At 64.6% G+C, this 54,517-nt stretch carries 55 protein-coding genes and 7 pseudogenes (2 of these 62 only partly in view); 34 read left to right on the top strand and 28 right to left on the bottom strand.

Annotated features, from left to right (window positions below):
* Both AB3L03_RS35205 and AB3L03_RS35200 read right to left on the bottom strand, forming a co-directional pair.
* Nucleotides 1-1,202 (bottom strand): annotated as a pseudogene (locus AB3L03_RS35205) (acyl-CoA dehydrogenase family protein); it reaches 440 nt to the left of the window's first position.
* A gap of 20 nt (nt 1,203-1,222) precedes the next feature.
* Complete coding sequence (locus tag AB3L03_RS35200) at nt 1,223-1,993, bottom strand: M15 family metallopeptidase (RefSeq protein WP_247338484.1); 771 nt, start codon at nt 1,991-1,993, stop codon at nt 1,223-1,225.
* A 225-nt stretch (nt 1,994-2,218) separates the two neighbouring features.
* Here AB3L03_RS35200 and AB3L03_RS35195 point away from each other — a divergent pair, with 225 nt between their 5' ends.
* From AB3L03_RS35195 to AB3L03_RS35180, 4 genes and pseudogenes are all read left to right on the top strand, one after another.
* Nucleotides 2,219-3,166 carry an aspartate carbamoyltransferase catalytic subunit gene (locus AB3L03_RS35195; protein ID WP_007603315.1) on the top strand — a complete coding sequence of 316 codons (948 nt, stop codon included), beginning with the start codon at nt 2,219-2,221 and terminating at the stop codon, nt 3,164-3,166.
* The gene (locus AB3L03_RS35190; RefSeq protein WP_198959261.1) at nt 3,166-4,473 is read left to right on the top strand and encodes a dihydroorotase; all 1,308 of its coding nucleotides are present in this window, start codon (nt 3,166-3,168) and stop codon (nt 4,471-4,473) included. The genes AB3L03_RS35195 and AB3L03_RS35190 overlap by 1 nt, the downstream gene beginning before the upstream one ends.
* 32 nt (nt 4,474-4,505) lie before the next feature.
* Complete coding sequence (gene plsY / locus AB3L03_RS35185) at nt 4,506-5,102, top strand: glycerol-3-phosphate 1-O-acyltransferase PlsY (RefSeq protein WP_085383365.1); 597 nt, start codon at nt 4,506-4,508, stop codon at nt 5,100-5,102.
* A gap of 145 nt (nt 5,103-5,247) precedes the next feature.
* Nucleotides 5,248-6,455, top strand: a pseudogene (locus AB3L03_RS35180) (patatin-like phospholipase family protein).
* Here the strand turns inward: AB3L03_RS35180 and AB3L03_RS35175 are convergent.
* Nucleotides 6,447-7,691 carry an amidase gene (locus AB3L03_RS35175; protein ID WP_368507953.1) on the bottom strand — a complete coding sequence of 415 codons (1,245 nt, stop codon included), beginning with the start codon at nt 7,689-7,691 and terminating at the stop codon, nt 6,447-6,449. The pseudogene AB3L03_RS35180 and the gene AB3L03_RS35175 overlap by 9 nt on opposite strands.
* Before the next feature lie 91 nt (nt 7,692-7,782).
* On the opposite strand from AB3L03_RS35175, the gene dprA reads away from it, so the two are divergent.
* Nucleotides 7,783-8,925, top strand: coding sequence for a DNA-processing protein DprA (dprA, locus tag AB3L03_RS35170; RefSeq protein WP_204511389.1), 1,143 nt, complete (start codon nt 7,783-7,785; stop codon nt 8,923-8,925).
* Here dprA and AB3L03_RS35165 read toward each other — a convergent pair.
* Nucleotides 8,922-9,332, bottom strand: coding sequence for a helix-turn-helix domain-containing protein (locus tag AB3L03_RS35165; protein WP_018458326.1), 411 nt, complete (start codon nt 9,330-9,332; stop codon nt 8,922-8,924). The two genes, dprA and AB3L03_RS35165, sit on opposite strands and share 4 nt — an antisense overlap.
* Nucleotides 9,333-9,415: 83 nt before the next feature.
* On the opposite strand from AB3L03_RS35165, the gene AB3L03_RS35160 reads away from it, so the two are divergent.
* On the top strand, nt 9,416-10,024 hold the full coding sequence (locus tag AB3L03_RS35160) for an FMN-dependent NADH-azoreductase (protein ID WP_018458327.1): 609 nt from the start codon (nt 9,416-9,418) through the stop codon (nt 10,022-10,024).
* Between the two features lie 70 nt (nt 10,025-10,094).
* Here AB3L03_RS35160 and AB3L03_RS35155 read toward each other — a convergent pair whose 3' ends face one another.
* Both AB3L03_RS35155 and AB3L03_RS35150 read right to left on the bottom strand, forming a co-directional pair.
* Entirely contained in the window at nt 10,095-10,277 is a 183-nt protein-coding gene (locus tag AB3L03_RS35155) for a hypothetical protein (RefSeq protein ID WP_018458328.1), read from the bottom strand.
* 177 nt (nt 10,278-10,454) lie between these two features.
* The gene (locus AB3L03_RS35150; RefSeq protein ID WP_166517487.1) at nt 10,455-11,228 is read right to left on the bottom strand and encodes an SDR family oxidoreductase; all 774 of its coding nucleotides are present in this window, start codon (nt 11,226-11,228) and stop codon (nt 10,455-10,457) included.
* A 121-nt stretch (nt 11,229-11,349) separates the two neighbouring features.
* Here AB3L03_RS35150 and AB3L03_RS35145 point away from each other — a divergent pair, with 121 nt between their 5' ends.
* Both AB3L03_RS35145 and AB3L03_RS35140 read left to right on the top strand, forming a co-directional pair.
* On the top strand, nt 11,350-11,820 hold the full coding sequence (locus AB3L03_RS35145) for a helix-turn-helix domain-containing protein (protein ID WP_204511390.1): 471 nt from the start codon (nt 11,350-11,352) through the stop codon (nt 11,818-11,820).
* A gap of 212 nt (nt 11,821-12,032) precedes the next feature.
* Nucleotides 12,033-12,587 carry a flavodoxin family protein gene (locus AB3L03_RS35140; RefSeq protein WP_085395633.1) on the top strand — a complete coding sequence of 185 codons (555 nt, stop codon included), beginning with the start codon at nt 12,033-12,035 and terminating at the stop codon, nt 12,585-12,587.
* A 33-nt stretch (nt 12,588-12,620) separates the two neighbouring features.
* Here the strand turns inward: AB3L03_RS35140 and AB3L03_RS35135 are convergent, their stop codons facing one another.
* The gene (locus AB3L03_RS35135; protein WP_018458332.1) at nt 12,621-12,806 is read right to left on the bottom strand and encodes a hypothetical protein; all 186 of its coding nucleotides are present in this window, start codon (nt 12,804-12,806) and stop codon (nt 12,621-12,623) included.
* 281 nt (nt 12,807-13,087) lie between these two features.
* On the opposite strand from AB3L03_RS35135, the pseudogene topA reads away from it, so the two are divergent.
* From topA to AB3L03_RS35115, 4 genes and pseudogenes are all read left to right on the top strand, one after another.
* Nucleotides 13,088-15,831, top strand: a pseudogene (gene topA / locus AB3L03_RS35130) (type I DNA topoisomerase).
* A gap of 7 nt (nt 15,832-15,838) precedes the next feature.
* Nucleotides 15,839-18,193, top strand: a complete 2,355-nt coding sequence (gene rnr, locus AB3L03_RS35125; protein ID WP_247296514.1) for a ribonuclease R — start codon at nt 15,839-15,841, stop codon at nt 18,191-18,193.
* Entirely contained in the window at nt 18,187-18,627 is a 441-nt protein-coding gene (locus AB3L03_RS35120) for a DUF983 domain-containing protein (protein ID WP_018458336.1), read from the top strand. Before rnr ends, AB3L03_RS35120 begins: the two co-directional genes overlap by 7 nt.
* Before the next feature lie 33 nt (nt 18,628-18,660).
* On the top strand, nt 18,661-19,410 hold the full coding sequence (locus tag AB3L03_RS35115) for an NUDIX hydrolase (protein WP_085351448.1): 750 nt from the start codon (nt 18,661-18,663) through the stop codon (nt 19,408-19,410).
* Here the strand turns inward: AB3L03_RS35115 and AB3L03_RS35110 are convergent, their stop codons facing one another.
* On the bottom strand, nt 19,411-19,971 hold the full coding sequence (locus AB3L03_RS35110; protein ID WP_247338479.1) for a hypothetical protein: 561 nt from the start codon (nt 19,969-19,971) through the stop codon (nt 19,411-19,413). It abuts the gene before it with no gap.
* Nucleotides 19,972-20,186: 215 nt separating this feature from the next.
* Between AB3L03_RS35110 and AB3L03_RS35105 the strand changes: the two genes are divergently transcribed.
* Nucleotides 20,187-21,512 carry an LLM class flavin-dependent oxidoreductase gene (locus tag AB3L03_RS35105; protein ID WP_368507952.1) on the top strand — a complete coding sequence of 442 codons (1,326 nt, stop codon included), beginning with the start codon at nt 20,187-20,189 and terminating at the stop codon, nt 21,510-21,512.
* A gap of 124 nt (nt 21,513-21,636) precedes the next feature.
* Nucleotides 21,637-21,804, top strand: a complete 168-nt coding sequence (gene rpmG / locus AB3L03_RS35100) for a 50S ribosomal protein L33 (protein WP_007603295.1) — start codon at nt 21,637-21,639, stop codon at nt 21,802-21,804.
* 147 nt (nt 21,805-21,951) lie between these two features.
* On the opposite strand, the gene AB3L03_RS35095 is transcribed toward rpmG, so the two are convergent.
* Both AB3L03_RS35095 and plsY (AB3L03_RS35090) read right to left on the bottom strand, forming a co-directional pair.
* Nucleotides 21,952-22,161, bottom strand: coding sequence for a hypothetical protein (locus tag AB3L03_RS35095; RefSeq protein ID WP_157643060.1), 210 nt, complete (start codon nt 22,159-22,161; stop codon nt 21,952-21,954).
* 1,026 nt (nt 22,162-23,187) lie between these two features.
* Nucleotides 23,188-23,871: a glycerol-3-phosphate 1-O-acyltransferase PlsY gene (gene plsY / locus AB3L03_RS35090; RefSeq protein ID WP_085351391.1), complete on the bottom strand. Its 684-nt coding sequence runs from the start codon at nt 23,869-23,871 to the stop codon at nt 23,188-23,190.
* 375 nt (nt 23,872-24,246) lie between these two features.
* On the opposite strand from plsY (AB3L03_RS35090), the gene AB3L03_RS35085 reads away from it, so the two are divergent.
* Nucleotides 24,247-24,897, top strand: a complete 651-nt coding sequence (locus tag AB3L03_RS35085) for an aminoglycoside phosphotransferase family protein (RefSeq protein ID WP_368507951.1) — start codon at nt 24,247-24,249, stop codon at nt 24,895-24,897.
* 369 nt (nt 24,898-25,266) lie between these two features.
* Nucleotides 25,267-26,202: an NADP-dependent oxidoreductase gene (locus AB3L03_RS35080; protein WP_204511394.1), complete on the top strand. Its 936-nt coding sequence runs from the start codon at nt 25,267-25,269 to the stop codon at nt 26,200-26,202.
* A 234-nt stretch (nt 26,203-26,436) separates the two neighbouring features.
* On the opposite strand, the gene AB3L03_RS35075 is transcribed toward AB3L03_RS35080, so the two are convergent.
* The 3 genes from AB3L03_RS35075 to AB3L03_RS35065 form a co-directional block, all read right to left on the bottom strand.
* Complete coding sequence (locus AB3L03_RS35075; RefSeq protein WP_204513944.1) at nt 26,437-26,817, bottom strand: hypothetical protein; 381 nt, start codon at nt 26,815-26,817, stop codon at nt 26,437-26,439.
* A gap of 53 nt (nt 26,818-26,870) precedes the next feature.
* Nucleotides 26,871-27,092: a hypothetical protein gene (locus AB3L03_RS35070; protein WP_204511395.1), complete on the bottom strand. Its 222-nt coding sequence runs from the start codon at nt 27,090-27,092 to the stop codon at nt 26,871-26,873.
* A gap of 203 nt (nt 27,093-27,295) precedes the next feature.
* Nucleotides 27,296-27,514 carry a hypothetical protein gene (locus AB3L03_RS35065; RefSeq protein ID WP_204511396.1) on the bottom strand — a complete coding sequence of 73 codons (219 nt, stop codon included), beginning with the start codon at nt 27,512-27,514 and terminating at the stop codon, nt 27,296-27,298.
* 1,040 nt (nt 27,515-28,554) lie between these two features.
* On the opposite strand from AB3L03_RS35065, the gene AB3L03_RS35060 reads away from it, so the two are divergent.
* Nucleotides 28,555-28,932, top strand: coding sequence for a PRC-barrel domain-containing protein (locus AB3L03_RS35060; protein ID WP_204511397.1), 378 nt, complete (start codon nt 28,555-28,557; stop codon nt 28,930-28,932).
* 545 nt (nt 28,933-29,477) lie between these two features.
* Here AB3L03_RS35060 and AB3L03_RS35055 read toward each other — a convergent pair.
* Nucleotides 29,478-30,716, bottom strand: a complete 1,239-nt coding sequence (locus AB3L03_RS35055) for an MFS transporter (protein WP_204511398.1) — start codon at nt 30,714-30,716, stop codon at nt 29,478-29,480.
* A gap of 129 nt (nt 30,717-30,845) precedes the next feature.
* On the opposite strand from AB3L03_RS35055, the gene AB3L03_RS35050 reads away from it, so the two are divergent.
* The 3 genes from AB3L03_RS35050 (at nt 30,846) to AB3L03_RS35040 (ending at nt 32,748) form a co-directional block, all read left to right on the top strand.
* Nucleotides 30,846-31,454, top strand: a complete 609-nt coding sequence (locus tag AB3L03_RS35050; RefSeq protein ID WP_085395622.1) for a TetR/AcrR family transcriptional regulator — start codon at nt 30,846-30,848, stop codon at nt 31,452-31,454.
* A gap of 169 nt (nt 31,455-31,623) precedes the next feature.
* On the top strand, nt 31,624-32,217 hold the full coding sequence (locus AB3L03_RS35045) for a hypothetical protein (protein ID WP_204511399.1): 594 nt from the start codon (nt 31,624-31,626) through the stop codon (nt 32,215-32,217).
* Between the two features lie 159 nt (nt 32,218-32,376).
* Nucleotides 32,377-32,748, top strand: coding sequence for a hypothetical protein (locus AB3L03_RS35040; RefSeq protein ID WP_085395621.1), 372 nt, complete (start codon nt 32,377-32,379; stop codon nt 32,746-32,748).
* A gap of 241 nt (nt 32,749-32,989) precedes the next feature.
* On the opposite strand, the gene AB3L03_RS35035 is transcribed toward AB3L03_RS35040, so the two are convergent.
* Together AB3L03_RS35035 and AB3L03_RS35030 are read right to left on the bottom strand one after the other, a co-directional pair.
* Nucleotides 32,990-34,363: a PleD family two-component system response regulator gene (locus AB3L03_RS35035; protein ID WP_018455158.1), complete on the bottom strand. Its 1,374-nt coding sequence runs from the start codon at nt 34,361-34,363 to the stop codon at nt 32,990-32,992.
* Nucleotides 34,364-34,377: 14 nt separating this feature from the next.
* Nucleotides 34,378-34,743, bottom strand: coding sequence for a response regulator (locus AB3L03_RS35030; protein ID WP_007603272.1), 366 nt, complete (start codon nt 34,741-34,743; stop codon nt 34,378-34,380).
* A 266-nt stretch (nt 34,744-35,009) separates the two neighbouring features.
* Between AB3L03_RS35030 and AB3L03_RS35025 the strand changes: the two genes are divergently transcribed.
* The 3 genes and pseudogenes from AB3L03_RS35025 to AB3L03_RS35015 all read left to right on the top strand — a co-directional run bounded on the left by AB3L03_RS35025 (nt 35,010) and on the right by AB3L03_RS35015 (nt 37,013).
* Entirely contained in the window at nt 35,010-35,321 is a 312-nt protein-coding gene (locus AB3L03_RS35025) for a DUF3572 domain-containing protein (RefSeq protein ID WP_027518410.1), read from the top strand.
* Nucleotides 35,318-36,606, top strand: a pseudogene (locus AB3L03_RS35020) (DNA polymerase IV). Before AB3L03_RS35025 ends, AB3L03_RS35020 begins: the two are co-directional and overlap by 4 nt.
* Entirely contained in the window at nt 36,606-37,013 is a 408-nt protein-coding gene (locus AB3L03_RS35015) for an ACT domain-containing protein (RefSeq protein WP_085351383.1), read from the top strand. The pseudogene AB3L03_RS35020 and the gene AB3L03_RS35015 overlap by 1 nt, the downstream one beginning before the upstream one ends.
* 9 nt (nt 37,014-37,022) lie before the next feature.
* Here the strand turns inward: AB3L03_RS35015 and AB3L03_RS35010 are convergent, their stop codons facing one another.
* Together AB3L03_RS35010 and AB3L03_RS35005 are read right to left on the bottom strand one after the other, a co-directional pair.
* Nucleotides 37,023-37,424 (bottom strand): RidA family protein, encoded by a 402-nt coding sequence (locus AB3L03_RS35010; protein ID WP_007603265.1) that lies wholly within the window; start codon nt 37,422-37,424, stop codon nt 37,023-37,025.
* Between the two features lie 65 nt (nt 37,425-37,489).
* Nucleotides 37,490-38,335, bottom strand: a complete 846-nt coding sequence (locus tag AB3L03_RS35005) for a cell envelope integrity EipB family protein (RefSeq protein WP_204511401.1) — start codon at nt 38,333-38,335, stop codon at nt 37,490-37,492.
* Nucleotides 38,336-38,569: 234 nt separating this feature from the next.
* Here AB3L03_RS35005 and AB3L03_RS35000 point away from each other — a divergent pair, with 234 nt between their 5' ends.
* The 4 genes from AB3L03_RS35000 to AB3L03_RS34985 are packed head-to-tail and all read left to right on the top strand — an operon-like array spanning nt 38,570 to nt 41,569.
* Nucleotides 38,570-39,037: a RidA family protein gene (locus AB3L03_RS35000; protein WP_007611287.1), complete on the top strand. Its 468-nt coding sequence runs from the start codon at nt 38,570-38,572 to the stop codon at nt 39,035-39,037.
* 5 nt (nt 39,038-39,042) lie between these two features.
* Nucleotides 39,043-39,789: a glycerophosphodiester phosphodiesterase gene (locus AB3L03_RS34995; RefSeq protein WP_018455163.1), complete on the top strand. Its 747-nt coding sequence runs from the start codon at nt 39,043-39,045 to the stop codon at nt 39,787-39,789.
* Nucleotides 39,790-39,843: 54 nt separating this feature from the next.
* Entirely contained in the window at nt 39,844-41,088 is a 1,245-nt protein-coding gene (locus AB3L03_RS34990; RefSeq protein WP_204511402.1) for a GNAT family N-acetyltransferase, read from the top strand.
* Between the two features lie 52 nt (nt 41,089-41,140).
* Nucleotides 41,141-41,569 carry an HIT family protein gene (locus tag AB3L03_RS34985; protein ID WP_018455165.1) on the top strand — a complete coding sequence of 143 codons (429 nt, stop codon included), beginning with the start codon at nt 41,141-41,143 and terminating at the stop codon, nt 41,567-41,569.
* Between the two features lie 109 nt (nt 41,570-41,678).
* Here AB3L03_RS34985 and tsaA read toward each other — a convergent pair whose 3' ends face one another.
* From tsaA to AB3L03_RS34965, 4 genes and pseudogenes are all read right to left on the bottom strand, one after another.
* Nucleotides 41,679-42,170 (bottom strand): tRNA (N6-threonylcarbamoyladenosine(37)-N6)-methyltransferase TrmO, encoded by a 492-nt coding sequence (tsaA, locus tag AB3L03_RS34980; RefSeq protein WP_018455166.1) that lies wholly within the window; start codon nt 42,168-42,170, stop codon nt 41,679-41,681.
* Between the two features lie 31 nt (nt 42,171-42,201).
* Nucleotides 42,202-42,551 (bottom strand): annotated as a pseudogene (locus AB3L03_RS34975) (AzlD domain-containing protein).
* Entirely contained in the window at nt 42,548-43,288 is a 741-nt protein-coding gene (locus tag AB3L03_RS34970; protein WP_018455168.1) for an AzlC family ABC transporter permease, read from the bottom strand. The pseudogene AB3L03_RS34975 and the gene AB3L03_RS34970 overlap by 4 nt, the downstream one beginning before the upstream one ends.
* A 106-nt stretch (nt 43,289-43,394) precedes the next feature.
* Nucleotides 43,395-44,339, bottom strand: coding sequence for a transglycosylase SLT domain-containing protein (locus tag AB3L03_RS34965; protein ID WP_368507950.1), 945 nt, complete (start codon nt 44,337-44,339; stop codon nt 43,395-43,397).
* Nucleotides 44,340-44,454: 115 nt separating this feature from the next.
* Between AB3L03_RS34965 and AB3L03_RS34960 the strand changes: the two genes are divergently transcribed.
* Nucleotides 44,455-45,495: a TRAP transporter substrate-binding protein gene (locus AB3L03_RS34960; RefSeq protein WP_368509111.1), complete on the top strand. Its 1,041-nt coding sequence runs from the start codon at nt 44,455-44,457 to the stop codon at nt 45,493-45,495.
* A gap of 42 nt (nt 45,496-45,537) precedes the next feature.
* Here the strand turns inward: AB3L03_RS34960 and AB3L03_RS34955 are convergent, their stop codons facing one another.
* Both AB3L03_RS34955 and AB3L03_RS34950 read right to left on the bottom strand, forming a co-directional pair.
* Entirely contained in the window at nt 45,538-45,738 is a 201-nt protein-coding gene (locus tag AB3L03_RS34955) for a hypothetical protein (RefSeq protein ID WP_018455171.1), read from the bottom strand.
* 76 nt (nt 45,739-45,814) lie between these two features.
* Nucleotides 45,815-46,111 (bottom strand): hypothetical protein, encoded by a 297-nt coding sequence (locus tag AB3L03_RS34950; protein WP_085351377.1) that lies wholly within the window; start codon nt 46,109-46,111, stop codon nt 45,815-45,817.
* A 233-nt stretch (nt 46,112-46,344) separates the two neighbouring features.
* On the opposite strand from AB3L03_RS34950, the gene AB3L03_RS34945 reads away from it, so the two are divergent.
* Nucleotides 46,345-46,983 (top strand): HAD family hydrolase, encoded by a 639-nt coding sequence (locus AB3L03_RS34945; protein ID WP_085351376.1) that lies wholly within the window; start codon nt 46,345-46,347, stop codon nt 46,981-46,983.
* Between the two features lie 5 nt (nt 46,984-46,988).
* Here AB3L03_RS34945 and AB3L03_RS34940 read toward each other — a convergent pair whose 3' ends face one another.
* Both AB3L03_RS34940 and AB3L03_RS34935 read right to left on the bottom strand, forming a co-directional pair.
* Complete coding sequence (locus AB3L03_RS34940; RefSeq protein WP_085384438.1) at nt 46,989-48,029, bottom strand: phenylacetaldoxime dehydratase family protein; 1,041 nt, start codon at nt 48,027-48,029, stop codon at nt 46,989-46,991.
* Nucleotides 48,030-48,055: 26 nt separating this feature from the next.
* Nucleotides 48,056-49,072: a carbon-nitrogen hydrolase family protein gene (locus tag AB3L03_RS34935; protein WP_018455175.1), complete on the bottom strand. Its 1,017-nt coding sequence runs from the start codon at nt 49,070-49,072 to the stop codon at nt 48,056-48,058.
* 197 nt (nt 49,073-49,269) lie between these two features.
* Here AB3L03_RS34935 and AB3L03_RS34930 point away from each other — a divergent pair, with 197 nt between their 5' ends.
* The 5 genes and pseudogenes from AB3L03_RS34930 to AB3L03_RS34910 all read left to right on the top strand — a co-directional run bounded on the left by AB3L03_RS34930 (nt 49,270) and on the right by AB3L03_RS34910 (nt 53,519).
* Nucleotides 49,270-50,226: a helix-turn-helix domain-containing protein gene (locus AB3L03_RS34930; protein WP_018455176.1), complete on the top strand. Its 957-nt coding sequence runs from the start codon at nt 49,270-49,272 to the stop codon at nt 50,224-50,226.
* A gap of 98 nt (nt 50,227-50,324) precedes the next feature.
* Nucleotides 50,325-50,561: a hypothetical protein gene (locus AB3L03_RS34925; protein ID WP_085384439.1), complete on the top strand. Its 237-nt coding sequence runs from the start codon at nt 50,325-50,327 to the stop codon at nt 50,559-50,561.
* Between the two features lie 116 nt (nt 50,562-50,677).
* Nucleotides 50,678-51,704: pseudogene (locus tag AB3L03_RS34920) on the top strand (aldo/keto reductase).
* A gap of 26 nt (nt 51,705-51,730) precedes the next feature.
* Nucleotides 51,731-51,952 (top strand): hypothetical protein, encoded by a 222-nt coding sequence (locus AB3L03_RS34915; protein ID WP_162496372.1) that lies wholly within the window; start codon nt 51,731-51,733, stop codon nt 51,950-51,952.
* A 146-nt stretch (nt 51,953-52,098) separates the two neighbouring features.
* Nucleotides 52,099-53,519 (top strand): annotated as a pseudogene (locus AB3L03_RS34910) (MFS transporter).
* A gap of 46 nt (nt 53,520-53,565) precedes the next feature.
* Here the strand turns inward: AB3L03_RS34910 and AB3L03_RS34905 are convergent.
* The gene (locus AB3L03_RS34905) at nt 53,566-54,105 is read right to left on the bottom strand and encodes a cupin domain-containing protein (RefSeq protein ID WP_247371903.1); all 540 of its coding nucleotides are present in this window, start codon (nt 54,103-54,105) and stop codon (nt 53,566-53,568) included.
* 81 nt (nt 54,106-54,186) lie between these two features.
* Nucleotides 54,187-54,517, bottom strand: partial view of an ATP-dependent Clp protease ATP-binding subunit ClpA gene (gene clpA / locus AB3L03_RS34900; protein ID WP_018455181.1) — the final stretch only. It continues 2,075 nt past the right edge of the window; only the last 331 of its 2,406 coding nucleotides appear in the window; its start codon lies beyond the right edge, outside the window; its stop codon occupies nt 54,187-54,189.

Here is a 54,517-nt window from a genome sequence, read left to right as displayed (position 1 = left end):
GCTTCGTAGAGAAACGGCGGCGCGCTCTTGCAGGTCCAGTATTTGATCGCAGGCGTCAGCAGCCGCATGTAGGCGGCCTCCGCCGGATCGAGCGGCGTCCGATCGAAGGCGCGGCAGAGCCGCATCACCACAGCCGTGCTCGCCTCCACATGCAGCGCCATGTCCGAGAGTACCGCCTGCATCAGCGGCTGATCGGCGAGATGTTTCTGGAACACGCTGCGGTGCCGGGTGTGATGCAGCGCGTGGGCGAGCCCCGAGCGCATCAGGCCGACCGAGGCGATCGCGCAATCCTGCCGCGTCATTTGCACCATCTGGATGATGGTACGGATGCCCTTGCCCTCATCGCCGACGGCTTCCGCATAGGCACCGACGAACTCAACCTCGGATGACGCGTTGGAGCGGTTGCCGAGCTTGTCCTTCAGCCGCTGGAACTGGATCGCGTTCACCGAACCATCCGGCGCGAAGCGCGGCATGAAGAAACAGGTCAGTCCCTGGTCCGCCTGAGCCAGCACCAGGAAGGCATCGCACATCGGCGCCGACATGAACCATTTGTGGCCGGTGATACGGTAGGCGCCTCCCTCGCGCACCGCGCGCGTCATGTTGGCGCGCACGTCGGTACCGCCCTGCTTCTCGGTCATGCCCATGCCGAGCGTCATACCGCGCTTCTCCCACCACGGCGCGAAGCTGGGATCGTAGCTTTTCGTCGACAGCACCGGCATGACCTTGGCGCGCAGATCAGGCTGCATCGCCAGCGCCGCAACGGAGGCGCGCGTCATCGTGATCGGGCAGAGATGGCCGGTCTCGACCTGCGAGGCCATGTAGAATTTTGCCGCGCGGATGACCTCTGCGGCATCGCCCGCGGGTCTTCCATCCGCAGTCCAAGTCGAATTGTGCACGCCGGCACGGGCGCTGTGAGCCATCAGCTCGTGATAGGCCGGATGAAACTCGACCTGGTCGCGCCGATTGCCCTTGGCATCGAAGGTGCGCAGCTTCGGCGTGTTCTCGTTCGCGACGCGCCCCCGATCGGCCATCGCAGCCGAGCCCCAATGCTTGCCGAACTCCGAGAGCTCCGGTTCCGCCGCCGCAGCGCCATTGGCCCTGACCGCCGCGACCAGCGGCTGATCCACGGCGAAGAGATCGGCGTCCTCGAACGGCGGCGACTGGTTGAAGACCTCGTGGGTCGCGAAGCTGGGCTGGGTCATCTCGTGTCCTCGGCGCGGAATCAGTTCCGCCGCGGCTGGATCGGGAAATCATACGGCGCACCGCCCGCTCCCGGCAGCGAAAAGTGCCACCACTCCTTTGCATAGTTCACAAAGCCTTGCCTTGCCATCGCAGCCACCAGCCGCTTGCGCCAGGCGCGCTGATCCGGACTGATCGTTGGTGCGGCGGTATGCCCTTTCACGTCGGTGCAGTCATAGCCGGTGCCCATGTCGACGCTGCCCTCCGGCAATCGCGCCTCGACCGGTGCCGTGCAGTCCGCGTAGGTCTTTGACGGGTCGTATTTGCCTGAATTGTCGGCGTTGAGATCGACCAGCGTGAGATCGAGCGCTGCGCCCGTCGAATGCTGCGAGCGGCTTGCGATGTAGCCGAGGCGGAACAGCTCGGTCTTGGGAATTTTGGGATTGTAGCGCCGCTCGGCGGCCGTCTCGTGGCCGTTCTGCGACCACCTGACCATGTCGAGCGAGGCCCGCGCCGGCCGGTAGCAGTCGAACATTTTCAGTGAGAGATTTTGCGCCGCCAGTTCCTGCTGGACCGCCTTCAGCCGCAGCCCAACCTCCCGCTTCACCACGCACTCGCCGGCCCCGTAGCCGGCGAGCGGACGGCCGACGAAATTGTTCGAGGTGGCGTAGCGGATGTCCTGGATGATGCTGGGCTCGATGTCGTGCAAATAGACGAAACCGCCGGGAAGCGATTGGGCGTGGGCCCCGGAAACAAAAGCCGCGACCAAGAGCGCTGTTAGAGTTGTTTTCAGCGGAAATCTCCCCTTCGTCATGGCCGGGCTTGTCCCGGCCATCCACGCCTTTTCTGCGACAGCACCTTAAGAACGTGGATGCCCGGGACGTCTAGCGCGAAGACGCGCTTCGCGCTTCGGCCCGGGCATGACGGAGAAGACGGGGACAGCTCACGCCAGCGATAAGACCGACAGATCGGGGGATAACTCCCCGCCCGGGCTTTGGCCCTTGCCCCCCGGCCATCCCCGCCTATAGCTCTCGCTTTAATGACATCGAAATCGACCTTCGTCCTCGGCCACCGGCATTTGCTGGGCATCGAGGGCCTTTCCGCGGCCGACATCACCGGCCTCCTCGACCTGTCCGAAGAATATGTCGAGCTCAACCGCCAGGTTGACAAGAAGCGCACCGTCCTGCGTGGACGGACGCAGGTGAACCTCTTCTTCGAGGCTTCCACCCGGACCCAATCGTCGTTCGAGCTCGCCGGCAAACGGCTGGGCGCCGACGTCATGAACATGTCGGTGTCCTCCTCGTCCATCAAAAAGGGCGAGACGCTGGTCGACACCGCCATGACGCTCAACGCCATGCACCCGGATATCCTGGTGGTGCGCCATCACGCCTCCGGCGCGGTGGAACTGCTGGCCCGCAAGGTCGACGGTTCCGTGATCAATGCCGGCGACGGCGCGCATGAGCATCCGACACAAGCCCTGCTCGACGCGCTGACCATCCGCCGCAACAAGGGCCGGCTTGAGGGCCTAGTCGTCGCGATCTGCGGTGACGTGCTGCATTCGCGCGTGGCCCGCTCCAACATCATCCTGCTCAACGCGATGGGCGCCCGCGTCCGCGTCGTCGGCCCCTCCACACTGCTGCCGCCCGGCATCGAGCGGATGGGCGTCGAGGTCGCGCGCGACATGCGCGAGGGGCTCAACGGCGCCGACATCGTCATGATGTTGCGGCTCCAGCGCGAGCGCATGAACGGCTCCTTCGTGCCGTCGACCTCCGAGTATTTCCATTATTTCGGGCTGGACCAGAAGAAGCTCGCCTACGCCAAGCCCGACGCCCTTGTCATGCATCCCGGCCCCATGAACCGCGGCGTCGAAATCGACACCGCGGTCGCGGACGGCGCGCAGTCCCTGATCCGCGAACAGGTGGAGATGGGCGTGGCCGTGCGCATGGCGGTGCTGGAAGCGCTCGCCCGCAACCTGCCGAACGCGTGATGCTCATGTTGACCGACCGCCGACCCATCCTGCTTGCCAATGCCCGCCTCGTCGACCCCAGCAGGGATTTCGATGGCCCCGGCGATGTCCTGATTGCCGACGGCATCATCCGGGAGACCCGCCGCGGCATTGGCGCTGCCGGCGTCCCCGAGGGCACCGACGTCGTCAACTGCGCCGGCAAGATCGTCGCCCCCGGCCTGATCGACATGCGCGCCTTCGTCGGCGAGCCCGGCTTCAGCCATCGCGAGACCTTTGCGTCCGCGAGCCAGGCGGCTGCGACCGGCGGCATCACCACCATCATCTGCCAGCCCGATACCTTGCCGGTGATCGACAACTCGGCGACCGTCGACTTCGTGATGCGTCGCGCCCGTGACACCGCGATCGTCAACATCCAGCCGATGGCGGCGCTGACCAAGGGAATGCACGGCGAGGAGATGACCGAGTTCGGCCTCCTCAAGGCAGCAGGCGCGATCGCCTTCAGCGACTGCGACAAGAGCGTGAGCAATGCGCAGGTGATGCGCCGCGCCTTGACCTACGCGCGCGATTTCGACGCGTTGATCGTGCACTACACCGAGGATCGCGATCTCGTCGGCGAAGGCGTGATGAACGAGGGCGAGTTCGCCTCGCGGCTCGGCCTGATGGGCATCCCGAACGCGGCGGAAGCCGTGATGCTGGAGCGCGACATGCGCCTGGTCGCGCTCACCGGCGGCCGCTATCACGCGGCGTCGCTAACCTGCATCGAGTCGCTCGACGTGCTCAAGCGCGCCCGCGACGCCGGCCTTGCCGTGACGGCCTCAGCCTCGATCAACCACCTTGCGCTGAACGAGAACGACATCGGCCCTTACCGTTCGTTCCTGAAGCTGTCGCCGCCGCTGCGCACCGAGGACGACCGCCGCGCGCTGGTCGCCGCCGTCGCCTCCGGCCTCGTCGACGTCATCATGTCCGACCACAACCCGCAGGACGTCGAGGTCAAGCGCCTGCCTTTCGCAGAAGCAGCCCCCGGCGCCATCGGGCTGGAGACCATGCTCCCGGCGGGCCTGCGCCTCGTGCACAATGACGAATTGGACCTCAAGACGCTGATCCGGGCGATGTCGACCCGGCCGGCCGAGATTTTGGGATTGCCTGGCGGAACCCTGCGCACGGGCAGCCCCGCCGACGTCATCGTGATCGACCCCGATGTGCCCTGGGTGGTCGATCCCGCCGACCTCAAATCGCCCTGCAAGAACACGCCGTTCGACGAGGCCCGCTTTACAGGCCGCGTGGTGCGCACCATTGTCGGCGGACGGACAGTGTACGAGCATGTCTGACGTGCGGAGCTGCAGCCAGGGAATTTGCAGACATGGCGCTTGAACTGTTTCTGCCGGTCGCTTTCGTCATCGGCTACCTGCTCGGCTCGATTCCGTTCGGGCTGATCCTGACCAGGCTCGGCGGCACGCAGGATCTGCGGTCGATCGGCTCCGGCAGCATCGGCGCCACGAACGTGCTGCGCACGGGGCGCAAGGGCCTTGCCGCCGCGACCCTGCTGTTCGACGCGCTCAAGGGCACCGTGGCGGTGGTGATCGCCGGCTACATCGCCGGTCCCAACGCCGCGATGCTGGCCGGGCTCGGCGCCTTCCTCGGCCATCTTTTCCCGGTCTGGCTCAAGTTCCGCGGCGGCAAGGGTGTCGCCGTCTATATCGGCATTCTGCTCGGGCTGTTCTGGCCGGCCGCGCTGGTGTTCTGCCTGCTATGGCTCGCGACCGCCTTCACCACCCGCTATTCCTCGCTCTCTGCGCTGGTGGCGTCCTTTATCACGCCGCTGTTCCTGTGGTGGTTCGGCCATCTCGCACTAGCAGCGATGGCCGCGGTGCTGACGCTGCTGCTGTTCTACGCCCATCGCGAGAACATCAAGCGGCTGCAATCGGGCAAGGAAAGCCGGATCGGCGAGAAGGCATAAGCCGGGAATCCACGGATACCGCGGCACCCCTTCTGCATTATATCGCAAATGGTGTTCGCAACTTGCAGCCGAATCACGGCTGTATGGACGAACGGGTTCCTGGCTCGGCCCTGATCATGGGCATAGCTCTACGCGGTTGCTCAGAATGAGCGAGAAGATTGTCAGCGCGCAAGACGATGGCGATTTGCGAGGTGCTGCTTGCACCGCGGCAAGCCGGCTGCTCTCGACGACGGACATCTGGTCTAGTGCGCCCTCGCCGCTTGTCGCTCCAGCGCCTGCTTCCGTCCCACCTCCACCGCGCGAGCCCGATCCGATCGTGGAAGCGGGGAAACCAGCCGAAATCCTAACTGCAGCGCCCGTCACGCACGATCGGACCCCGCGGCAATGGCCGCCGCGAAAATTGTCGCTGGCGCTTCAGGGCGGCGGCACCTTCGCTGCTTTCACCTGGGGCGTGCTGGAGCGGCTGCTGGAAGAGCCATCGATCGCGATCGACACCATCAGCGGCGCCAGTGCCGGCGCCATCAACGCGCTGTTGCTCGCGTCCGGTTTCGCCGAGGGCGGCCGTGAAGGCGCCCGCGCGCGGCTGAACCGGTTCTGGATCCGGCTGATGCACGAAGCCTCGTTCCGATCGCTGATGCTGATCGGCGGCTTCTCGCCGGCGGGAAGCTCGGTCGCGTTCGGCCCGACGCTGCGCTCCGGCCAGTTCGATCCGTTCGATCTCGATCCGCTGCGGCAGGCGCTGTCGCGCGACATCAATTTTTCCGCCTTGCGCGACCCGCGCTGCCCGAAGCTTCTGATCGCGGCGACCCGGATCCGCGACGGGCAGCAGCAGATCTTCCGCAACGACGTGATCACCGCCGACGTCGCGCTGGCCTCGACCTGTCCACCGCTGGTTCATTGCGCGGTCGAGATCGACGGCGAGGCTTATTGGGACGGCGGCCTCGGCGGCAATCCCCCCTGCTGCGGCTCGTGCAGGACACGACGAGCACCGAAATCCTGCTCGTCCAGGTCACGCCGGCGCGCGACAGCTACGTGCCGATCACGCTCGCCGCGATCGACCGCAGGCTGGATCAGATCGCGGCCAACGCCGCCCTCAATGCCGAGATCGCCGCGATCGAATGGGCGCAATCGCAGGCCGCATCGTCGTTGCGGCTCTCCAGGATCGCCGCGGAAGATTTCGTCGACGGCCTGGCGCAGCGCTCATCGACCGATCTCGGCCGCGGCTTCATTCGCGCGCTGCACCGGAGCGGCCGCGAGGCTGCCGGGCGCTGGCTCAAGCAAGGTCCAGATCACAGCGCAGCGCCGGCCGCATCCGGCCAGCGCATCGTCGCTCTCGAACCTGCGCTAGCCTGATTTCGCCAGCGCCTGCTCCAGGAACCACGCCGTCGCCAGCGCATGGGCGTCGTTGCCGAAGCGCGCGATCACCTGCACGCCGATCGGGAGGCCATTGGCTTTCAGCACGGGCACGTTGACGCAAGGGTTGCCCATCAGCGTCCAGAGCCTGTTGTAGCGGGGGTCGCCGGTGCTCGCGAGCTCCTTGGCCGGCGGCGTGCCCGGCGCCGAATAGGTCAGCAGCACGTCGAACCGCTCGAACAATTCGCCGATCTCGCGGCGTCCGCGGCGGCTGATCCGGCGTGCGTCGTCGTAGTCCTTGGGTGTGAGACCGACCGTCGCATCGAGACTGGCGCGCAGCATCGGCGCGATCTCGTCGTGGCGTTCGGAAAATTCCCAGGCGAGCGCGCGATGCGCCTCGAAGTCCTGAATCACAGGGTGGATGCGCCAGGCCTCCTGCACCGCCTGCGGCAGATCGATGGTCTGCACGCTGGCGCCAGCCCGCGTCGCCGCCTTGATCGCGGCCTGCAGCCCCTCCTCGGCGGCCGGCTCCACGGCGCCGGCAAACTCCTGCCTGATAACGCCGATGCGCGGCGCCTTCGCCGGGACGATGCCGGCGAATTCGGTGCGGCCGGTCATTGCCAGCAGTCCGCGCGCGAGATCTTCCGCGCGGGCGCCGAACAGACCGACGGTGTCGAGCGCCCACGAATAGCATTTGACGCCGACCGTCGGCAGCATGCGGAACGACGGCTTGATCGCGGCGGTGCCGCAATAGGCGGCGGGCCGGATCACCGAGCCGCCGGTCTGGGTACCCAGCGCCAGCGGAATCATGCCGGCACCGATGGCCGCGGCCGAGCCCGAGGACGAGCCGCCCGGCGTATGCCCGAGGTTATGCGGATTGAGCGTCGGGGTCGGATCGCGCGAGGCGAATGCCGTGGTCGTGGTCTTGCCGATGATGGTGGCGCCCGCCCGCTTCAGCATCATCACCACAGGCGCGTCCGCGCGCGGCTGCCAGCCGCGATAGATCGATGATCCCATCTCGGTCGGGAAATCGGCGGTGTCGATGATGTCCTTGATCCCGACCGCGATACCGCGCAACGGGCCAGAAGCTTGCGCCTTCGCGGAGCTGTCGTGACGGACGAAGGCATGGACGTCCTTCTCCCGCGCCTCGATGGCTGCATGCGATTGCGCGATGGCGGCCTCGGGCGAAAGCTCGCCCGCTTCGATGCGGCGCTGGAGGTCGGCGAGTGAGATCATGGGCAATACCCTTCTTATTGGGATCGCTTTTAGCATCGGGGCAAGGTCGCGCAAGCGTACGTCACTGTTGCCCACGCCCTCAGGTTGTTCCATGCTGTCCCTGCAAGGAGCCGCCGTGGACGCCATCAATCCAAGTGTAGAGCTGACCGAAGCCGACAGGATCGACCGCCTGCGGCTGATCCGGTCCGACAATGTCGGGCCGCGCACGTTCCGGTCGCTGGTCGAGCATTTCGGCTCGGCGCGCGCGGCGCTGGAGCGGCTGCCGGATCTCGCACGCCGCGGCGGCGCGCAACGATCGGCGCGCATCTGCAGCGCCGACGAGGCGAAAGCCGAGCTCGCCGCGAGCCGCAAGTTCGGAATTGCCTGGCTCGCGCCCGGTGAGGACGGTTATCCGGCGCGGCTGGCAACGCTCGACGATGCGCCGCCGCTGCTCGCCGTACGCGGCGACAATGCAACGCTGACGCGACCGATGATCGCGATCGTCGGCTCGCGCAACGCATCCGGCGCAGGCTTGAAATTCGCCGGTCAGCTCGCCCGCGAGCTTGGCGAAGCCGGCTTTGTCGTCATCTCCGGCCTTGCCCGCGGGGTCGACCAGGCCGCGCACCGCGCCAGCCTCGAGAGCGGCACCATAGCCGTGCTCGCCGGCGGACATGACTGCATCTATCCGCCGGAGCACGGCGATCTGCTGGCCTCGATCCTCGACCGCAAGGGTGCCGCGATCTCCGAGATGCCGCTCGGCCACGAGCCGCGCGCCCGCGACTTTCCCCGCCGCAACCGGCTGATCTCGGGCGCCGCGCTCGGCGTGGTCGTGGTGGAGGCGGCGCACCGCTCGGGCTCGCTGATCACCGCGCGCATGGCCGCCGAACAGGGTCGCGAAGTGTTCGCCGTGCCGGGCTCGCCGCTCGACCCGCGCGCCGCCGGCACCAACGATCTGATCAAGCAGGGCGCGACGCTCGTCACCGAAGCGGCCGACGTCGTCAACGCGGTCGCACCGATCATGGAGCGGCCGCTGATGCGTACCGCGCGCGAGCCCGACAGCGAGCCGTTCGAGAGCGATCCTCAAGGGCACGACCGCGACCAGATCACCGGCCTGCTCGGCCCTGCCCCTGTCACGATTGACGATCTCGTGCGGATGTCCGGCGCCTCGCCGGCCATCGTGCGTACCGTGCTCTTGGAACTCGAGCTCGCCGGCCGGCTCGAACGCCACGGCGGTGGCTTGGTCTCGCTGCTTTAAGGAGTGGTCCGCTCGTCGAAGCGCGTACGCGCCGCGGCGATCTGCTGCTGATGCGTGATCGCCCATTCGCCGAGTGCCTTTACCGGCTGCTGCAGTCCCCGGCCGAGATCGGTCAGCTCGTAATCTACCCGCGGCGGAATGGTCGGGAAGATCGTGCGTGTGACCAGGCCGTCACGCTCGAGCCCGCGCAGCGTCAAGGTCAGCATCCGCTGCGAAATGCCATTGATCATGCGCTTGAGCTCGTTAAAGCGCTTGGGCCCGTCACTTAGCATCATGATGACGAACACGCTCCATTTGTCGCCGACGCGCGCGAGGATCGAGGCGACGCCGCGGCAGTCCGCATGGTTGGGATCCGGCCTTGGTGAGGCGGGCAAATCGATGTGCGCAGGTTTCAGGGATGTGCCCATGGCTCAAAAAGGTGCGTTCTTGCGGGGATTTCGATAGTCACTCATGTAGCTCTGGTTACAAACTTATACCAGGGTGATCCCGAATGAAACTCCTCCACATCGACTCCAGCGTGCTCGGCCCCCACTCCGTTTCGCGGCAAGTCTCCGCCGCCATCGTCGACCGTCTCAGGCAGGCGACGCCATCGCTCGACATCGTCTATCGCGACCTGACGCAGAGCCCGCTCGCCCATCTCTCCGGCTCGCATCTGGCGGCCGCGCAAGGCGCGCCTGCGCCGGCGGAGCTCGGCCCCGATCTCGCCGCCAGCAAGGCCGCGCTGGACGAGTTTCTTGCCGCCGACATCGTCGTGATCGGCGCGCCCATGTACAATTTCACCATTCCGAGCCAGCTCAAGGCCTGGATCGACCGGGTCCTGGTGGCGGGGAAGACGTTCAGCTATGGGGCCAACGGCCCGCAGGGCCTTGCCGGCGGCAAGCGCGTAATCTTCGCGGTTTCGCGCGGGGGCTATTACGGCGCGGGCTCGCCCGCCGCGTCGCTGGAGCACCTCGAAAGCTATCTGCGTGGCGTGTTCGGTTTCATGGGGATTCATCATCCCGAATTCATCAGCGCCGACGGAATCCAGGTCGGCCCGGAGCATCGCGAGAAGTCGCTCGCAAGCGCGCTCGAGGCGGCGACCGCCCTCCGCGCGGCCTGATAACGCGCACATCATCAGCCGCCGCAACATCGCTTGCGGCGGCTGATCGACCGGTGCGCGATCGGCGAAGCTAAAACCAGGCGCCCTGAATGCCCAGGATGACGGCGACGAGGGAAACGAACAGGCCGATGCCGGAGAAAAGAGCGACCCCGACGAACTCGGAGGTGTCGGAACGCTTGGCAGGAACGGCGGAGTTTTCGGTGTAAATACGCGGTGCTGAAATCGGGGAAATAATACGAGCTGCCTTTGGCATATCGGGCTCCCTTGAAATGAGTCTTCGTGACCCCCTGCCCGTAAAAGTGTCTTGGCAGCGCAAGCGAAGGTTCAATGCCTCCCGCAACGTTCAGAAAATACAGCTCGCGAGACGTGGGAACCGGCCGGCGCAACCGCTCGCCGCTGCGCCGACCGATTCAATTTGCACCAAGATTGATCAGCCGCGATAGATCGGCGCGCCGCTCGGAGAGGCAACCGCGCCGCCATCGACGAAGATTTCCTGGCCCTGCACATGCGCGGAATCGTCGGAGGCGAGGAACAGCACAGTCTTGGCGACGTGATCTGTTTCACCAATGCGCCCCAGCGGCGTCGTCAGCGCGATCCGCTTCTCGAACGCCTTCTCGGCTTCGGGCGTCGCGGTCGCGGGTCCCCAGATCGGCGTGCGGATCGCACCGGGCGCGACCACGTTGACGCGAATGCCCCGCGGCGAGAGCTCCGAGGCCATGATCCGCGCCATCGCCCGCACGCCGGCCTTGGCGGCGCCATAGGCCGAATAGCCGGGAATGCCGAGCACGGAGATCACCGAGCCGTTGAGGACGATGGAAGCATTGTCGTTGAGATAAGGCAGCGCGGACTGAACGGTGAAGAACACGCCGGTCAGATTGGTGCTGATGACCTTCTCGAAGACCTCCAGCGTGGCCGACCCCAGCGGCGTACCGCCGGCGATGCCGGCATTGGCGAACAGGATGTCGAACTTGCCGAACTTTTCGGCGCCCTTCTTGATCGCAGATTCGGTCGCGGCAATGTCGGTGGCGTCGGCGGCGAGCGCGAGCGCGTTCGGCCCGAGCTCCTTCGCGGCCGCCTCGAGCGTCTCCTTGTTGCGCCCGGTGATCACCACCTTGGCGCCCTCGGCCACGAACAGCTTTGCCGTTGCCAGTCCAATGCCGCTATTGCCGCCGGTGATCAGGGCCGTCTTGTTCTTCAGTCTCACGTTCGCCTCCAGTGGTTTCATCATAAAACTACGATTGCCATCTAGGCCACCTGGTTTTAAGATGCAACCACAAGAGCGCGTGAACGGTGACAGGACCGTGCGATCGCGAAAGGACCAGATCATGGTGAAACGGACGAGCTTCGAGGGGGACGCCTGCCCGATCGCGCGATCGCTGGAGGCGATCGGCGACCGGTGGTCCCTGCTGATCATCCGCGAGGCGCTGTTTGGGCTGCGCCGCTTCGGTGAGTTTCAGAGCAAGCTCGGCATGGCCAAGAACATCTTGTCGACGCGGCTGCGCGCGCTGGTCGATCACGGCATCCTGACCACGGCCCCCGCCTCCGACGGCAGCCCTTACGAGGAATATGTGCTGACGCCGAAAGGCCGCGGCGTCTTCCCGGTGTTGGTAGCGCTGCGCCAATGGGGCGAGGATTTCGACGATCGCCCGTCGGAGATCGCGACCATCCTGGTCGATCGCGAGAAAGGCCGACCGGTGAAGAAGCTCGAACTGCGCGCGGAGGACGGGCGATTGCTCAGCCTCGCGGACACCTCGCTGAAGCCGCGGCCTGCGCCGCGGCGACGGTCAGCGGGATAGCGGTGCGCTGTCTCTTCAACGTCGTCCTGGCGACCGATTCCGCTCGGTCTTCGCGGCTACGACAGCCCGCGATTGCTCCGCAGGTTGACCCACTTTCATCGAAGGCGGGTCGGCATGTACCCGAGCGTCCCAACTCGCAATATGGCGTGGCGGACTTGTACAAGCCATCGACAGCGTCAAAGATGGCGAGGTCCCACCAAACTGGCACCACCATGCCCCTGCTCGCCATCACCTATTTTTCCATCTCGGGCACCACCGAGAAGCTGGCGCATGCGGTTGCGCGCGGAGCAGATGGCAAAGCGCAGGTCACGCTGTGTCGCATCACCGGCGGCGACATCGTGTCAGGCCGCTTTCAGAATGAGAGCTTACTGGAGACGATCGATGGCGCCGACGCAGTTGCGTTTGGCAGCCCGACCTATATGGGCGGGCCAGCCGCTCAATTCAAAGCGTTTGCCGATGCTTCAAGTGATCGATGGAGCCAGCAGCGCTGGGCCAACAAGATCGCAGCCGGGTTCACCACGGGCGCCTGCGCAAGCGGCGATCAACTCCACACACTGTCCTACTTTTCCATTCTGGCCGCGCAGCACGGCATGCTCTGGTGCGGACTGGATATTCCCGGTGGCGAGGATCCGAGCGGCCGCAATCGTTTGGGCAGCCAGCTTGGTCTGGCAACACACTTGATTGACGGCTCGTTGCCGGAGAGCGACCTCGGCACGGCCGCATATCTCGGCCTGCGATTGGCCAAAATGGCAAGCCGCAACGGCTAACCGCACCGTCGTTGGAGCAGTACATCGCCCCCTTCACGACAGCCTGCGCTTGCTCCTCAGCCGCAGATGCTCGTCCGCCTCGAGCTTGGTCATTCCCAGGAGATAATGCAGCACGTCGAGCCTGTGCCGTTCGGCAAGCTTGCGCAGGGCCCCGACCTGCTCGGCGATGAAGGCGACCGCCTCCTCGACGCCGCCCTCCCCCGGTTCCTCGTGACGCAAGCCTCCCCCCGCGCGCGATGCGGCGCCCGCCCGTTTCTTTCCTGGCTTAGTCACCAGCCCCCACCCGAATCCATGCCCCGCGGCAACATTACGCCGACATCGACCGCAACTCAAAGGTGGTATTTTGCAACTTTCTCGATATGAAACTTTTCCCATCGGGAGGGCTCTCAACAGCCCTCGATTTGACAGCGACGGCCTCACCACCCATGTTCGGGACGAAAGGGCCGACCCGAATCTCATCGAATTCGGCCCCAAATTTCCCCATAAGTTACTGGAACTACATGAATATCGTCATTGTGGAGTCGCCGGCGAAAGCCAAGACGATCAACAAGTATTTGGGCTCGTCCTACGAGGTTCTGGCCTCGTTTGGCCATGTCCGCGACTTGCCGGCAAAGAACGGCTCCGTCGATCCCGACGCCAATTTCAAGATGATCTGGGAGGTCGACCCCAAGGCGGCCGGCCGGCTCAACGACATTGCCAAGTCCCTCAAGAACGCCGATCGCCTGATTCTCGCCACCGACCCTGATCGCGAGGGCGAGGCCATCTCCTGGCACGTGCTGGAGGTCCTGAAAGAGAAGCGCGCGATCAAGGACCACAAGATCGAGCGCGTGGTGTTCAACGCCATCACCAAGCAGGCGGTGACGGACGCGATGAAGAATCCGCGCCAGATCGACGGTGCGCTGGTCGACGCCTATATGGCGCGCCGCGCGCTGGACTATCTGGTCGGCTTCACCCTCTCCCCGTGCTGTGGCGCAAGCTGCCGGGCGCCCGCTCGGCGGGCCGCGTGCAGTCGGTGGCGCTGCGTCTGGTCTGCGACCGCGAGCTCGAGATCGAAAAGTTCGTTGCGCGCGAATACTGGTCGCTGATCGCGACCCTGCTGACGCCGCGCGGCGACGCCTTCGAGGCCCGTCTCGTCGGCGCCGACGGCAAGAAGATCCAGCGCCTCGACATCGGCACCGGCGCGGAAGCCGAAGACTTCAAGAAGGCGCTGGAAGCAGCCGCCTACGCGGTGACCGCGGTCGATGCCAAGCCGGCCCGCCGCAATCCGCAGGCCCCCTTCACCACCTCGACGCTGCAGCAGGAAGCCAGCCGCAAATACGGCTTTGCGCCGGCGCACACCATGCGCATCGCGCAGCGGCTCTATGAAGGCATCGACATCGGCGGCGAGACCACCGGACTCATTACTTATATGCGTACCGACGGCGTGCAGATCGACCCGTCCGCGATCACCCAGGCCCGCAAGGTGATCGGCGAGGATTACGGCAACGCCTATGTGCCGGACGCGCCGCGTCAGTACCAGGCCAAGGCCAAGAACGCCCAGGAAGCCCACGAAGCGATCCGGCCGACCGACATGTCGCGCCGTCCCGACAGCATGAGCCGCAAGCTCGAGTCCGACCAGGCGAGACTCTATGAACTGATCTGGAAGCGCACCATCGCGAGCCAGATGGAATCGGCCGAGCTGGAACGCACCACGGTCGACATCACGGCGAAGGTCGGCGGCCGCACGCTGGACCTGCGCGCCACCGGCCAGGTCGTCAAGTTCGACGGCTTCCTCGCACTTTACCAGGAAGGCCGCGACGACGAGGAGGACGAGGACTCCCGCCGCCTGCCCGCGATGAGCCCCAACGATGCGCTGAAGCGGCAGTCGCTCGCCGTCACCCAGCACTTCACCGAGCCGCCGCCGCGCTTCTCCGAGGCCTCGCTGGTCAAGCGCATGGAAGAGCTCGGCATCGGCCGGCCCTCGACCTATGCCTCGATCCTCCAGGTGCTGAAGGACCGCGGCTACGTCAAGCTCGAGAAGAAGCGCCTGCACGGCGAGGACAAGGGCCGCGTCGTAGTCGCGTTCCTCGAAAGCTTCTTTGCCCGCTACGTTGAATACGACTTCACCGCCAATCTGGAAGAGCAGCTCGACCGCATCTCCAACAACGAGATCTCCTGGCAGCAGGTGCTGAAGGATTTCTGGACCGGCTTCATCGGCGCGGTCGACGAGATCAAGGATTTGCGCGTCGCGCAGGTGCTCGACGTGCTCGACGACATGCTGGGACAGCACATCTACCCGCCCCGCACCGATGGCGGCGACATCAGGCAATGCCCCAGCTGCGGCAACGGGCGGCTCAATCTCAAGGCCGGCAAGTTCGGCGCCTTCGTCGGCTGTTCGAACTATCCGGAATGTCGCTACACCCGTCAGCTCGCCGCCGACGGCGAGGCAACGGCCGATCGTTCGCTCGGCCAGGACCCGGATACGGGCCGCGATGTCTGGGTCAAGGCCGGGCGGTTCGGCCCCTACATCCAGCTCGGCGAGCAGAAGGATTATGCGGAGGGCGAGAAGCCGAAGCGCGCAGGCATTCCGAAGGGGATGTCCCCTGGAGATGTCGAGCTCGAGCTTGCGCTCAAGCTGCTGTCGCTGCCGCGCGAGATCGGCAAGCATCCGGAAACCGGTGAGCCGATCACCGCGGGTCTCGGCCGCTTCGGGCCGTTCGTGAAGCACGAGAAGACTTATGCCAGCCTCGAGGCCGGCGATGAGGTGTTCGACATCGGCATCAACCGCGCGGTGACGCTGATCGCGGAGAAGATCGCCAAGGGCCCGAGCCGCCGCTTCGGCGCTGATCCCGGCAGGGCGATCGGCGATCATCCCACCCTCGGCACCGTCACGGTAAAGGGCGGCCGCTACGGCGCCTATGTCACCGCGGGTGGCGTCAATGCCACGATCCCGAGCGACATCGAGAAAGACGCCATCACGCTGCCGCAGGCAATCGCGCTGATCGACGAGCGTGCGGCCAAGGGCGGCGGCAAGAAGCCGAAGAAAGCGGCGAAGCCGGCCAAGGCCAAGAAGGCTGCGGCGAAGGCCGCCGACGGCGATGACGCCGCACCAAAAACCAAAAAGCCGGCCGCGAAGAAGGCGGCCAAACCCAAATCCGAATCCACCAGCAAGGCGCGCGCAGCCGTGTCGTCGACGGCCAAAACGTCACCGACCAAGGCAGCTGGCGCCAAAGCTCCGGCCAAGAAAAGTGCCGGCACCAAATAGAGGCTAAGTGAAACGCAAGAATGACCGTGGCTTTCCCGACAGGGCAGCCATCGTCGCCTTCATCAAGGCAAATCCCGGAAAGGTCGGAACCCGCGAAATTGCACGCGAGTTCGGCCTGAAGAACGCCGACCGCATCGAGCTCAAGCGCATGCTGCGCGAGCTCGCCGACGACGGGCTCGTCAAGAAAAAGCGCCATACGATTTCAGAGCCGGACAGCCTCCCGCCGACGCTGGTCGCCGACATTACCGGCCGCGACGCCGACGGCGAGCTGGTCGCCTCCCCCACTGAATGGGACGAGGTCGAAAGCGGCGAGCCGCCAAAGATCCTCATCACGATGCCGCGCCGGCCGAAGCCCGGCACCGCGGCCGGCGTTGGCGATCGCGCGCTGCTGCGGGTCGAGCGATCCGACGAGACCGAAGGCCCGGCCTATCGCGGCCACATCATCAAGGTTTTCGACAAGACCAAGAGCCGCATCCTCGGCGTCTTCCGCAGCCTGCCCGAAGGCGGCGGACGGATCATCCCGGTCGACAAGAAGTCCGCCGACCGCGAGCTGAACATCGCCCCGACTGAGACGCACGGCGCGCAGGACGGCGATCTCGTCAGCGTCGACATCATCCGCTCGCGCGGCTTTGGGCTGGCGTCAGGCCGCGTCAAGGAGAAGCTCGGCTCGGTCAAGTCGGAGAAGGCGATCAGCCTGATCGCGATCTACGCGCACGACATCCCGCTGCAATTCCGTCCCGCGGCAGAGCGCGAAGCCGAAGCGGCGGAGCCGGCCAATCTGAAGGGGCGCGAGGACTGGCGCGATGTGCCGCTGGTCACCATCGATCCGCCGGATGCCAAGGATCACGACGACGCGGTACACGCGCAGCCGGATCCTGATCTCAACAACAAGGGCGGCTTCATCGTCGATGTCGCCATCGCCGATGTGAGCTTCTACGTGCGACCGGGCACCGCGCTCGACCGCGATGCGCTCGATCGCGGCAACTCGGTCTATTTCCCCGACCGCGTCGTGCCGATGCTGCCCGAGCGCATCTCCAACGATCTCTGCTCGCTGGTGCCGGGCGAGCCGCGCGGCGCGCTCGCGGTGCGGATGATCATCGCGCCGGACGGGCGGAAACGGTCGCACAGCTTCCACCGCATCCTGATGCGCTCCGCAGCCAAGCTGAACTATGCGCAGGCGCAGGCCGCGATCGACGGAAGGCCGGACGACACCACCGGCCCCCTGCTCGATCCAATCCTGAGGCCGCTTTATGCCGCCTATGCCTGCGTCAAGCGCGCGCGCGACGAGCGCGATCCGCTCAATCTCGATCTGCCCGAGCGCAAGATCCTGCTCAAGCCCGACGGCACGGTCGACCGCGTCGTCGTGCCCGACAGGCTCGACGCGCACAAGCTGATCGAGGAGTTCATGATCCTCGCCAATGTCGCGGCAGCCGAGATGCTCGAGAAGAAGTCGCTGCCGCTGATCTACCGGGTGCATGACGAGCCGACCCTGGAAAAGGTCCACGCGCTCGCGGAATTCCTGGCGACGCTGGACGTTCCGTTCGCGAAAGGCGGCGCGCTGCGCCCCGCTCTGTTCAACCGCGTGCTGGCGCAGCTCGAAGGCCACGACCACTTTCCGCTGGTCAGCGAGGTCGTGCTGCGCGCCCAGGCACAGGCCGAATACTCTTCGGAGAATTACGGTCATTTCGGCCTGAATTTGCGCCGCTATGCGCATTTCACCTCGCCGATCCGCCGCTACGCCGACCTTGTCGTGCACCGTGCGCTGGTTCGCGCGCTCGGCCTCGGCGAAGGCGCGCTGCCCGACACCGAGACGCCGGAAACGTTGAGCGAGGTCGCAGCTCATATCTCAGTGACCGAGCGGCGCGCGATGAAAGCGGAGCGCGAGACCGTCGACCGCCTGATCGCCCATCACCTCGCCGACCGCATCGGTTCGAGCTTCCAGGGCCGCGTCTCCGGCGTCACGCGCGCCGGCCTGTTCGTCAAGCTCGCCGAGACCGGCGCCGACGGCCTGATCCCGATCCGATCCCTCGGCACGGAATATTTCAACTATGACGAGGGCCGCCACGCCCTAGTCGGCACCCGCAGCGGCACCATGCATCAGCTCGGTGATGTTGTCGACGTCCGCCTGATCGAGGCGGCTCCGATCGCAGGCGCGTTGCGCTTCGAGCTGCTGTCCTCGTCCGGCGAGACCGCACCGCGGGGCCGCAGGTCCTCCGGTCCGCAACGCCGCCGCTCGTTCAAGGCGCACCCCGGGCGCAGTCCTGACAAGAAGCGCAAGCCGGACAAGCCGAAGAAGCCCGGCAAGGGGAAAACGGCCAAGGGAAAAAGCAAGGGCAAGGGCCAGAAGGGCAAGGCATGGTGACGACGAGCACGGCGCCGAAGATCTGGACCCGCGACACCGGCCTCGTCGAGAAGCGCGACGTCTTTGCTGCGATGAGGCGCGGCTTTCGCGGCCGCTGCCCGCGCTGCGGCGAGGGAAAGCTGTTCCGCGCCTTCCTGAAGACCGCGGATAACTGCTCCGTCTGCGGCCTCGATGTCACGCCGCATCGGGCCGACGATTTGCCAGCCTATCTCGTCATCGTCATTGTCGGGCACATCGTGGTGCCGACTATTCTGTGGATCGAGACCAACTATACGACGCCGGTCTGGATCAGCTTCGCGGCCTATCTGCCCTTCACCTTCGTCGCCTCGCTGGCACTGCTGCAGCCGGTGAAGGGAGCCGTGGTCGGATTGCAATGGGCTCTGCGCATGCACGGGTTTGACGAGAACCCGACGGATGGTATTCCGCCGGTGTAAGCAAAATAAACAAGTAGTGGTTTGGGTGAGGACATGACGGATACGTCGCAGGCAGCCGACAAGGCAAAGATCCACGAGGGCAAGGAAGCCGATCATCATCCCTATTTCCGCCCTAGGGATGCCGCGACACTGATCCTGGTCGACCGCAGCGGAGCCATTCCAAAAGTCCTGGTCGGCAAGCGCCACGACAAGGTGGTGTTCATGCCCGGAAAATTCGTTTTCCCGGGCGGCCGCGTCGACAAGGACGATTATCGCGTACCATGCGCGGCGCCGATCACCGCCGAACTGGAAGCCAATCTCGCCAAGGGCAGCCCGAAGACGCCGGCCTCCCGCGCAAAATCGCTGGCGATCGCCGCGATCCGCGAGGCCTGCGAGGAAACGGGTCTCTGCCTCGGACGCAAGGCCGAGGTAAAGACAAAACTCGAAGGCGCCTGGAAGCCGTTCGCGGATGCGGGCCTGTTGCCGGATCCCTCCAGCCTGTTCCTGATCGCGCGCGCAATCACCCCGCCCGGCCGCGTCAAGCGGTTCGACACGCGCTTCTTCACGGCGGACGCCTCCGCGATCACCCATCGCGTCGACGGCGTGATCCACGCCGATGCCGAGCTTGTCGAGCTGGTCTGGGTCGAGCTCGGCTCGAAGCCGCTCGCCGATCTGCATCCGATGACGCGCAATGTGCTCAACGAGCTCGACGCGCGCCTTGCCACCGGCCCGCTCCGCCACGATGCGCCGGTGCCGTTCTTCCATTTCTACGGCGGCAAGATGCAGAAGGATATTTTGAGCTGATCAGTTCGTGACGTCCGCATTGTCCGCGTCGGGCTCGGTGCCGACATAGTCGCGCGCGGGAAGGTTCAGCACTCGCCCGAGCTCGCTGGCGAAGCGACTGGCTTCCTCGCGCTTGGTGAAGCTCATCAGCGTGATCGGCTCGGTCCCTTTGTTGCCGCAGAGATTGACATCATATGTCGTCAGCTCCGGATCGTCGTCGTCGGTAATGCTGATGAAATGATAATCGGCGAGATCGCGATGCTTGCGAAAATTCAGCGGGCCGAACTGCCTGGTGATGACGATCTGGCGCAGCGTCTCGTTCAGCACGACGAAGGTGCGAAAGGTGAGCAGGATGATTCCGGGGATGCCCACGAGCAGCCCGAGTCCCGTGAACACCACCACCGGCATGAGATCATCGGCGAGCCGCCCAAAACCGGAGAAATCCTGCCGCAGGCCGAGCGCGACATTCCACAGCAGATAGAAGCTCGCCGCCAGCAGCGGCAATGACAGCAGCCGCCCGACCCAGGGCATGGGCCGGTCGATGCGGACGATGCGCCCGTCCACGGTCATTGCACCTGCCATCGAAGGTCTCCTCGGGAGCGAAAGTCATGGCTTGGTCGGAGTGAGCCGTGGATCGGTTCGATGGGACTCCTCCGTCATTCCGGGCGCGGCCCGGAATGACGCGAATGTGCTCAGGGCGTCGCGAAAAACAAAATAATCTTCCTACCTCCCCCGATGGCGGAGTTCCGCGGCGTGCCTATGTCTTCGGGAACGACACCAAGAACGGACACCGGGCGATGGCACAACGGCAACTCAAGCTTGGCGCGTTCATGCGCCCGATCAGCATCCACACCGGTGCCTGGCGCTATCCCGGGGCTTGGCCGGACGCCAATTTCAACTTCGGCCACATCAAGACGCTGATCCAGAAGCTCGAGGCCGGCAAGTTCGACGCCTTCTTCATGGCCGATCACCTCGCCGTGCTGAACATGCCGGTCAATGCGCTCAAGCGCAGCCACACGGTCACCTCGTTCGAACCCTTCACGCTGTTGTCGGCGCTCTCCGCGGTCACCGAGCGGGTCGGCCTGATCGCGACGGGCTCGACCACGTTCGACGAGCCCTATCACGTCGCACGGCGCTTCGCCTCGCTCGACCATCTCAGCGGCGGCCGTGCGGGCTGGAACATCGTCACCACCTCGAACCCGGATGCGGCGCTGAATTTCGGCCTCGACGACCACATGGAGCACGCCGAGCGCTACAAGCGCGCCCGCGAGTTCTACGACGTCGTCACGGGCCTGTGGGATTCCTTTGCCGACGACGCCTTCGTGCGCGACGTCGAAAGCGGCGTGTTCGTCGATCCCGCGAAGATGCATGTGCTCGACCATCAGGGCAAATATCTGAAAGTGCGCGGTCCCCTCAACATCGCCCGCCCGGTCCAGGGCTGGCCGGTGATCGTACAGGCCGGCGCCTCCGAGGACGGCAGGCAGCTTGCCGCAGAGACCGCGGAAGCCGTGTTCACCGGCGGCGGCAGCCTTGCCGACAGCCAGAAACTCTATGCCGACATCAAGGGCCGCATGGAGAAGGTCGGCCGCGATCCCGAACACCTCAAGATCCTGCCCGGCGCCTTCGTCGTGGTCGGCGACAGCGTCGACGAGGCCAGGGAGAAGCGCGCGCTGCTCGACAGCCGCGTGCATTACGACAGCGCCATCGCCTCGCTCTCGGTCATCCTCGGCACGGATGCCTCCGGCTTCGATCCGGATGGGCAATTGCCGGAAATCCCGGAGACCAATGCCAGCAAGAGCGGTCGCCAGCGCATGGTCGACCTCGCGGCCCGCGACAAGCTCACGGTGCGCCAGCTCGCCCAACGCGTCGGCGGCTATGGCGGGCTATCCTTCGTCGGCACGGCCAAAACCATCGCCGACCAGATGGAGGAATGGCTGGTCGGGCGCGGCTCCGACGGCTTCAACATCATGTTCCCGTTCCTGCCTGCCGGCCTCGACGATTTCGTCGACAAGGTGGTCCCGGAGCTGCAGCGCCGCGGGATTTTCCGGAAAGAGTACGAAGGGTCCACTTTGAGAGAGAATCTGGGCCTGCCTCGGCCCAAAAACCGGTTCTTCGAGGCGTAATCGGCCTGATTTGGGTGCTTTTCGAGCCCTAAAATCTTGACATCAGGCGGTTTCTGGCTAGGTTGCCGGCCAACGCGGGCCATTTGGCCGGCTCCAGATTCCCTTCATTCCTGAGGTTCTGAACATGGCCAAAGCGGTCACCATCAAGGTCAAGCTCGTGTCCTCGGCCGACACTGGCTTCTACTACGTCGCCAAGAAGAATTCGCGCACCATGACCGACAAGCTGGTCAAGAAGAAGTACGACCCCGTGGCGCGCAAGCACGTCGAATTCCGCGAAGCCAAGATCAAGTGAGATCGCGGAACGTAGAAGACTTTTGCGGGGCCCTTTCGGGTCCCGTTTTATTTTGGCCCCTCTCTCGTGTCCGGATACGCAGCAGCGCCCCGTGGACGTGACGCTACGCTGCGAGCTGGGCACGAGGGCTGAGCTCGGCACAGCGAGTCATGGCCAGATTTTTTTCAACCCTCGGTTGCTCGCTCCCGAATGTATGTTACCGTGCACTTGCCGGGCGGAAATTTCCGTCCGGATTTGGAAGGACATGGTCATGAGATTCTCATCAAGCCTTGTCGTGCCTTCAACCATCGCTGTCTTGTCGACCGTCTTGCTGTGCGCGCCGGCAGCGTCGCAAATCCCAACCGGCTCCGCCGCCACGATTCCTCCCGTCACGGTCGACGCGCCGAAACGGGTGACAAGGCCGCACGTGTCGGAGCGAGGAGCAAACACAATTGCGCCGCGTCGGACTGCCTCAACAGCTCAAACGTCAGTCGCGCGAACGCCTTCGTATGCGCCGGGTTCTGTGATGGGGAGGATTGCCAGCCTGGAGAAAGTCGCCAGCAGCTGCAACGGTGGCTGTGCATCAAGCTTCCCAAGCGGCAAAGATCCCTGGGTTGGATGCAGCGTGTCGGGCGGCAACATAGACTACGGACCTTTCTCGCCGACCTGCCGAGACACCATCACCCACAAATCCTACCTGGACTGCGTCGAAACCAGGACGTTCCTGGGCGACAACCGAAACAAGGCTCACTGGTTGTGCAGCAGTCTGGCCGCCGGCAACAGGTTTAAGGTCGCCGATCTCAAGCGGTCAGGACGCACGCGTTAGTCCATCCCGTCCGCCGGCTTTCTGGCGCAGTTGAACTTAGCTCTCCTGTCGTAAGTTCGCGGACGTCACGGAGCTTGAATGGGCTTTTTCTGGCCCGTCTTGGGCGCTCGCGTGTCCCGGGCGCGCTGCAACGCGCAAGCGTTGCTGCGCAGAGCCGGGACCCAGAAAGCCACACAATACAACCAGCGACAGGGCCCCGGCTCTGCAACGCACCGCTGAAGAAGCGCCGCGCTGCGCCGGGGCACGAGAGCGCGAGGAAGCGTTGCTTCTGGAACTGCCGCCTCCGCTATGCGCTCCCGCTTCGGCTGATCACGCGAGACGATCAGGGCGCTGCGACTGCAACCGTTTCTTCGATGATCCTCAGTTGTCCATTTTCGCTGGTCAGTATGGATGAGTATAACCGTGAAACGGACGGTCTCCTACCTTGGCCTCCCATGTTCCAGCGTTGAGGACAAAGCTCGCTGATCTGAAGGCCATGTTCCCTCCGTTGGGTTCGCTATTGTGAATTGATATCGCTCAGCTCCGTTCGACAACTGAGCGTTGCTGCACCTCAATAAGCGCGGCAAATAAGTCGTCTGCTAAACCTGCGCTTCCGCTTTCGTACCTTGGCCATTTCGAACCAGACGCGGCTCCGCTCCCGCCAAAAGCCTTTGGATGTTGGCACGATGGCGGATGATCACGTAGAGGCCGCCTCCGATCACCAGCAACCGATACGGCAATGGGTGCTCGACCGCGCAGACAAGAACGATTGCCGTCAACGCCGCGAGCATCGAGCTCAAGGAAACGATCCTGGTCATAGCCAGCACGAGGCCAAAGACGGCTGCAGCCCCCAATCCGACGGGGCAAGACATCGCCAGCAACACACCGAGCCCCGCGGCAGCCGACTTGCCTCCCGTGAAGTTCAGCCAGATCGATCGGCTATGTCCCAACAGCACAGCAAGTCCAGCCAGACAAACAGCCCATGGCACCCAGACCTGCAGATCAGACGCTGTCGGCGGCGGGGATATTTCCGCGTACAGCCAAGGGCAGAACGAACGCGCGACGATGATGGCACCCACGCCCTTAAGCACATCGCCGACGAGCACGAACAAGGCAGGCCCTTTGCCGAGAGTGCGCAAGACATTCGTTGCCCCGGTGGACTTGGAGCCATGCCTTCGGATGTCGATGCCCCTGAGCAGCTTCCCCGCCAGATAGCCCGTGGGGACCGAGCCAAGGAGATAGGCGATCAACAACCCAACCGCGCCCGCTGTCCAAAAAGCCATGGGTTTTGGATCCAGTTTCCTGAACGCTGTTTTATCCCCGACTTCGTCTGACCGCTATACGTCACAAGTGGCCGATCACGGCCCCGAGGCTGCGACTGCGATCGAAGGTCTCTGCAGGTTGAAACGCGATGATAATGTCCGGCTGCCCCCGCGACGGGAAGGGTTCCTTTTTTCTCGCCGCCGGTGTTTCATCTGCGCGGCGGAGAGCGGACATGCAGGGATCGCTGGGGGAAAAGATCGGTGAAGGCGCCTTCTCCGAGGCCTACGCCTGGGCGCCCGGTCAGGTCGTGAAGCTGTTTAAGGCCGGCGTCTCTCATCTGCTCGGCCGACACGAGGTACGCATGATCCGCGCCGTGCACGCCGCCGGCGTCCCCCGTGCCGGCGGTGTTGGGAGAGGTGACGCTGGACGGGCGCTTCGGCATCGTGCTGGAGCGCCTCGACGGACCGACCCTGCGGCATCTCTCGCGGACCGGCGCGGTGACGTTCGAACAGGCGGGCGCGATCATCGCGACTCTGGCCATGTCTCTTCACAAGACGTCGCCACCGCCGGAGCTCCCCTCCATGCGCGCGTATATGGAGAGCGAGTTGCGGCACGACGACGGCAAGGTCCCGAAGCACGTCGCCACTGACATCCTCACCCTGATCGATTGCCTGTCGACCGGCGGCGAGCTTTGCCATTGCGACCTTAGCCCCGGCAACGTGATCATGACTGCGGAAGGCCCCAAGCTCGTCGACTGGACCTTCGCGATGCGCGGGCCCGCCGCCCTCGATCTTGGGTTCTTGCATGTCATCCTGTGCGAGCTCGGCCCGGAAATAGCCGACAATCCGGAGCGGCCGCGCGCGACCAATGCGGCGGCGCAATCCGAATATGCGCGGCTGGCCGGCATGTCTCTGGCGGAGCTAACGGCGGCAATGGAGCCGTATTTGCCTATCGTCCGCACCTTCGTCGTTCTCGGAAAAGTGGTGCCTGCGCTGCGGGAGCAACTGATCCAGCGCATCGAAGCGGGGCTGCGCGCGAAAGACTGAACCGTCCGCAACCTCGATTCCTGTTCGCCGTCTCAGGGCGCTCTCGATCACCGAGCAAATCTCGGCAGCCAGTGGAGCCGTTTGGCACAATCGGGTTGTATCGGGAGGCGGCCCTCGCGCTTGGTACAGCCAAAATCGGCATTCTTGGTCCTGTTTTATAGCCGGGCGCAACGCATCTATTCGCTGACGACCGGCGACCGGAGCGATCCCGATCCATCAGGATGAGTGGGAGCCCCGGTCAATGCGGAGAGCGGAGATTGCGGACACGAAGACACGAGTTCCACACAGCCTGACATTCTGTGGATGCCGGTGCGTCCACGCTCTTTGCATTATTCGACCAAGAGACAAATGACCGAGGAGATAATTCCCATGAAGGCGATCGTTGTAACGGACCAGGCCGCAGGAAGGGCCGGGATGAAGCTCATGGACCGGCCCGAGCCGCAGGCAGCGATAAACGACGTCGTCGTTCAGGTTCATGCGTCGGGATTTGTACCGACTGAGCTGGCGTGGCCCTCGACCTGGACCGATCGCCTCGAACGTGACCGAACACCGTCGATCCCTGGGCACGAGCTGGCCGGAGTGGTCTCCGCCCTCGGATATGGCACAACGGGACTATCAGTCGGACAGCGGGTGTTCGGCCTCGCGGACTGGTATCGCGACGGCACGCTGGCCGAGTATGTGGCGATCGAGGCACGCAACCTTGCACCGCTGCCGGGCGACGTCGACTTTACGGTAGGTGCGAGTCTGCCGATCTCGGGCCTGACGGCGTGGCAAGGGCTGTTCCAACACGGCCGCCTTCAGGCGGGGCAAAGCGTCCTCGCTCACGGAGCGGCCGGCGCAGTCGGGTCGATGGTGACGCAACTCGCACGAGAGGCCGGCGCCTACGTCATCGGCTCTGGACGCGCCGCCGACCGTCAGACAGTGCTCGACTTCGGCGCGAAGGAGTTCGTCGACCTCGACAACGACACCCTGAAGGACGTGGGCAAAGTCGATCTGGTGTTCGATGTCATCGGCGGTGATATCCAGAAGCGATCCGCAGCACTGATCCGAGCCGGAGGAACATTGGTGACGATCGTGGGGCCGGCCGAGACGCGGCCCTCCGATGGCCTGGCGGTCGACTTCGTCGTCGAGTCCGATCGAGCCCAACTGAGTGAGATCGTACGGCGGGTGCGGGACGGACGACTGCGAATGAACATCGGCAACGTCTCGACCCTCGATGATGCCGTCGCCGCGTTAAATCCGACCAAGCGACGCAAGGGGAATACGATTATCCACATTCGTCCCTGGGAGACGCACGCCCATTGATGCGCGCGACCGGCCGGCGATCACCAGCAGCTCGGATGCCCGCTGGATTATCCGCCGCGATGGAGACGAAGCATGCACTTCCGCCCTGCCTAGGGCGTGTACTCATTAAGCAGCCGCCCGCCAGATGTCCGGTTTACCGCCAACATCGGCCGCAGACCTGAAGGCCTTCGAGGTCGCAGATGGGCCAATGGGAGACGTCACCGACGCCCAAACTTGACTGACGCAACACCGCGGCTAGCGAAGCGGGCGGGACCGGCTGAACAAGAAACCGCTGGGAGTGAACTTTCGGGCTACTGCGAGCGCGCTGGCCTCGCACGTTTCGAGCGCGATCTTCTGGGCCAGCATGACGTCGCCAATCGGAAGATCGCCAACGGGCAGGAAGCACAAGCCGATCTTTGGGCGACCGTTTTCGCCGATCTCGCAGACATTCGCAGCCGCTCCCGCATAGATCCTATAGCGGTTGCCCGTATCGCCGCCGACCACATCGAAATAGCCCGTTTGCGTGAATTGCCGCCGCTGGAGGGGCGAGAGGCAATGCCGCAGCAGCAGCAGCGCGCGTCCTTCGGGAGTGTTCTCGGCGCCGTGTCTAATGAACAGCGCCTTTGCAGCCCTCATCCGTGAGCGTTCACCCGGCCGGGACGGCCTGAACAGCCACACGGCTCAGCGATTCAGCCGCCGACCAGCCTGGGGAAGAAGAGAGTTTCTTCCGCAGTGGGGTCGAACGATCGGATCTGCGACACCTGATTTGAACTGGTCCGGACCGCGGCGGTGAAGCCGACGTTCCTCAGCTCGCGGAATCGCTGCTCCGCCTTGGCTACTTCTCGTGCATCGTTGGCGTCGAAAAAGTGACGGCTGTCGCCGGTACTGTCCATCACGACTTGGATCGGCATGCGGATCCCTCCTTGTTGCTTCATGACTGAATGTTGTCGAAGCTCCGAAACCGGCGCCGGAAGGCGCAACAAAATGGGCCCCAGCTCCCGGGGGGCAATGGGGGAAGAGCTGGGGCCCGACTGAATCACCCACTTGGGGATGGGCATTGGGAAAACTTGGTAACTGACGAGTCGTTCCAAACTGCCGTTCCGCCTACAAATGTTCAGCGGCCTCTGTCGTCCTTGCCGTTGGGACTACCATCGCTGCCGCCGTTACCCCAGCCATTGTTGCCGTGGTGATGGACCGCGCTCGCACCCGATTTAGCAATTGCATGGGACGTGAGGGAGGTGGAGAGCAGCAGCGTTATGGCTGGAGGTGTCACCACCGCGAACTTTCCGCAGGTCTTCAGAAATTCGCGGCGGTCATCGTCTTCGTTAGGCATGGGGTCCCTCCGGTGCTGGCGGAGAGATTAAATACCTTAAATACAATTAAATCAATTAAACCATGTTATAAGTTCGGTCACGAACTGCGACAATAAGTTGGCAATGTTGAGCAGCCTGTGTCGGAGATTTAGTTCGCACCCAGGGACGAGTGCGCGACGTTCCGTGGCTAACTGACGACTTTGAGCGATGGTTTCGTTGGCTCGCTCGAGCAGGCACGTGTCTCGGCGCTGACTTCTTCGGCCATTTTGCGCTCCTAACATGCAGGCGGGAGCGCGGAATTGTCTCTCAGCCACCGACGCCTACGGTTAGACCCTCGGCCAGCGATGCGTATCAACGTGCGAAGTCGCTTATCATTGCTGGCGCTTCCCTGGCTCTCGTCCCCTCCTTCTCAGCAGGAGTGAAGGCGAGCGCTTGGAGAGGTTTTAGGAGGAAGCCCACCATCCGTCGGGGAATGGCTCCAGCAAAGTCCGATTGACTTGGTTGTCGTTGTCAGGGGCTGATAGCGCCTGCATTCCAGCTTGGTGGCGCGCGGCGACGGAAGCGGACAGACAGGGCGCCTGGTTCACGAGTTCGAAGACGGCGCGAAGCAGGATGTGTCAAGCGTAATGGAGGCACACTGCGGGCGCTTCGCTCTGCTTCTTCGACTAGACCTCGAATATATTCCAATTCTGAGAGCTGAGAGGTGAGTTCGCTAAGTCGTTGGGCATAAAGGATTGCGCGAGAGCTTCGCATGAATGTTCTCCCCTGCGCAAAAAACTATCGGGAAAAACCAGCAAATCAATTTAACTATGTTAACGGGCTCGGTCACGAAAGTGCGCCCATAAGTTGCTCCAAGGCTATTCGAGGCTTCGCTACTCCCTCAGGGGCAGCGCGATGCGCTGGAGTCCGCTTTGGGGCCACTAGCGGTCCTCGACTGGCCGCGCTCCGTAGGTCAGCTACGGACCAATCGCGTCGATTTGGCGCTGCGGCGCTCAACGCAGGAACGTCCTCGTAGCTGCCAAGTTAAGCCGCCAAAATCACCTGTGAGGGAGACAAAGTCATGGCCCGCGCAACAGCCCACCCGGATCATCACTGCATCTCGAGCGAAGACATTCAGGGAAGCGAGGTGTATGGAGCAGATGGAAAGAATATCGGTGAGATTGATCACCTCATCATCGACAAGGTGTCAGGCCGCGTAGCTTACGCAGTCATGAGCTTCGGCGGATTTGTTGGCTTGGGTCACAGCCACTACCCCATTCCATGGAGCGCTCTGACGTATGATACGTCGATCGAGGGCTTCCGAACCAATATCACAGAGCAACAGCTCAGGGATGCGCCGGAGTTCAGCGATGACTCCTGGCAGGATCGAGATTGGGAAAGGCGAACCCACCGGTATTATGGGACACCCACTTACTGGGAAGGGCGAGGTGGCCTATAACGCCAGACGACGCGCCGGAATTTTCCAATCGTGAGTGTCAGCTGAATTGATCGGCGACCCTCGTTGGATGCTGTCGGATCGATCTTCCGACCAATACTAGCATTGAGCTTCGCTGGAAACCGTCCAGCGAAGTTCAGGCAGTTTTGATTGATGAGCCTTGCAGCGAACAACGCCTGCCGCCCCGCATCGGAGGCGGAGGATGTCGCTCATTGGTTTTGCTCAGCTTCTCTCTAGAGTCAGCAATGGGTTCAAGCGGCGCCCAGCGGGCATTACCCTGAAGGTCCGCTGCGGACAGTTACGGAAGTCCCAAATTGGGCGCGGCGCTGGGCACTGATCGGGGCAGCGGTACCACTCCGTTTGATGATGCTCGCTCCACGAAGTTCGCTGCATCCTCAGCAGTCATGTTCTGACTATAGAGTCGGCGCACTGCGGGGCTTAGCCGCTCGGCGAAGCTAACAACCATCATGTTGTCCCCGGTGACCTCCCGTTGGCCCATTTGCTCCGCGTGCGACACAGCACGTTGCTCAACCCGCTGGACGCCTCGCCTACGCCGTCCGCAACACCGGCGCCGGCGGCTGCGACGGCCGGATCAGCGCAAACGCAACCTGGATGATGCCGCCGGCCAGCCCCAGCGCGACGCCGATGCGCCAGGCCATCGTGTACGAGCCGAGCGCGTCGTAGAGCACCCCTCCCCCATACGCGCCGAGAAAGCTGCCGATCTGGTGGCTCATGAAGGCGAGGCCCTGGATCATCGCCTGCCAGCGGAGGCCGAACATTTCGGCGACGGCGCCCGCGACCAGCGGTCCCACCCCCATCCACAGGAAGCCCATGATCGCGCCGAACAGCAGGGTCGAGGCCGGCGTCGCCGGCAGCATGAAGTACCAGGCCAGCGCGAGTGAGCGGAAGATGTAGATGCCGCCGAGCAGCGCCAGCTTGTTCCAGCGCTGGCCGGCCCAGCCGAAGAACAGCGAGCCGAGCACGTTGAAGCCGCCGATCATCCCGAGCGTCTGCGCGCTCAGCATCGGATCGAGGCCGCAGATCGCGAGATAGGACGGCAGGTGCGTGGTGAGGAACACGAGCTGCATGCCGCAAACGAGATAGGCGCAGGTCATCACTACGAAGGACGCGTTGCCGAAGGCGGTCTTCGCGGCAATCAACGCTGTGGCATCGACGATCTCGTCAGTCGCGGGCTTCGGCAGCGGGACCGCGTCGACGCGCCCGGCATACCAGGCCGCAGGGATCATCAGCACCGACATCACCACGAAGCCGGCGAGCCCGATGCGCCAGCCAAAGCCCTCGTTGAGCATCTGCCCGATCGGCGCCGACAGCAATGCGCCGAGCGAGCCCGCCCCGGAGACGATGCCGAGCACGGTGGAACGCACCGTCGCGGGCACCGCGCGCGCCGCCACCGACATCGCGATCGCCGCCGCGGTGCAGGCGAGCGAGGTGCCTATCAGCACGCCGGCGCCGATCATGATGGCGACGAGACCGTTCGCGGTTGCCATCAGCACCAGGCCCGCGATGTACATGAACGAGCCTGCGATCATGATCGGACGGAACCCGTAGCGCGTGGTCATCGCGCCGGCGAGCGGCTGGAGAAAGCCCCAGGCGAGGTTCTGCACGGCCAGCGCCAGCGTGAAATCGGAGATCGACAGATGGATGTCGTGGGTCAGCGGCTGCATGAAGATGCCGAGGCTCTGCCGCAGTCCCATGCTCAGCGTAAGCATGATCGAGGCGCCGATCAGGATGGGCAATGTTGGGCGCAGGATCTGCAACAGGGGCATTTTTGTCTCCCTCGTGGGCGCGGCGCGCGCGCCGTCGTCTGCAATATCGATTGATTTTGGTTACACAGACCTGTGTACTTAGGCTATGAATAGGGTGCACTGTCAAGCGAACAGGACATTCACCGCCGCATGGCTCCCCCGCCCGCCCCACAGACGATGAAAGAGCGGATTCTCGAGACCGCCGACAAACTGTTCTATCTTCAGGGCATTCGCGCCATCGGCGTCGACACCATCGCGGCCGAGATCGGCATCTCCAAGCGCACGCTCTACAACCACTTCCCCTCCAAGGACGCGCTGATCGCCGCCTACCTGGAGCGCCGCTTCGTGCAGCCCCGCCCCTCGGACAAGCCGGCGGCCGAGCAGATCCTCGCCACCTTCGATTCGCTGGAGCGCCGCTTCGCCGCAAAAGACTTTCGCGGCTGCCCGTTCGTGAATGCGGTCGCCGAGCTTGGCCCGGCCGACCGCGCCGTGAAGAAGATCGCAATCGCCTTCAAGGAAAGCCGCCGCATCTGGTTTCGCGACCGCCTCAACGAGCTCGGCGTTGCGAACGCGGAGGCGCTCGCAACGCAGCTCGTGCTGCTGGTCGACGGCTCGATCGCGCAGGACCTCGTCCGCGACGACCCCGCAATGGCCCGCGCCGCGAAGGAAGCGGCGACGGTGCTGCTGCGGAATGCGGGGGTGACGGTGGGAGATCAGACTACGGTGAAGCGAGGCAAGCGGCCGGCCCGGCATCCCTGAAGCAGCTGCAACATCAGAACCCGCCGCTCGCCGCAAGAAGTCCGGATCGGAAAGCACGCACCGCAAGGTCCGTTTGCCGTGCTTCACCCTTCGATCTCTTGAAGCGATTGGACTGAGAGGAACCATCGTCATTTCGGCGTAGTTGACCTTCTTTACACCGGAGAAGGTCATGAATCGAAAATCGCTTCTTCTTACAGCCGCACTGTCCTTCGCTGTTGCCGCTCCCGTCTTCGCACAAGGCGGCGGCGGAGGCGGTGGCGGCGGTGCCGGCGGAGGCGCGGGTGGCGCAGCTGCGAGCGGCGGCGCGTCCGGATCATCCGCCAGCTCAGGCGCAGGCACTGGCACGTCTGGCGCCGCCAATGGAGGCCCCTCGGCGCCATCCGGCATGGGCGCAAACGGAACCTCAACCGGCGCTCACACCAACAACTCTCCAACCAACCCGAACGTTCAGCCCCAGACGCCGAACGGGAATACTGCGAGCACACCGACCACCACCGGCGCGGGCAACACCGCGTCAGGATCGACACAGGCGGGCACGCCAAACGGGACCGACAGGTCCGGTATCACGGCCACCAATGGCGCCAACAGCGACAACAAGGGCCAGATGAGCCCCGCGGAGCAGGCAAGAACGGGGATCAAGACGCTTCCACAGGACCAAACTCCAGGAGCCGTCAGTGCGCCGGGCGTTGGCGTCGGTCATGCGGCGAACGGCTTGCCGATCGGTACGCCCGGTTCGGGGACCAGCAACGTCGATCAGAAGTGACCCGGACTTTCTCCATCCCCACAGGGCCCGCTACGGCGGGCCTTTTCTGTGACGTCCTGAAGGGAGTGGACGAGGCCTAGCGCTGCGAGGGCGAGACATGGAGTAAACTTGGCATCAGGCGGCCCTGCCGATACACTGGTTTCTTTTTGAGGCGTGCCCATGATTAGATTTTCGTCGTTGCTGCCAATTTCATTTCTGATCATCTGCACCCCGGCCACGGCCGACGAGATGAAGATCCAATTCACATTTGGACCTCCGCGGCCCTGCACCACCGTCTTTCCCAATCCCGAAATCAAGATGAAGAGTGTTCCGCCCGGCACGCGCACGATCGTCGTCAAGTTTCGCAGAGAGAAGAACTACGAGATGGGCGGCCAGGAGATCCCATTTCCTTCAGACAACATCGTGAAGCCGGAGAGCTTGCGAACCTGGGGCCCCTGCAATTCCGGCCTGTACACTTATGAGGTCATCGCGAAGTCCAGCACGGGCGCGGCCCTGGCCAAGGCAGAATGGTCGGAGCCCTATCCTCCCTGACCTGAAGGGTGGACGCCCGCTTGTTCGCCGTGGCGTGCCGGATTCCTCGCTAGCGGGATGACAGCAGAGTTTGTGGATGTTGGATGCTAGCAGGATGCTCCTGTTTTGCCCGACGAGTCAAACGGCAATGCTGTGCGCATCAGCCGTTTTGCAGCCGACGTAAGCCATTGATCCGACTAGTGTCGGCTACTGTGCATGGGGTTGTTTTCGCGTTTTTTTACGCGGGCGTGTGCCAGCGGCCTCACGCCGCGTGCGACACCACGCGATTGCGGCCGTCGTGCTTGGCGCGGTACAGGGCGGTATCGGCGCGCTTGAGCACGTCGCCAACCGCCTCGCCCTTCTGCTCCAGCGTGGTCAGGCCGATCGAGATCGTGACCTCGATGCGCTTGGTGCCCTTGTGGATCGCAAAGGGCTCGCCGGCGATCGAGCGGCGCAGGCGCTCGGCGACCATGCCCGCGACGTGGAGATCGGTCTCCGGCATCACGATGACGAATTCCTCGCCGCCGTAGCGACAGGCAAGGTCGATGCCGCGGATCGACTTGCGCACCCGCACGGCGAATTCGCGCAGCACGTCGTCGCCGGCGTCGTGGCCGTAATTGTCGTTGATCGACTTGAAGTAGTCGATGTCCAGGATCATCAGCGCCAGCGGCTTGCCGCGGGTCGCGGCCTGCTCGGCCAGCGTCGCGAGATGGCTCTCCATGTAGCGGCGATTGTGCAGCCCCGTGAGCGCGTCGGTGATCGCCATCTCGATCGAATTCTGCACGTTGTCGCGCAAATGGTCGGTGTAGCGGCGACGGCGGATCTGGGTGCGGGCACGCGCCAGCAGCTCGATCTTGTCGATGGGACGCAGCAGATAGTCGTTGACGCCGATCTCGAGCCCGCGCAGCAACCGCGTCGCGTTCTCGGGGTCGGCGATCGCCAGGATCGGCACATGCCGCGTGCGCTCCAGCGAGCGCGCCTGGCTGCACAGCCGCAGGCCGTCGAAATTGTTGAGGTCGAGCGAGACGATCAGCAGATCGTAATTGCCCTCGGCGGCGTGGAACAGCGCCTCCGTCGGGTTCGGCTCGACGTCGATGGTGTGCTCGGCGGCAAGGATCGTCGCCAGCCGTTCATAGGAGGACTGTCGGTCGTCGACCAGCAGGATACGGCCGCCCTTGCCGGTGTCGGAGATCGCACTGCGCTCGGGCGCCTGCATGCCGATCTCGAGCGAGGTGATGGCGCGCATGCGCAGCTCGTCCGTCATCATCTTCAGCCGGGTCAGCGAGCGCACGCGCGCGATCAGCACGACATCGGAGACGGGTTTTGTCAGGAAATCGTCGGCGCCGGCTTCCAGCCCGCGGTTGCGGTCGGACGGGCTGTCGAGCGCGGTGACCATCACGACGGGAATGTGATGCGTGGCCGGATCGGTCTTGAGCCGGCGACAGACCTCGAAACCGTCCATGTCCGGCATCATGACGTCGAGCAGGATGATGTCGCATTCGGCGCGGGCGCAGATCGCCAGCGCCTCGGTGCCGTTCGCGGCGGTCATCACGTCGAAATATTCGGCGGACAGGCGGGCTTCGAGCAGCTTGACGTTGGCGGGGACGTCATCGACGACGAGAATACGCGCGGACACTGTGAACTCACTTCCTATCCGATGAAACGTCGGACCGTCTCAATGAATTTGCCGACCGAGATCGGCTTGGACAAATAGGCCTCGCAGCCGCCCTCGCGGATGCGCTCTTCGTCGCCCTTCATCGCGAACGCCGTGACGGCGACGACGGGAATGCTGCGCAGCTCCGGATCGTCCTTGATCCAGCGCGTCACCTCCAGGCCCGAGACCTGCGGCAATTGGATATCCATCAGCACGAGGTCGGGCCGCATCTTGCGAACGAGGTCGAGCGCCTCGTAGCCGTTGCTGGTGCCGGTGGTCTGGTAGCCGTGCGCCTCCAACAGGTCGCGGAAGAGCTTCATGTTGAGCTCGTTGTCTTCCACGATCAGGACGGTCTTAGCCATCCCGCCCTCCTGATTGGTCCGCAGACCGATGCATGTGACGCCTCAGGCGCCGGTCGCCGGCGCTTCGAAAACTGGATTCAAACTAGCCTCGAATTCGCTTGAGTTTCGTTAAACCCGAGGGCCGACTTTCTGCGATGTGGTTTCCAGTTGCTTGTCGGGGGTCGCAAGACTTGGGTAAGAGACTGGGCAAGAGACTTGGAAACGAGACTCGGGCATGGTGGCCCCAAAGTAGACACCGAAAGTTAACGGAAAGGCAAACCGGCCACGTGAAAAAGCCTGTTCACAACCCGCGCGAAGTCGCTGAAATCGTTGCGCTTCAGGCGCTGTCTTTCGTTGCGGGCGAACCCGAGCGGCTGGGCCTGTTCCTGGCCGAGACAGGGGTCGGCCCGGAGATGCTGCGCAATGCCGCCTCGGACCCCAATTTCCTGCTGAGCGTGCTCGATTTCGTGATGCGCGACGACGCCACCGTGAAGGCTTTTGCCAGCACGGCGGAACTGCATCCGACCAACGTTGCCGCAGCGCGGCAGGTTCTCGGCGACGCGCTCGGCGACCCCAATTGGGAGCGCGACGTGCCGTGACCTCCTTGGAGACGGCCGGGCCCCGCTGCTTCTGCCGGGATTGTTCGGCCGATCTGGATATGGGCGTGCGGCGCTGTTCCGCCTGCGGTTCCCCCGCCTCGCCCGCCACCGCGCGCTCGCAAGCCTGACCATCGCCCATATCGACTGCGACGCCTTCTACGCGACCGTCGAGAAGCGCGACAATCCCGACATCGCCGACAAGCCCGTGATCATCGGCGGGGGCAAGCACGGCGTGGTGTCGGCCGCCTGCTACATCGCCCGCACCTACGGCGTGCGGTCGGCCATGCCGATGTACAAGGCGTTGGAAGCCTGCCCGCATGCAGCCGTGATCCCGCCGAACATGGCGAAATATGTCCGGGTCGGGCGCGAGGTGCGCCAGGCCATGCAAGCGCTGACGCCGCTGGTCGAGCCGCTTTCGATCGACGAGGCGTTCCTCGATCTCTCCGGCACCGAGCGGGTGCACGGCATGATCCCGGCCAAGGTGCTGGCGCGGTTCGCACGCAACATCGAGCGCGACATCGGCATCAGCGTCTCGGTCGGCCTCTCCTGCAACAAGTTCCTGGCGAAGATCGCCTCCGACCTGGACAAGCCGCGCGGGTTTGCTGCGCTCGACCAGGAGGAAGCGCGCCTGATGCTGGCGGAGAAGCCGGTCGGTTTCATTTTCGGCGTTGGACCCGCGACGCAGGAGCGTCTGGTGCAACGCGGCTTCCGCATCATCGCGGACCTGCAGAAGGCCGACGAGATCGAGGTGATGCGGCAGTTTCCGAGTGACGGCCGCAGGCTGTGGCGACTCGCGCGCGGCATCGACGACCGCCGCGTCGAGCCCGATCGGGGCGCCAAGACGATTTCGAGCGAGACGACGTTCGAGACCGACATCCGGGACTTCGCGACGCTGGAGAAGATTTTGTGGCGGCTGTGCGAAAAGACGTCGTCTCGCCTTAAGAGCAGCGAGCTCGCCGGCCTGACCGTCACGTTGAAGCTGAAGACCGCCGATTTCCGCCAGCGCACCCGCTCGCAGTCGATCACGGCCCCGACGCAGCTTGCCGCGAAGATCTTCTCGATCTGCCGCGAGATGCTGGCGAAAGAGATCGACGGCACCGCCTTCCGCCTGATGGGCGCCGGCGTCAGCGCCCTGCGCGAGGGTTCAGTCGCCGACGACACCGACATGCTCGACCGCCGCGCCGCCCATGCCGAGCGCGCGGTGGACAGCTTGCGCAAGAAATTCGGCAGCGCCGCAGTAATCCGCGGCATCGCGTATGAGGGGCCGGAAAAGGCGCAGGAGTGATGACAGGCGAACGCGACCTCCACGCACTGCTGAGACACATGAAGCCGGAGATGCGGCCGGGCATCTTCGTGTTCTGCACGATCCCGACGAACGAGCCAGTTCCCGCAGCGCTCAGTCCACTGCTGACGTTTTGCGAGCAGGAAGGAACGACGCTGGTGCTCCTGCGCGAAGAGGCCGAAGCGGCAGGACTACGCCACGCATTTGCATCGTGCCTGATCACCCTGACGGTTCACTCCGCACTCGATGCGGTCGGCTTCCTGGCGGCGATCACGGCACGTCTCGCCGCAGCCGGCATCAGCGTGAACGCCGTGTCGGCGTTTCACCACGATCATTTGTTTGTGCCGGCAGACAGGGCCGACGACGCGATGGTTCTTCTGCGAGAGATGTCCAACGCAACACACTTGTAGCGAAAGATCTCAATCCGCGACAGCCACCGCTTCGATCTCGATCATCCATTCCGGCGCGGCGAGCGCCGAGACGCCGACCAGCGTGCTCGCCGGCGGCTCCATACCTTCGAAGAAGGCCGAGCGGGCCTTGCCGATGATCGGGCGCAGCTCCGGCTTGTAGTTCACGACGAAGGTCGTGATCTTCACGATGTTGGCGTAGCTCGCGCCGGCCGCCTTCAGCGCATGCCCGAGATTCTGCATCACCTGCGTGGTCTGCGCCGCGAGATCGCCCTCGCCGACAATCCGCCCCTCCTCGTCCACCGACACCTGGCCGGAGATGTAGATCGTCCGCGCCCCCGTGGCGGTGACAACATGCGAATAGGCGGGATTGTGATGCAGGCCGCTGGGACGGAGATGATCGAGCTTGGGCATAACGAGCCTCCCGGATGTTTGTGGTTGGGAGGAGCGTAGCCAGAGACCGCGTTGCAGGCCAGCCCTCAATTGCAGGGCTTGCTGTCCTTCGCGTCGAACTTGCCCATCGCGCCCGAAATCACAAAATCGTTGTAATCGAGCACAAGCTGGCGCGAGACGCCGTTCTCGTAGAGCTCGAACGCCATCGCATAGACCGGCGTCTGCTCGCCTTCCTTCTGCTGGGCCTCACGATCGAAATAGCTGACGGTGACGGGCCAGCGCTTGAGGGACTTCATGTGCTCGTCGGACGTCGAGGGATCGGGCGAGCCTTCGCGTTCGGCGGGGATCGGCTGGCCGATCACGGTCAGCGTGTTGTAGACCTTTTGGCCATCGTCGGAGCCGTCATAGACGGAGAGTTCGAGCAGCGACTTGCCGTCGTTGGCGGCGGCAATGATGCGCTGGATCTGTTCGGTCGGGAATACGATCTTGCCGTCGAGCGTAAAGCTCTTCGGGGCCGGCAGCTTCAGCTTGACGTTGATGTGGTCGCCGTCGCGCTCAGCCGAGCCGTCGACCCGGCCGGCATCCGCCTCGTTCATCCGCGTCTCGATCTTGAAGCGGTAGCTTTTGCCGCCGGCGTCCTCCCAGGAATTGGAGCGGAGGTCGCTGAGCGTGACCTTGCCCTCGCCGCTGTCGAGCTCGGAAACCTGGCGGAATTCGGAGGTGTAGCCCTCGCACGAACTTCCGGTGAAATTGTAGAGGATGCGGCCGCGCGCGCTGTTGATCGAATTCGAGCGCGATTTCACCAGGCTCAGATCATAGAGCGCCTGATGCGCGAGAAACGGACCGTTCGCGGCCAACGCCCCGCCTCCGGGGCCGAGAGCGGCCGCCGCGAGCGCCGTCACACCGAGCGAAGTCCGGAAAAGGTGCAGCATGTCTGGTTCCTGAGGAAAGCGCAGATTCGACATTTTAATGACCGTTCCATTGCGTCGCAACTGAGGCCGTTTCACGTAAAGTTGCGGCCTTTGCGTTGAACCTCCTGCCCTGCCTCAACAAAATGCCACCCCCGACGGTTGCTTGCATGTGGCGGCACGATGGGCGAAACAGGGCCCGCCCGGCCTGCAAGGGATGCGCCGGGGCGGATGGATTTTTGGACAACGAGGTCGGACATGGCGGGCACGGTCGAGCAGAAGCTGGCGGAACAGGGCATCAAGCTGCACGAGGCCCCCACCCCCGTGGCAAACTACGTGCCGTTCGTGCGCACCGGTAATCTGCTGTTCGTCTCCGGCCAGGTTTGCTTCGATCCCGCCGGCAAGCTGATCGCCAAGGGCAAGCTCGGCGCCGGCGTGACCATCGAAGACGGCGCCGCGGCCGCCCGCGGCTGCGCCGTCAATCTGCTGGCCCAGGTCAAGGCGGCGCTGGGCGACCTCGACAAGGTCGTGCGCGTGGTGCGCCTCGGCGGCTTCATCAACTCGGCGCCGGACTTCCTGGACGGGCCGAAGGTCCTCAACGGCGCCTCCGACCTGATGGTCGCCGCCTTCGGTGACAAGGGCCGTCATGCCCGCACCACTGTCGGCGTCGCCTCCCTGCCCGCGGATGCGGCGGTCGAGGTCGAAGGCGTGTTTGAGGTCGCCTGAGGCGAATGCGCGCTCCTGATTGGCTGACAGCCCGCCCGGTCGCCCATCGCGGCCTGCACGACATTTCCCGCGGCATCGTCGAGAACATGCCGGGCGCGGTGCAGGCTGCAATTGCGGGCAATTTCTCCATCGAGGTCGACATCCAGCTCTCCGCCGACGGCGAGGCCATGGTGCATCACGACCATGCGCTCGGCCGCCTGACCGAGGCCACCGGCCCGCTGGTCGAGAAAACCGCCACTGAACTGAAGGCGCTCACGTTCAAGGACACGGCCGAGCGGATGATGTCGCTCAGCGACCTCTGCGCCCTTGTTGGCGGCCGCGTGCCGCTGGTGATCGAGGTTAAGAGCCGTTTTGACCGCGACCGCAAGCTGGTGAAGCGGATGGCCGAAGTGCTCGCGTCCTATGATGGCCCCGCGGTCGGCATGTCGTTCGACCCGGACCAGGTGCTGGCGCTGCGCGAGCTGCTGCCATCCCGCCCCCGCGGCATCGTCGCGCAACGGAGCTATCAGGACGACTACTGGGCTCATCTGACGCAGCAGCAGCGCGACAGCATGCTGTACCTGCGCCATGGTTTTCAGACCCAGCCGCAGTTCGTCGCCTTTAGGGTCGACGACCTGCCCGCCCCCGCCCTCTGGATCGCCCGCAATGTGTTCGGCTGCGCTCTACTGGGCTGGACCGTGCGTACGACCGAGCAGCGGACGCGGGTCGCGCAATATGCGGATCAGATGATCTTCGAGGGCTTCGTACCCTAGGCTTGATGTTTCCCACTCTTGAAGTCGCTGCTGCAATGCACGATCTTGGGCACGATGGCACCATCCGAAATCACCCTTGAGGCCGTACCTTCCATTGGCGAAGTATCGCCGGACGACTGGGACGCCTGCGCCAATCCCGGCGGCAAGTCTTGTAATGGGCATGGCAAGGGAACCTCATCCGGACTTCCAGGGGATTCCCTCGGCCTCTCAAAGCCCGGCTATAACCCCTTCGTCTCCCACGCGTTTTTATCGGCCGTTGAGAAATCGGGTTCGGCCACGATCCGCACCGGCTGGGGACCGCGGCATCTCGTGGCCAAGGTCGACGGTCGCGTCGCCGGCGTCGTGCCCTGCTATCTGAAATCGCACTCGCAAGGCGAATATGTCTTCGACCGCGGCTGGGCCGATGCCTATGAGCGCGCCGGCGGGCGGTACTATCCGAAGCTGCAGGTTTCGGTTCCGTTCACGCCGGCGACGGGACCGCGGCTGCTGGTCCGCGACGGCGTTGACCGCGAGCACATCATGGAAGCGCTGGCGAGCGGGTTGGTGGCGCTGTGCGGTGTCAGCAAGGCTTCCTCGGTGCACGTCACTTTCGCCCGCGAGGCGGAGTGGAAGCTGCTCGCCGAGCACGGCTTCCTCCAGCGCACCGACCAGCAGTTCCATTGGCACAACGAAGGCTTTGCGAGTTTCGACGATTTCCTGGCGACGCTGAACTCCCGCCACCGCAAATCGATCAAGCGCGAACGGCGCGATGCGCTGGCTGCCGGGGTCACCATCCACTGCCTCACGGGCAAGGAGATCACCGAGGATGCCTGGGATGCGTTTTTCATGTTCTACATGGAGACCGGCTCGCGCAAATGGGGCCGCCCTTATCTGACGCGGGAATTCTTCTCGCTGATCGGCGAAACCATGAGCCAGGACGTGCTGCTGGTCATGGCATGCCGCAACGATCGCTGGATCGCGGGCGCGATCAACTTCATCGGCTCGGACACGCTGTTCGGCCGCAACTGGGGTGCGGTCGAGCATCATCCCTTCCTGCATTTCGAGGTCTGCTATTACCAGGCGATCGACTTCGCCATCAAACGCGGTTTGGCGAATGTCGAAGCCGGCGCGCAGGGCGAGCACAAGATCGCACGCGGCTACCTGCCGCGGACCACCCACTCCGCTCACTTCATCGCTGATCCGGGCTTGCGCCGCGCCATCGACGATTACCTCAAGCGCGAGCGCGCCTATGTTGCGGAAGCCGGACGGGAGCTGGCCGAGCTCGGCCCGTTCCGCAAAGGCGCCGACGAGGCGCCTTGACGGTTCGTTGCGGCTGGTGACAGTAAGCGCAAAATTCCAGGGAGCCGCCGCCATGACCGCCTACGACCCCGACAACATCTTCGCGAAGATCCTCCGCGGTGAATTCCCCTGCCACAAGGTTTACGAGGATGAGCACGTGCTCGCCTTTCTCGACATCATGCCGCGGGTACCGGGCCACACGCTGGTGATTCCAAAAGCTCCTGCCCGCAACATCCTCGACATCAAGCCGGACGACTACGCCCACGTCGCCCGCGGCGCACACAAAATCGCTGCCGCAGCGATGACGGCGTTCAAGGCCGACGGCATCACCGTGCAGCAGTTCAACGAGGCGGCCGGCGGACAGGTGGTGTTTCATCTCCACATGCACGTGATGCCGCGCCACGACGGCGTGGCGATGCTTCCGCCCGCCAGCCGCAAGGAAGACGTCAAGGTGCTGGAAGAGAACGCGACCAAGCTGATCGCGGCGTTGAAGGCGGGCTGACGCTCTCCACTCGTCATTGCGAGCGCAGCGAAGCAATCCAGACTGCCTCCGCGGCTACAGTCTGGATTGCTTCGTCGCAAGAGCTCCTCGAAATGACGGAGGAGACACTTCACTCCGTCTGAAAATCTCCCGGCTGCGGGGCGGCCAGCGGCGTGAACTCGCAACGATCTGGTTTGATGTCGATCAGCGGCGTGTTGTCGAGGCAATCGAGCCCGCGCACCAGAATCGCGTTGCCTTCGATGCCGACCAGCTTCACGATCGACGTGCCGATCGGATTAGGGCGCACCGGCGAGCGCAGCGAAAACGTGCCGCGGGTCTTCTCGTTGTTCTTAGGGCTTTGCAGGACGATGTCGCGGCGCGACTTGTCGAGCCAGTAAAGCACTTCGAGATTGCTGTAGAAATCGACGCCCTTGATCGCCGGCACGAACGGCTCGAAGATCTCGAGCCGACATATCGGGCCGTCTGTCCGGCCCTGCCGCGGGGTCTCCATCCGCGAGCTCCAGGGCGTGCGGATGCGGCCGATGAAGACGAGTCCGGCATCTTGCGTCGGCGGCAGCTCGATGGAGACTTCACCCTCGCGGAGCTGGTTTTCGCGAACCATATGTCCAATTCCCTGCTGTTCGCCGGCGGTTTTAGCCCAACCACCACTTGCCGGCCAGCATGAAGACTTCGCCCGCGACCACGCCCGCGAAGATCGAGCGGCGGGCCAGCAGGAAGACGACGAGGCCGGCGCCGACCGCACCGTAGCGCAGGGCGTCCGGCACGCTCGCAAGCGCCCCGGGGGCTCGACCACGATCTGGGCGATGACGCCGGCCAGGGTCGCCGTGGCGACCGCCCGTACCCAGACCAGAAGCTCGGAGCCCTCGTCGATGCCGCCGCCGAACCACAGGCCCAGCATGCGCCATATCTGGTTGGGAACAACGCCGGCGACGAACAGCACCGCCAGCGCGTGCCAGTCGCCGATGAGCTGCGCAAAGCTCATGCGCGCACCTCCCGCCACCAATGCGCGCCATAGGCAATCGTGCCCGCCACGAGCCCGCTGACGAGGATGTCGAGGCCGGAATTGATCTTCGCGGCCAGTGGATACAGCAATATGCCCAGCGCGAGGGCGACGACATCGGCGAGCTCGCGGCTGTTGCGTGCGGTCGAGAACAGGAAGGACAGAGGCGTCAGCAAAAGGATCGCCGCGCCAAGCGTCTGAGTCAGATTGGCGGCAAGGAAATAGCCGACCGCATTGGCGGTGAGACACACCGAGACAAGACCGAAGCCAAGTCCGTTGACGAAGGCGATCCGGCGTTCACGCGGTACCTGCGGCAGGAAGCGATGGCATTCGACCCACAGTGTCACCGCGGTGAGATGCGCCGCGAAAAACAGCTCGCGCCGTTTCGTCGTCGGCGTGCGCATCAACGGCAGCACCGAGACCACCATCGGAAACAGCCGGATCGCACTGACGGTGACCGCGATCGCGGACTGGACGATCGTCGCGCCGGAGCCAAGCGTGGTGATCAGGATGATCTGCGCCGGACCTGCCCAGACGAACAGCGTCGAGCAGAGCGCCCAGAGCAGGCTGAAATGTGTGTCGTGGGCGAGCGCGCCGATGCCGAGATAGGTCACGAACAGCACGAGCGTGAGGATGGTCTGCGTGATCGAGCGCAGCCCCCACGCAAAGGCGCGCCAGGGACTTTGCCATTGAGGTGAATTGAGCGGAGGAAGCGCCACGGGGAGTCTTGGCCGGATGAGGAATCGTGCCCGCATAACGGGCAATGCGGCGCCTCGCGTCAAGAAAGCGCACGGCGGGGCTGGCATGCACGCTGGGACAGATGCCCTACCCGCTCACACCGCGATTCTTCAGCACGAAGCACGCCCCGCCGGCCTTGCGGATGCGACCGCAGAGTTCATCCGCCTCGCTCCGCGTATCGGCGCCGATGCGCACCTGGTAGAAGGCGCGCGTGCCGCGGCTGCGCATCACCGAGCTGAGCAGGCTCGGATCACGTTCGCCGATCACGGCGCTCAGCCGCGTGACCGCGCGGGAGTACATCGCCAGCGCGCGGTTGCGGTCAAAGCCCGCGGCGAGCTGCACGCCCCAGACCTTTGCAGCCGCAAGCTCCACATGCTGCTCGAGCTCGGCGACGAAGGCATTCGGCGCGCGCTTCAAAAGCGCCATCAGATCGCGGCAGCTCGTCGGCGGCACGCTGGGCGGCCCCTTGCCGGTCACGCCTGCCTTGGCCCACGCATCGACGCTCGTGCCGGTGATCGCAAGAACGTAATTGCGGGTCTGCTCGGGCATGCCGCCGGTGCCGGCGAGCCATTCCTGCACCCGGCGCGGCCCGGCATTGTAGGCGGCCGCCGCCAGCCCCAGATTGCCGAACTGGTTGCGCAGCTCGTTCAGGAATTCCGCCGACTTCGGCAGCGCCTGCACCGGATTGAAGGGATTGAGCAGCCCGCGCTCGCTCGCGGTGCCCGGCATGAATTGCGCGATCCCCTGCGCCCGCTCGCCGCTGCGCGTCACCGGCCCGACCGCATCGGTCTGGAAGCGGCTTTCCTGCCAGATCACGCGGGCGAAGAACTCCAGCGGAAGATTGGCATCGCGCGCCGCGGCCTCGATGATCAGGCAGATCGACTCCCGCGTGTCGCTCTCCCGCGCACCGGGCTTCTCCGGCTGCACAGCGAGTTCTTCGACGCTTGGGATGGCAACGTCGGTCTTGGCGGGCGAACTGTCCCATGCCGCGGCCTGGGTCGACGAGACAAGCAGCGCGGAGATGATGCACATCGCAATCTGCACCCATCGCGCGCAGGCACGGCGGTAGCGCGCCTCGGCGCGGCATGCGACAGTGTGATCAACAATGTTGTGGCATCGTGCCATGGTTCGACGGGTCGCCAATATTATGCTGCCTGACCTGCTTCTCCCAATGCGTTACCCCGCCAACCGGATCCGCGCGATCCTTGTCCTCGCCGCGCTCATCCTGAGCGTCGCGCCAGCCGCCGCGCAGGTGACGTCTCAAGTCGCGTCTCAAGTCAATTGGCGGATGACCACGGAATACCCTGAGAATAACATCTCCGGGATTGGGCTGGCGACTTTCGCCAGCCGCGTCTCCGACCGTACCCACGGCTTCGTGACCGTGACTAACGCCTTCGACAACCAGCTCAAGATCAACTCGGGCGAGATGCCGCGCGCGGCGCTGGACGGCCGGATCGCGGGCGGCGATGCCTTCGCGGGCGCGCTCTCGGGCCTCGACCCTGTGCTCGGATTGTCCACCCTGCCTTTTCTCGTGCAATCGGTGGATCTCGCCCGGGCCACCAATCTGCGGGCGCGACCGCTCTATGAGAAGGCGCTGGCTGCGCGCGGCCTCAAGCTGCTCTATGTGACGATCTGGCCGGCCACGGGCCTCTGGTCGGAGCAGTCGCTCGACGGTGCTGACGACCTGCCGAAACTGAACCTGCGAACCTACGATGCCAATTCCACCGAGGTCATGCGCGCAGCCGGCGCGAACGCGCAATTCCTGCCGATGGATGCGGCGCTCGCCGGACTGAGGGAACACCGGCTGAATGCCTTCCTCACCTCCGGCGACGGCGGCGCGGGACGCAAATTGTGGGACTTCCTGCCGCATTTCACGGCCATCAACTACGCGATGCCAATCTCGATCGCCTTCGTCCGCAGCGACGCCTTTGCCGAACTGTCCGAACCGATGCAGCGCGAGGTGCTGGCGGCGGCGGTCGAGACTGAGCAGAGCCAGCTGGCGCTATTGAGCCACCGCACCATCGAGAACTATGCGCGCATGCGCGACAATGGCGTCCATATCGCCGAGCCGGCGCCTGCGTCCCTTGTCACGGAGCTGCGGAAGGCAGCAACGGGCGCGATCACCGCCTGGGAAACCCGGGCAGGCGCGGAGGCGACCGCCATCGTCGAATGGGCGAGACAGCAATGAGGGAGCGGTAGCGGCGCTCCGCTGGTCTCGCTGCCTACCGCCTTAGTTTTTGACCGCAACCGGGATTTCGCCCCGGATGGCGCGGTCGAGGGCATCAATCAGCGCCTGGATCTCGATAAACTTGTTGCGCGCTCGCTCGGCCGTGTCGCGCACAAAGGGGGCGGCCAGCACTTTCGCATGCGCGTCCCTGTCCTCGATCATGCGCTCACGGGCCTTCTTCAGGGTTTCAAGTCGCTCGCTCATCCGGCCTCTCCTGAAAAAATCGTCTCGATCCCTCGTCCGGACTCGTTGATCGACGAGCGCGGCGAACGAGCAACCCTCAACAGCCGCGGCAGATGTTCTTCAGCTTCGCCGCGGTTCTGGCCTCTTCCGCCACGAACGGGTCCTTGTAGGCAGCACGGGACCCATCGCCTTCCGCAGCAGCGGGCTTTTTTTCCTTCGGAGGAAACGCAGCATCGTAGCAGGCGAGACGTCCGCTCGTGCTTTCGATCGCCCGGCAGTCCGGTCCTGCCGCGACAGCGCCTTGCGACAGTGTGCCAAGTATCAATGTGCCAAGCATCAATGCGACGAGAAGCGCTCTCCGGCGGATCCAGTCGACCAGACGAAATCGAGTCATGCACGCTCCTGCTCAGTCGGCGGGAGCGCTGGTGACCCTCAGTCACCGGTCGATGCCAATGGAAAGGCGGTGATGGCGCGACTCTACGCTTCCCTCCCGCGAATAGCGAGCTTTAAGGGATACGCGGTATCGGGAAGGCGATTTTCGGCGTGACAATGGTTGCGCGTTTGCCTTGGCCCCCGGCCTCGTTTAGGTCTGGCAATAGGCGGCGGTATCAACACAGGCGCGACAATATGGTGACCATTTATTTCGATCTCGACGGCACGCTGACCGACCCGAAGCCCGGGATCACGCGCTCGATCCAGTACGCCCTGGAGCGGCTCAACGTTGCGGTTCCGAGCGAGGACGAGCTGACCTGGTGCATCGGGCCGCCGCTGCATGCCAGCCTGCAAAAGCTCACGGGCAGCGCGGAACTCGCCGACCGGGCGCTGCTGCTCTATCGCGAGCGCTTCAGCGACGTCGGCCTGTTCGAGAACGAAGCCTATGCCGGTATCGTGGACACGCTGACAACGCTTGCCGCGACAACACCGCGCATGTTCGTGGCGACCAGCAAGCCCGCGGTCTACGCCACCCGTATCGTCGAGCATTTTGGCCTCAAACCGTATTTCGAGCGGGTGTTCGGCTCCGAACTCGACGGCACGCGCGTCGACAAGCGCGACCTGCTGCGCTACGCGCTCGACGAAGCCAGGGTCGATCCCGCCAGCGCGATCATGATCGGCGACCGCAGCCATGACGTGGTCGGCGCCCGCACCAACGGCATGACCGCGATCGGCGTGCTCTATGGCTACGGCAGCGAGACCGAGCTGCGGGACGCCGGCGCGCATCACATCTGCGCCGCGCATCCCGAGCTGCTCGGCCATTGCGTGATCTAACTCTATCAAGCGGCGACGGTCTCCACCGCCGCCAGCATGCCGGTCTTGGCGTGACAGTTCAGGTACTCGAAGAACTGCTCGTCGGCAGCAGCCACGGTGACCTCGTGGTAGAGCCGCAGTTTTGCCGAGGGGCCGAGCGTCGACAGGTACTTCATCGCGGCGCCGAATATCCTGACGTGGGACGGATGCGATTCCGCCCACCGCTCCAGCGCCGCCAGGCTCTTCCACCAGCTTTGACCGTAGGACTTTTCACTCGCGTCCCCGCCGGCTGCAAGCACGCGCATGTAACGGTTGGCGTAACAGCCGATGCCAAGGCCGTCATCGCGCAAGAAATCCATGCCCTCGCGCAACACCGGTTCGACGTCGTCGAGATAGAGCTTTCGTTCCGAGGTCTCGGTATCGCTCCAATCCTGGCCTGATCGGATCAGACAGAGATTGTCGTGCGCCTTCACGCGCAGCCGCGCGCCGTCGCGGATCAGCTCGGGATTGCCGCCCGGCGACATCGGGCCGGTCTGTGACAGCGGGATGCGGTCGCGCATGCCGCCCCAATAGGCGTGCTCCTGCACCTCGCCGCTCATGCCGCCGGAGATTGCGGCGACGCCCTCGGGCCGGCCGAGCGAGGAAAACAGCGTCTCGTGCCGCGCCACCGTGGGGCGCAGCACCTCGATGAACGTGCCGATGCCCTCGGGCTGCGCTCCGGTCCAGGCCTCGCGCGCCGATGCAAACCATTTGTCGAACCGCGCAATGTCGTCCCAATAGGCCACCGAGACGACGTTCTCGTAGCCTGCCTGATCAACATATTGCGCCCGGTCCCAATGCGAAGGACCGCCTTCCGCGGCAAACCGCGCCGCGATTTCGGCGAGAGCGTCCGTTGCAGCAGCTGCCGCCGTGCCGCGATACTGAAGGCCGAAATAGGCCATCACGACCCGGTTCACGGAAGGCTTATAGCGCGCCACGAAGGACGGGTATGGCGGCTGGTAATCGTCCGGCACGCGCTTGTGGCGCGTGCGCGGCGTCTCGAGATGCAGAGGAATTGCGGATTCCATGATCGTGCCTCCCTCGATTGCGGCGATCAGCTCGCCGCCGCGGCAATGTCGGTGGGCTCGACGGTGTCGACCGGCAGCGCAAACTGCTCGACGCGCTGGTATCGCTTCTTGTTGAGCAGGAGCCGGGTCACGTCGGGGCGCGAATAGTGCCCGGCTGGATCAGCGGCGTTCTTGGCGACGCCGATGGCGCCAAGATCGATCTCGGCGATCAAGAGGCCCTCCTGGTCCGGCGCGAGCTTATCGCCGATCTGGCTGCCATCGGGGCCGTAGATCGCAGCGAAGCCGCCGCCGGCATGCAGCAGCGCGTGCTTGTCCGGCCGATCACAGAGCTCGTCGATCATGGCTTGCGAGACCGTCGCGCAAGGCGCGAGCACGAAACAGGAGCCCTCGACCGCATAGACGCGCGAGGCGGCGTTGTTCACCTCGGCGCCGAGCGCCGGCGCGAAAGGATCGTAGAGCGAAAAGCTCGGCCAGGCCGCGACATGGACCTGCTCATTCTGGGCATACATGGCGTATTTCGACAGCGGCTGGAGATGCTCCCAGCAGCACAGGGCGCCGATGCGGCCGATGTCGGACCGCGCGTGCACGGCGAGATCGCTGCCGTCGCCCTCGCCATAGACCGTGCGCTCGGCATGGGTCGGCCGCAACTTGCGGCGCTTTGCGATGGTCTCGCCATCGGGCCCGATCAGCCATTGCGCCAGATAGAGACTGCCGCCGTCGCGCTCGGACAGACCGAGCACGGCAGTGAGCTTGGCCTTGCGCACGGCGTCGCGCAGCCGCTCGGCCTGCAGACTGTCATAGGACAGCGAATTGTCGAAATAGCGTTGCACGAAGCCACGACCGATCGCCCAGGCCGGCGAATCCATCCAGATGTGCCAGGGGTAGCCGGGGATGAAGGCTTCCGGAAAAGCGATCAGCTTGGCGCCCTTCTCGGCGGCGTCCCTGATCAGGGCGATTGACTTGTCGATCGAGGCGTCGAGATCGAGCCAGGCGGGCGCCGCCTGCACCACCGCGACCTTGTATTTCGGATGTTCGATGCCCATTCCCGCCTCCCTTGCCGGTTGATCGGAAGCCAGGTCCGATGCAGTCTATTTGACCAAGCCGGGCGGCGGGCGCTCGACCGCGGCGGAACAAAAACTCGACCGGACGGGATTCACCGACCCGGTACGGGATTTGCCTTCGTCAGTCGGGACCAGCGCCGACACGCGATTTTGCGGGATGTGAAAGGGAGGCTCTGCAGATGCCAATCCAGTTCACCACGGACGACAGCCCAGGCCACCGCCGGCTTGCGCTCTGGCAGGAAATCGTTTGCGACGTCTTCGTCGGGCTCGACTGCAGGTCCGATCTTGGCAGCGCCTTTCGCGGCACGGTCACCCGGGCGCCACTGGGCAAGGCGGAATGCTCCGAGGTCTGCTCCGACCGTCAACACGTGTTGCGCACGCCGTCGCGCATCGCGCGCTCGGATCAGGACTTCATCCTGATCGCGCTCGGCAATCGCGGCGCCGGCGGCGTGGTGCAGGACGGCCGCGAGGCCGTGGTCAGTCCGGGAGAGTTTGCGCTCTATGACACCACCCGTCCCTACGAGCTGAAATTCGACGGCATCTTCACGCAGACCATCTTCAAGGTGCCGCGCGAGATGCTGCAGCGCCGGCTCGGCGCGACCGAAACTCTTACTGCCACCTCTTTCGGGCCGGACTCGCCACTGCAGAGGATCGCCTACGATTTCATCTACCGGCTCTGCCAGAGCGCGGATCAGATCGATCTGCACCACGCCGCCGCTCTGTCGGAACAGGCCGTCGATGTCCTGGCGATGGCGCTGGGCGAGCGGCTGGGCAAGACGCCGCTGCCGTCCTCGACGCATCGCTCCGCCCTGCTCTACCGATTGAAGGCGCATATCCGGGCTCATCTTGCCGATCCCGACCTCTCGCTGTCCGAGACCGCAGCGGCGCTCGGCATCTCGTCCCGCTATGTCAACGATCTCCTGGCTGACGAGGACACCTCGTTCCAGCGCTACGTCCTCGGTGAGCGCCTCGCTCAATGCAGGCGCGACCTCGCCTCCCCCGTGCTCGCTCACCGCCACATCAGCGAGATCGCCTTCGCCTGGGGCTTCAACGACCTCTCGCATTTCGGCCGCGTCTTCCGCGAGCATTTCGGGATGTCACCGCGCGACTTCCGGCAGAGCCAGTCGCGGCATTGACGTCCGGGCAGCCAATGGCCCGAGCCTTCGCTTCAGGCGAAGGCCGTGCTCGTGAATTCCAGATTGTCAGGTGCTGCAGCCGGGATCAGGCTCTGCACATGAGAACCAACGCCACGATAAGCGGATCGGAAGTCTTGCTCGGCGTGATCGCGATCCGGCTCGCGGTGCTTGTTGCGGTGGGCTGGAGCCTGACGCTCCTGCCGCGGCCGGCGCGCGAGAGCGAGGCCACCTGCCTTCAATCACCAGTAACGAGGGGCGCGGCTCCGCTTCCGGCGACGACGGCCAGCCCGCGCGTGACTGACGCGGCATTCGATGACATGCGTCTGCACGACTAGGCCGTTTCCAAGCAAGGCCGGTATGTGAGCGCGAGGTAGGACACGGCGCAGCCTTGCATTACGATCCGGCACAGAGGTCGCGGGGATCAATCAGCGGCCAGCCGAGGAGCAAATCGATGGAATACCGACGCTTGGGCCGCTCGGGCCTCATGGTGCCCGCCTTGAGTCTTGGGACCGGCACCTTCGGCGGCGTGGGCCGCCTCGCTGCGTGGGGCACCACCGACGCGACCGAAGCCCGGCGCCTTCTGGATATCTGCCTCGATGCCGGCGTGTCGATGTTCGACACCGCGAACGTCTATTCGCTCGGCGAGTCCGAGCGCGTTCTCGGCGAAGCCATCAAGGGCCGCCGCGACAAGGTTTTGGTTTCGACCAAGGCGACGTTCCGCTTTCGGCGACGGCCCCAACGACATCGGGTCGTCGCGGCAGCATCTGCTTACAGCCATCGACGCTTCGCTGAGCCGGCTCGGCACCGATTACATCGACCTGTTCCAGCTTCACGGCTTCGACGCCTTCACCCCGCCTGAAGAGGTGCTCGCGACTCTCGATGTGCTCGTGCGCGCCGGCAAGATCCGCTACGTGGGCGTGTCGAACTTTTCGGGCTGGCACCTGATGAAATCGCTTGGCGTTGCCGACAAGCATGGCTTCCCGCGTTACGTCGCCAACCAGACCTATTATTCACTGATCGGGCGCGACTACGAATGGGAGCTGATGCCGCTCGGCCTCGACCAGGGCCTCGGCGCGGTGGTCTGGTCGCCGCTCGGATGGGGACGCCTCACCGGAAAGATCCGCCGCGGCCAGCCAAAGCCTGACGTAAGCCGCTTGCCCAAGACGGCCGAGTTCGGCCCGCCCGTGCCGGACGAGCACGTCTATCGCGTCGTCGATGCGATCGACGAGGTCGCCAGGGAAACGGGCAAGAGCGTCTCGCAGATCGCGCTGAACTGGCTGCTGCAGCGTCCGACCGTCTCGACGCTGATCATCGGCGCGCGCAACGAGACGCAGCTGCGCGAAAATCTCGGCGCGGTCGGCTGGTCATTGACCAAGGACCAGATCGCCAAGCTCGATGCGGCGAGCAAGGTGACGCTGCCCTATCCTTACTGGCACCAGCGCACAACTTTCACCGACCGCAATCCGCCGGCGGTGTAGAGACCGGCACGCCGGCGCAGTCCGGCTTGAGCTGCATCAAGCCGGCCCGCGCCGACAGTGGCATCGTGCGCTCACGCGAGGCAGCCGATGCGCCGATTTGCCATGAAGGCCCTGTTCACCGCTCTCAATCTCAACCGCGCCGAGCGGAGCGGATCGATTGGGAGCGCACCATCCTGATCGTCTCGACCGCGGTGACGGTTGGGCTCGGCGCGCTCTATGTGTTCGGGAAGTCGACCTCCCGCTGGTGAGCCGCGAGGCCGTGCCGACCCATGCCCGCGGTGCCGGGAGACCTGCTCCCGGCGCAGGAACCGCCCGTATCCTGCCGGGTTGCGATGCATCTCGCAATTTCCTAATCCGGAGACGAACCACGGCTCGAATCAAGCACGCCGCCATCATGTTGCCAGCCTCCATGGAGCACGCCGACGGCCTGCCGCAGCCGCAGCGTGGCCAGGCGGTCCTGACCATTGCGCTCGGCATTATCATGGCAGTGGTCGACAGCGCCATCGCCAACGTCGCGCTGCCGACGATCGCGGCCGACCTCGACGCCAGCCCGGCGTTCTCGATCTGGATCGTCAACGGCTACCAGCTCGCGATCACGATCTCGCTGCTGCCGCTGGCTTCGCTCGGCGAGATCGTCGGCTATCGCCGCGTCTATCTGGTCGGCCTGGTGCTGTTCACATTTGCCTCCGCACTCTGCGCGCTGGCGCACACGCTGCCGCTCCTCACGATTGCACGCATCGTGCAGGGGTTCGGCGCGGCCGGCATCATGAGCGTCAACGCAGCGCTGGTGCGTTTCACTTACCCACGCAGCCAGCTCGGCCGCGGCATCGGGCTCAACGCTCTCGTCGTCGCCTTCTCAGCCGCGGTCGGCCCGACGCTCGCCGCCGGTATCCTGGCGTTCGGCAGCTGGCCCTGGCTGTTCGCCATCAACGTTCCGCTCGGCGTGGTGACATTGGTGCTGGGCCTGCGCAGCCTGCCGCACACCAGGCCTGCGAGCCATTCCTTCGACTGGCAGAGCGCGGGGCTGTCCGCGATCACCTTCGGCGTCGGCATCGCGGCCGTCGATAGCGTCGGTCATGGCGAAGCCGCGATCACCTGCCTCGTGCAGTTCGCCATCGCGCTCGTCGCCGGCGCGCTGCTGATCTACCGCGAGACCCACATGGCCTCGCCGCTGCTGCCGATCGACCTGTTGCGCATCCCCGTGTTCGCATTGTCGATTGCGACTTCGATCGCCTCGTTCTGCGGGCAGATGCTGGCCTTCGTCGCGATCCCCTTCTATCTCCAGAGCCGCTTCGGCTATTCGGCGGTGCATATGGGCCTCTTGATCACGCCGTGGCCGATCGCGGTGGCGTTCGCAGCCCCCTCGCCGGCCGCCTGGTGGAGCATTATCCGGCCGGCCTGCTCGGCGGCATCGGCCTTACGCTGTTCGCCTGCGGCCTCGCTGCGCTCGCCTTGCTGCCGGCTGCGCCCACGCCGCTCGACGTGGTCTGGCGGATGGCGCTGGCCGGCGCCGGCTTCGGCCTGTTCCAGACCCCCAATAACCGCACCATGATCGCGGCCGCCCCGCGCGAGCGTGCCGGCGGCGCCAGCGGCATGCTGGGGACGGCGCGGCTGCTTGGGCAGACCACCGGCGCAGCGCTGGTGGCACTCTTCCTCGGCCGCTATCCGATCGAGGGAACCAGGATCGCGTTGCTGACCGGCGTCGGCTTCGCGCTCTGCGGCGCAGCGCTGAGCATGTTGCGGCTGTCGTCCGCGGGTGCGCGCGGCGCCGAGCATGTTCGCGTGCAGGACGACCAGCGCCTGCGCGGCGAATAGCGCGCGACCATTTGGGAAGGCCGATTTCGGCTGCGTCCGCCGCGCCTCACATCTTCACCATCTCGGTGCGATATTTCGGCAGCAGTGCTGCGATCAGCTTGCCTTTCTCGGCCATCTCTTCCGGGGTCGGCTTCGGCGGTGGCGATGTGCGGCCTTCGACGGGAAAGCCAACCGCCAGGAAGAATTCGTCCTGTCCCGCTGGCGCGCACATGCAGAGCATACGGGCCGTCTTGCCGGACACGTTCTTGAACGCGTGCGGCGCGTTGGCCGGGACGTTGACGGTCGACCCCGCACTTACGGTATTACCGCGAAAGGTGAATTCAAGTTCGCCTTCGAGCAGCGTGAACATCTCCTCGAAGTCGTGGCGGTGCGGCGGGGGCCCGCCGCCGGCGGGCACCAGCATGTCGACCAGGCAATAGCGTCCTGCGGTCTGCGCGCCCGACACCAGAACCGTGTAGGTGCCGCCGGCCACAGAGATATGCGGCACGTCAGCGCCGTCGGGATCGGCGACCGTCAGGGCGCGGCCGGGATCGTCGGCGGGGATCGAGGAAGCTGACGACGAGTTTGCAGAAGGCGTGTTGGTCATATCGGATCTTCTTGCTTATATTTGGCTGCCAACGAGAAAGGCCGGCTTCTCAGCCGGCCTTTTCAATTCATCGCGCGCAGATCAAGCCTTGACCAGCGGGCTCTTGGTCGGCCCCTTCGAGCCGCCGGGGCCACCGGGCTTGGACTTGCCCGGCGGGCGCTTGCGGGCACCCGGGAGCTTCTCCTGCTTCGGCGTGACCGGACCCTCGACGAACTCGAAGCCGATCTTGTCCTTGGTCTCGTCGGCCTCGTCCTTGACCAGAACGACGCGGACATGGCCGCCACCCTTGAGCTTGCCGAACAGCACCTCGTCGGCCAGCGGCTTCTTGATGTGCTCCTGGATCACCCGAGCCATCGGACGTGCGCCCATCTGCTCGTCGTAACCATGCTTCACCAGCCAGGTCTTGGCGGGG

Source organism: Bradyrhizobium lupini, from assembly GCF_040939785.1.
GTDB lineage: Bacteria > Pseudomonadota > Alphaproteobacteria > Rhizobiales > Xanthobacteraceae > Bradyrhizobium > Bradyrhizobium canariense_D.
The sequence above is the reverse complement of the archived record's forward strand: the minus strand, read 5'-3'. Positions and strand labels throughout refer to the sequence as shown.

Coding starts and splice junctions, on each gene's coding strand:
- AB3L03_RS35200 (WP_247338484.1), bottom strand. CDS start 1,993: ATGACGAAGGGGAGATTTCCGCTGAAAACAACTCTAACAGCGCTCTTG.
- AB3L03_RS35195 (WP_007603315.1), top strand. CDS start 2,219: ATGACATCGAAATCGACCTTCGTCCTCGGCCACCGGCATTTGCTGGGC.
- AB3L03_RS35190 (WP_198959261.1), top strand. CDS start 3,166: ATGCTCATGTTGACCGACCGCCGACCCATCCTGCTTGCCAATGCCCGC.
- plsY (WP_085383365.1), top strand. CDS start 4,506: ATGGCGCTTGAACTGTTTCTGCCGGTCGCTTTCGTCATCGGCTACCTG.
- AB3L03_RS35175 (WP_368507953.1), bottom strand. CDS start 7,691: ATGATCTCACTCGCCGACCTCCAGCGCCGCATCGAAGCGGGCGAGCTT.
- dprA (WP_204511389.1), top strand. CDS start 7,783: ATGCTGTCCCTGCAAGGAGCCGCCGTGGACGCCATCAATCCAAGTGTA.
- AB3L03_RS35165 (WP_018458326.1), bottom strand. CDS start 9,332: ATGGGCACATCCCTGAAACCTGCGCACATCGATTTGCCCGCCTCACCA.
- AB3L03_RS35160 (WP_018458327.1), top strand. CDS start 9,416: ATGAAACTCCTCCACATCGACTCCAGCGTGCTCGGCCCCCACTCCGTT.
- AB3L03_RS35155 (WP_018458328.1), bottom strand. CDS start 10,277: ATGCCAAAGGCAGCTCGTATTATTTCCCCGATTTCAGCACCGCGTATT.
- AB3L03_RS35145 (WP_204511390.1), top strand. CDS start 11,350: ATGGTGAAACGGACGAGCTTCGAGGGGGACGCCTGCCCGATCGCGCGA.
- AB3L03_RS35140 (WP_085395633.1), top strand. CDS start 12,033: ATGCCCCTGCTCGCCATCACCTATTTTTCCATCTCGGGCACCACCGAG.
- AB3L03_RS35120 (WP_018458336.1), top strand. CDS start 18,187: ATGGTGACGACGAGCACGGCGCCGAAGATCTGGACCCGCGACACCGGC.
- AB3L03_RS35115 (WP_085351448.1), top strand. CDS start 18,661: ATGACGGATACGTCGCAGGCAGCCGACAAGGCAAAGATCCACGAGGGC.
- AB3L03_RS35110 (WP_247338479.1), bottom strand. CDS start 19,971: ATGGCAGGTGCAATGACCGTGGACGGGCGCATCGTCCGCATCGACCGG.
- AB3L03_RS35105 (WP_368507952.1), top strand. CDS start 20,187: ATGGCACAACGGCAACTCAAGCTTGGCGCGTTCATGCGCCCGATCAGC.
- rpmG (WP_007603295.1), top strand. CDS start 21,637: ATGGCCAAAGCGGTCACCATCAAGGTCAAGCTCGTGTCCTCGGCCGAC.
- plsY (WP_085351391.1), bottom strand. CDS start 23,871: ATGGCTTTTTGGACAGCGGGCGCGGTTGGGTTGTTGATCGCCTATCTC.
- AB3L03_RS35080 (WP_204511394.1), top strand. CDS start 25,267: ATGAAGGCGATCGTTGTAACGGACCAGGCCGCAGGAAGGGCCGGGATG.
- AB3L03_RS35075 (WP_204513944.1), bottom strand. CDS start 26,817: ATGAGGGCTGCAAAGGCGCTGTTCATTAGACACGGCGCCGAGAACACT.
- AB3L03_RS35070 (WP_204511395.1), bottom strand. CDS start 27,092: ATGCCGATCCAAGTCGTGATGGACAGTACCGGCGACAGCCGTCACTTT.
- AB3L03_RS35065 (WP_204511396.1), bottom strand. CDS start 27,514: ATGCCTAACGAAGACGATGACCGCCGCGAATTTCTGAAGACCTGCGGA.
- AB3L03_RS35060 (WP_204511397.1), top strand. CDS start 28,555: ATGGCCCGCGCAACAGCCCACCCGGATCATCACTGCATCTCGAGCGAA.
- AB3L03_RS35055 (WP_204511398.1), bottom strand. CDS start 30,716: ATGCCCCTGTTGCAGATCCTGCGCCCAACATTGCCCATCCTGATCGGC.
- AB3L03_RS35050 (WP_085395622.1), top strand. CDS start 30,846: ATGGCTCCCCCGCCCGCCCCACAGACGATGAAAGAGCGGATTCTCGAG.
- AB3L03_RS35045 (WP_204511399.1), top strand. CDS start 31,624: ATGAATCGAAAATCGCTTCTTCTTACAGCCGCACTGTCCTTCGCTGTT.
- AB3L03_RS35040 (WP_085395621.1), top strand. CDS start 32,377: ATGATTAGATTTTCGTCGTTGCTGCCAATTTCATTTCTGATCATCTGC.
- AB3L03_RS35030 (WP_007603272.1), bottom strand. CDS start 34,743: ATGGCTAAGACCGTCCTGATCGTGGAAGACAACGAGCTCAACATGAAG.
- AB3L03_RS35015 (WP_085351383.1), top strand. CDS start 36,606: ATGACAGGCGAACGCGACCTCCACGCACTGCTGAGACACATGAAGCCG.
- AB3L03_RS35010 (WP_007603265.1), bottom strand. CDS start 37,424: ATGCCCAAGCTCGATCATCTCCGTCCCAGCGGCCTGCATCACAATCCC.
- AB3L03_RS35005 (WP_204511401.1), bottom strand. CDS start 38,335: ATGCTGCACCTTTTCCGGACTTCGCTCGGTGTGACGGCGCTCGCGGCG.
- AB3L03_RS35000 (WP_007611287.1), top strand. CDS start 38,570: ATGGCGGGCACGGTCGAGCAGAAGCTGGCGGAACAGGGCATCAAGCTG.
- AB3L03_RS34995 (WP_018455163.1), top strand. CDS start 39,043: ATGCGCGCTCCTGATTGGCTGACAGCCCGCCCGGTCGCCCATCGCGGC.
- AB3L03_RS34990 (WP_204511402.1), top strand. CDS start 39,844: ATGGCACCATCCGAAATCACCCTTGAGGCCGTACCTTCCATTGGCGAA.
- AB3L03_RS34985 (WP_018455165.1), top strand. CDS start 41,141: ATGACCGCCTACGACCCCGACAACATCTTCGCGAAGATCCTCCGCGGT.
- tsaA (WP_018455166.1), bottom strand. CDS start 42,170: ATGGTTCGCGAAAACCAGCTCCGCGAGGGTGAAGTCTCCATCGAGCTG.
- AB3L03_RS34965 (WP_368507950.1), bottom strand. CDS start 44,339: ATGTGCATCATCTCCGCGCTGCTTGTCTCGTCGACCCAGGCCGCGGCA.
- AB3L03_RS34960 (WP_368509111.1), top strand. CDS start 44,455: ATGCTGCCTGACCTGCTTCTCCCAATGCGTTACCCCGCCAACCGGATC.
- AB3L03_RS34955 (WP_018455171.1), bottom strand. CDS start 45,738: ATGAGCGAGCGACTTGAAACCCTGAAGAAGGCCCGTGAGCGCATGATC.
- AB3L03_RS34950 (WP_085351377.1), bottom strand. CDS start 46,111: ATGACTCGATTTCGTCTGGTCGACTGGATCCGCCGGAGAGCGCTTCTC.
- AB3L03_RS34945 (WP_085351376.1), top strand. CDS start 46,345: ATGGTGACCATTTATTTCGATCTCGACGGCACGCTGACCGACCCGAAG.
- AB3L03_RS34940 (WP_085384438.1), bottom strand. CDS start 48,029: ATGGAATCCGCAATTCCTCTGCATCTCGAGACGCCGCGCACGCGCCAC.
- AB3L03_RS34935 (WP_018455175.1), bottom strand. CDS start 49,072: ATGGGCATCGAACATCCGAAATACAAGGTCGCGGTGGTGCAGGCGGCG.
- AB3L03_RS34930 (WP_018455176.1), top strand. CDS start 49,270: ATGCCAATCCAGTTCACCACGGACGACAGCCCAGGCCACCGCCGGCTT.
- AB3L03_RS34925 (WP_085384439.1), top strand. CDS start 50,325: ATGAGAACCAACGCCACGATAAGCGGATCGGAAGTCTTGCTCGGCGTG.
- AB3L03_RS34905 (WP_247371903.1), bottom strand. CDS start 54,105: ATGACCAACACGCCTTCTGCAAACTCGTCGTCAGCTTCCTCGATCCCC.